This is a genomic window from Fulvimarina manganoxydans (assembly GCF_900176465.1).
Classification (GTDB): domain Bacteria; phylum Pseudomonadota; class Alphaproteobacteria; order Rhizobiales; family Rhizobiaceae; genus Fulvimarina; species Fulvimarina manganoxydans.
In genome coordinates this window covers 57,328-113,541 of record NZ_FWXR01000013.1, presented here as the reverse complement: position 1 = coordinate 113,541, position 56,214 = coordinate 57,328, and the positions used below count along the sequence as shown (strand labels likewise).

Below are 56,214 nucleotides of genomic sequence, written 5' to 3'. Positions count from 1 at the left end.
ATCGAGCACACGCGGACCCACGCGATCGTCGGCACGAGCTTCGCGCTGTTCCTGTCGGCCCTTGCCGGCATGACGGACGCGATCGGCTTCATGACCGCCGGCGACTTCATCTCCTTCATGAGCGGCAATACGACCCGGCTGGCGATCGCGGCCGGCGAGGGCCGGAGCGATGCGGCGATCCGCCTTGCGGCGATTCTGGTCCTCTTCGTCGCAGGCAATTCGATCGGGGTGATCACCGTCCGCTTTTCGAAAGACAGGGTCTGGCCCCTGCTCTTTCTCGTCTGCGCCTTTCTCTTTATCAGCGGTGCCGCGATCGGGGCCGACAGTGTCAGTATCGTCACTCTGATTCCGACGATCCTCGCCATGGGTGCCCTCAATGCCGCGCTGGAAACCGTCGCGGGTTATCCGGTCAGCCTCACTTACGTCACCGGCGCCTTATCGCGCTTCGGCAAAGGCCTTGGCCGCTTGATGACAGGAGAGCGAAAATTCGGCTTTCTGTACCAGTTGGCGCCGTGGATCGGCATGCTGGTGGGAGCGATCATTGGTACGTTGGTCCAGCTTGCGATCGGGCCGGCCTCCCTTTACGTGGCAGCGCTCCTCGCTCTTGCGCTCGCCCTCTTCGCGCTCGCCATTCCCCATCATTGGCAGACGGCTTTTCTCGGCCGGGACAGGTGAAGGGATGGAGAGTCGCGGATGTGAAAGAGGCTCGGAGCCAACCCACCGCATCGCCGCGAAGACCGAAGGATAGTCGATCACGAATCAGATTCAGCGTAAGAATCCGCGGACGAATACATTCTTTGTCATCGAGACGTCATCCGTTCGTCATAAATGGATGACTTTCTAAGTCATTATTACATAGAATTTCCTGAAAAAAGACTTGCGGTTCACCCATTCTCAACGATCCGCCGATAGAGTTCGACGCATACGAATTCCAAGGACCGGTTTCGTTCATGACCCGTTTCGATGGCCAGGCACCCCTGCGCGGCAGTCACCTCGGCATTCTCCTGCCGACGCTCTGCATCGCCGTGGCCTGCGCCGGAGCGGGAATTGCGACCTTTCACACCGAGCGGACCGCCAGCACATTCCTCATTCTGACCTCGCTGGCATGCGGTCTCCTCGCCTATGCTCAAGGCGCGCTTAGCCGCAAGCTCGGCGCCGACATCGCGAAATGGGCGGCCGAAGCCCGGCTCCAGTCCATGGCCTTCCGCTTCGACAATGTCTCAGGCGGGCTGACCCGCACGGCCTTCATCGACGATTGCGATACGCAGCTCCTTGCGGATCGCGGGCCCGGGGCCTTTCTGCTTCTGATGGATCTCGACCATCTCAAGCGGATCAACGACGCCCATGGCCACGGGAAAGGCGATTTCGCTCTGCGCCATTTCTCGAGCATCGCAAGAGCCCAATCGCCCGGGAGCCTGTTCGGGCGACTGGGCGGCGACGAATTTGCCATGCTGGTCATTCCTCAGAGCCCGGTCGATCCAGTCGAGTTCGCCAATCGTCTCTTGCGCAGCCTCGGCAAGACAGTCTGGCACGACCAGCAGCCGATGAATCTGTCGGCCTCGATCGGGATCGCGCTCGTTCAGGAGGGCTGCGCCAGTTTCGACGCGCTCACCCATCGGGCCGATCTCGCACTCTATGAGGCCAAGCGGAACGGGCGGGCCCAGGCGACGCTCTTCGTTCAAGACATGATGCGGGACCATCGATATGCCCGCGCGATCGAGCGGGAGCTGCGCGCGGCGGTCCTCCTTAATGAGCTCAGCCTTTCCTATCAGCCCTTCTTTCACGGCGACGGACAGCTATGCGGCTATCAAGCCGAGGCGCGCTGGGAGCACCCTTTGCGTGGCACCATCGCGCCCGACGAGTTCATTCCCATCGCCGAGCGCACCGTCCTCATCGACCTTCTCGGCGAATGGGTGATCCGTCATGCCTGCCGGCAGATGGCCTCGATGGCGGGGACGCTTCTTGCAATCGACGTCTCGGCGAGCCAGCTGAAGCGCGACACGCTGGTGGTGACCGTGCGGGAGGCGATCAAGGAAACCGGCATCTCGCCGAAGCGGCTTGTCCTGCAGTTCACCGAGGGGGGCGATCTCTCCGCGAGGAGCGATCTTCATCGCCGGGTCGAGGTCTTGCGAGAGATGGGAGTGCGGGTCGCGCTTGGCAATTTCGCCGGAAAGCACACCGGCCTTGCCAATCTGCGCTCTTGCCCGGTCGACGCGATCAAGATTGATCACTCCCTCGTGGCGCGCCTGGGCCAGGACCCGCTTCACAACGTGCTGGTCACGGCACTCATCAATATCGCCCATGCCTGTGGGCTGCCGGTCGCCGTGGGGGGCATCGAGACGCAGGAGCAGTTCCTGCTTGCCAAGGCAGCGGGTGCAGACCTCTTCCAAGGCTTATATCTGGCCGGGGCAGAGACCTTGCAGGCTGAAACGCTGAGCGTCGTGAGAGCCCAACCCGCATCGTTCGCCACCGCGCCTTCGCTGCGCCTTTTGGCCTGATCGTCCGTACAGGAAGGCCGCGTCATCGCTCGTCTCGAAACCGGCGGCAGGCTGACGAATCGTGGCATCATACATCCCGAACGAATGAACTGACCCTTAGGGTCCATTCATTCGTCCGGCGGCCTTACAAAGTTGCGGCGAACACATCTTCCATCGCGACTTGCCCGTCGATCCGTTCGACGAGACGAAGCAGCGTCGAATGGCGAAAGCGCGGATCGCCGGTGACTTCCTCGCCGAGCCAAGCCGGCCGTTCGAACGGCTCGTCCTCGCTTTCGAGTTCGATCTCCGCCCAGACCACATTGGACAGGGTTCCGACGAATTCATCGACTTCCCAGACATGGCCGCAATGGGGAACGAAATGGCGTATCTTCTCGACGATCGCCCCGGAACACAGACCGGCCAGGATTTCATCCGCCTCATCGAGCGGGATCGCATATTCATATTCGACGCGGCGAAAGCCGAGGCGGGGCCCCTTGAGGGCGAGCACGGCCTTGTCGTCCTGGCGGCGAATGCGGACCTTGCCGCGCTCGCCATGGCTCAAGAGACCATCGCGCAAAACGACGCGATGCTGGACCGCATGGCGCCATCCATCGTTGCGGACCAGGAATTTTCGCTCGATCTCGAAGCCCATACGGATGCTCTGTCAACAACTACAAATTCTGCGAAGACCCTCCCTTCAACGTCGAAGACTTGCAGGGAAATGTTCTTGAAGCGAACGGCAATCCACAGGATTGCGATGCTTGGCAATCCTCGTCAATGCCTATCGCCCAACGCTTCCTATACTCGAAAGCGCATCACGCGGTTCCGCCCGTTACCTGTGGCGCTCGTGATCACCATCCTCGCCGAGATCCTCGCTTGAGAGAAACCCGTCTTCCCGGACGCCGCGTGAGGGCGACACGTCGCTCTCCACCGCTTCGTCCGCCTCCCGGCGGGCTTCCTCGACGGCGAGGGCGGCGACCTCCTCGTCGAGCCCCTCTTCCTCGTCCATCTCATATTCATCGCTCTGGGCGGCCGCGCCGATGGCGAGCGCGGCAAGCGCACCCTTCTTGGGCGGCACGACGACGGAGGCCGAGCGAATGCGCAGCTTGGCGATGCGGTTGCGCTCGCGTTTCAGGACCGTGAAGCGCTTCTGGAAGAAGGTGAAGGCCTGACGCTCCTCGGGGATCGTGCCGGTCTCGTGGATGACGAGGCCGGCGATCGTCACAGCCTCCTCGTCCGGCAGATTCCAGTCGAGCGCCCGGTTGAGATCGCGGATCGGCACCTGTCCGTCGACGACCACCGAGCCGTCGGCCTCGGTCTTGACGCCCTCGATCTCCACATCGTGCTCGTCGGCGATATTGCCGACGATCTCCTCCAGAATGTCTTCGAGCGTGATCAGCCCTTCCACCTCGCCATATTCGTCGACGACGATGGCGAAATGGCTCTTACGCCGGAGGAAGGCGTTGAGCTGGTCCTGAAGCGTCGTCGTCTCGGGCACGAACCAGGGCCGTGCGCAGATCTTCATGATGTTGATGCGCGAGGGATCGTTGTCGACCTCGTGAAGGGCGCGCAGGAGATCCTTGGCATGCACCACACCGACGATGTTGTCGTAATGGCTGCGCCAGACCGGCATGCGGGTATAGGGGCTTTCCAGGATCTGCTTGACGATCTCGGCCGGCGGGTCCTCGGCATTGACCTGCCGCATGCCCGTCCGGTGGACCATCACGTCGGACACCTCCAACTCGTGAAGATCGAGGAGACCGCCCAGCCGGTTTCGGTCGGCATTGACGAGCGAGCCCTCCCGGTGAAGCACTTCGACGGCGCCGCGCAACTCCTCATGGGCGGTCAGCAGCGAGGCCGACGAATCGCGTCCGGCGCCGATCAGAGCGAGAAGCTGCCGCACGATCCAGTTGATGATCCGCGTCAGCGGTCCGAGCACGGCGACGACGATGGAAACCGGGCGCGAGACCCTGAGAGCAAAGCCGTCCGGCGAGGCGATCGCGGCCGATTTGGGCAAGACTTCGGCGAAAATGACGACGAGGATCGTCATGCCGATCGTCGCATAGACCACGCCCGCTTCGCCGAAGAGGCCTAGAAAAGCGGTCGTTGCGAGCGAAGAAGCCAGGATGTTGACGAGATTGTTGCCGATGAGAAGAGCGCCGATCAGCCGGTCCTTCTTCTCGATCAGCGTTTGCACGACCGTCGCCCGGCTGTCGCCATTCTTCTCATAGGACAGGAGACGCGCGCGGGAGACCGCCGTCAGCGCCGTCTCCGAGCCCGAAAAGAAGGCCGAGCAACAGATCAGCACGAAAACCACGAAAAGGAGAATCCAGAGCCCCGTGCTCATGCTGCGAGTTCCGTGGACAGGAAGTTGGCGATATGGCCTGCATCGACGTCGCGGGCGATGAAGGCGCGCCCGATCCCCCTCGTCAGGATGAAGGTCAGTTTGCCGCGCGCGACCTTCTTGTCCTGGCTGATCGCCTGCATCAGCGCTTCGACGCTCGGGGCATTGCCGGGAATATCCTGAATTCGCGTCGGCAGGCCGCAGGCCTTCAGATGGGCCTCGACACGCGCAACGTCGCCTTCCGGGCAAAGGCCTTCAGTCGCCGAATAGCGATGGGCGAGCGCCATGCCGATCGCCACGCCCTCGCCATGAACGAGGCGGGCCGTGTCATAGGCGGCGAACTTTTCCAGAGCATGGCCGAAGGTGTGGCCGAGATTGAGAAGCGCGCGCACGCCGCCTTCATGCTCGTCGGCCGCCACGACGGCGGCTTTGGCTTCGCAGGAGAGAGCGATCGCCTCGGTGCGGGCCGTTCCGCCCGCAAAGACCGATTGTCGATTGGCGTCGAGCCATTCGAAGAAATCCGGCCGATCGATGAGGCCGTATTTGACGACCTCCGCATAGCCGGCCGCAAATTCCCGTGGCGAGAGCGTATCGAGCAGCGCCGTATCGGCCAGCACCAAGGCGGGCTGGTGAAAGGCGCCGACGAGATTCTTGCCCTGAGGCGAATTGATGCCGGTCTTGCCACCGACCGAGGAATCCACCTGTGCGAGAAGGCTCGTCGGCATCTGGATGAAGCCCATCCCGCGCCGGGTCACGGCGGCCGCAAAGCCGGCGAGATCGCCGACAACGCCGCCGCCGAGGGCGAGCACGGCGTCGCCGCGTTCCAGACGCGCCTCGATAACGGCTTCGACCACACGGATCAGCCCGTCATAGGACTTCGTGCCCTCGCCCGCCGGCACGATGACGGGCACATGCTCGATGCCAGCGGCCTTGAGCGATAGGGACAGGCGTTCCAGATGAAGACCCGCCACGGTCTCGTCCGAGACGACGGCCAGACGCACGCCCGGCATCCGGGCGGCAATTTCCGCGCCCGCCTCGTCGATCAGCCCTTGATGGATGAGAATGTTATAGGACCGGTCGGCGAGATCGACCCGGACAATGCGGCGCTCCAGGGGCGCTCCGGCCGGCTTTGCGCTCATCTCGTTCATCGCTCGTTCCTTTCGAGAAAGGCTTGCACGGCTTCGGCGACCTCGCTCGCCACCTGTTCGCGCTTGACGTTGCGCGATTCGATTACGATGTCGGCCTGCCCATAGATCGGATATCGCTCCTTGATCAGCCGCCGCATGGTCTCTCGCGGATCGGCGGTCTTGAGAAGCGGCCGGTTGCTCCGGCGCGAGACACGCTCCATCAGCGTGTCGAGATCGGCCTTCAGCCAGACGGTCACGGCCGTGGATTTCAGCCGCTCGCGCGTCTCGCCATTCATATAGGCGCCGCCGCCGGTGCCGACGACCTGGGGCCCTTCGACGGCGAGGCGTTGAACGACCCGCGCCTCCAGCGCCCGAAATTCCGGCTCGCCATAGGCCTCGAACAGCTCCGGGATCGTCATCCGCGAAACCTCTTCGATCTCCACATCCGAATCGCGAAAAGGGAGGCCGAGAAGCGAGGCGAGGCGCCGCCCGACTGTCGTCTTGCCGGCGCCCATCAGCCCAACGAGAGCGATGGTCCGCGATCCCAGCCGCTCGCGCAGCCGCGCGACATCCGCGATCGCCGATGCATCACCGCCCATTCCCAACTCCTCCAGAACGCCCGTCCTCACGCCTATCGCCCCTTCAAAACGGAGGCGCCGAATTCTTCGGCCACGAGGACCACTCCGCAATGCGCGTGCGAAAGAGACAAGTAAGCCAAGGCGGGTATGACCTTCACAGACGCTTTCCCTCTCGGCCAACGCACGCTAAGAGCGTTTCCATCGTGAGGGACACAACAAGACGCAAGGATCGCCGGGCGCCGCGATGCCGACCCTTTTTCGCCTTCTCACGACCCTCGCCGTCATTGCGGGGATCATCTACGGCATCATGGCCGCGCTCGTCTACTTCGTCGAGCCGAACCGCCAGGAGCTGACGATCGACGTCGAGCTGCCACCCTTGAAGGTGGTGCCGGCTCCGCCTGAGATGCCACCAGCGGCCGACCCACCGGCAAGCGAGGCCGCACCAGAGGGAGCGACCAGCCAATGAGCATCTCGGTTCGCGACCAGGCGGCAGTGGAAGCCTTTCTGGAAATGATGGCGGTCGAGCGGGGTGCCGCCACAAACACGATCGAGGCTTATCGACGTGATCTCGACGGCGCGGCCGAATTCCTCGCCGGCCAGGGCGGGCTCTTCAACGCCACGAGCGAGACGATCCGCGCCTTTCTCTCCGATCTCGCGAAGCAGGGCTTTTCCGAATCGACCCGCTCGCGAAAACTGTCGGCGCTGCGCCAGCTCTTCCGTTTTCTCTATGCGGAAGGCCAACGCGCCGACGATCCGACCGGCCCGGTGGAGGGCGCGCGCAAGCGCCGGCCCTTGCCCAAGGTGATGAGCGAGGCGGAGGTCGACCGGCTTCTCGATCTCGCCGAACAGGAAGCGGCCGACCCGGCTCTCGCCCCGCCCGCGCGGGTTCGCGCCGTCCGGCTGCGGGTTCTGGTCGAGCTTCTCTATGCGACGGGCCTTCGCGTCTCCGAGCTCGTATCCCTGCCCAAAAGCCTCCTGACCTCGCGCTCGCGGGTGATCCCGGTGGTTGGCAAGGGCAACAAAGAGCGGATGGTGCCGATCGGCGATGCGGCCCGCGCCGCCCTCGACGCCTATGGCGCGGCGCTTGCCGCGGCCAAGGTGTCGATGGAAGGGCCATGGCTCTTTCCAGCCGATTCGGAGAGCGGCCATCTCAGCCGTCAGCTTTTCGGGCGAGAACTCAAAGCACTGGCGGCACGGGCTTCGATCACGCCGGCCAAGATCTCGCCCCACGTGCTGCGCCATGCCTTTGCAAGCCACCTTCTTCAGCATGGAGCCGACCTTCGGGCTGTGCAGGAGCTGCTCGGCCATGCCGACATTTCCACCACGCAGATCTATACCCATGTGCTGGAAGAACGGCTCCATAAGCTGGTGAGCGAGCATCATCCCCTTTCGAGGGTGGGCCGGGACTGATAACAGAAGCCGCGTCGCAGCTTGAAATTGAGCCCTTTCCGCCTCACCTCCCCGCCGAGGAAAGCGGCGAAGGCCTGGATTGCGGCGTTGAACGGCGCATGATCTTTCGCCGAACGGATGAACCATCAAGGCGGCGCAAGCCGGACGGGAATGCACAACTATCTGGATTTCGAAAAACCGGTCGCCGATCTGGAAGGCCAGATCCTCGAGCTGAAGAAGATCGAGGGGGAAGACGACGCGGTCGACGTCCATGAGGAGATCGCCCGGCTGGAGACGCGCTCGCAGGATGCGCTCGCCGCGCTCTATCAAAAGCTGTCCCCGTGGCAAAAGACACAGGTCGCCCGCCACCCCGACCGGCCCCATTGCTCAGACTACGTGAAGCGGCTGATCACCGATTTCGTGCCGCTCGCCGGTGATCGCTATTACGCCGAGGACTATGCGATCATCGCCGGTTTCGGGCGCTTCGACGGCGAGCCGGTCGCGGTGATCGGCCAGGAAAAGGGCAACGACACCCAGACCCGGCTGAAGCACAATTTCGGCATGGCCCGCCCGGAAGGCTACCGCAAGGCCGTGCGCATCATGGAGATGGCCGAGCGATTCGACATCCCCGTGCTGACCCTCGTCGACACGGCCGGCGCCTATCCCGGCATCGGCGCCGAGGAGCGCGGCCAGGCCGAGGCAATCGCCCGGTCGATCGAGACCTGCCTCGGTCTGACGGTGCCCCTCGTCTCGTTGGTCATCGGCGAAGGCGGCTCGGGCGGCGCCATCGCGATCGCCACCGCCAACCGGGTCTTCATGCTGGAACATGCCATCTATTCGGTGATCTCGCCGGAGGCCGGCGCCTCGATTCTCTGGCGCGATGCGACGCGCGCCCGCGACGTTGCCCAGGCGATGAAGATCACGGCCCAGGATCTGAAGGAATTCGGCATCATCGACGCCATCGTGGAGGAGCCGATCGGCGGCGCCCATCGCGACCCGGAAACGACGATCGATCGCGCGGCGGAGCATATTCGCCGGGGCCTATCGGAGCTGCTCGCCCTCGACGGGCAGGCACGCAAGCGCGAGCGCCGCGAGAAGTTCCTGGCGATTGGCCGCAATCTTTGATGACGGCCTGTGGCGGGCCGGACACGCCCGCCATCTTTCGTGACTCTGGGAAAGCTGCCAAAATTCGGCCGCTGTCTTTCTATTTTGTAATGGGGCGACAGACTGGCAGCGTTTTGGTTTCGAAACGATCGTCTGCGCTCGCGGCGCATATGTTAAGAATTCGTGAAGTCTTGACGGAATCTTAACATTTGGCCGCCACGATGAGGGGACATGCGTCCCGGCGGTGCTTGCTGCCAGCGGACGCGAAGCCGAAGCCTGCGCGAGAGATTGAATCACGCGGCGCGGCGAGATGGCTGGACGGGGACCCGCAGGGGAAGGCGGGGCCACGTTCCAACTGATGGGGACGTTTGGGGATGTCACTGCGCCGATTCATGACGGCCGTCGCGCTGGCTGCCAGCCTGTTCGGAATTTCCGGCTGCAAATATGACGATCTCATTCCGGCCGAGGCACCGCTGCCGACCGCTCTGGTCCGCGCGATCCAGGCCAAAGGGATGGGCGTCAATTCGCCGATCCTCGTCCGCCTCTTCAAGGAAGAGTCCGATCTGGAGATCTGGAAACAGACGACCGACGGCACCTACGCCCTTTTGAAGACCTACGAGATCTGCGCCTGGTCGGGCAATCTTGGACCCAAGAAGAAGGAGGGCGACCGCCAGGCGCCCGAAGGCTTCTATACGGTGACGCCGACCCAGCTGAACCCAAATTCCAACTATCACCTCGCCATCAATATGGGCTATCCGAACCTGTTCGACCGCGCCAATGGGCGCACGGGCAGCCATCTAATGATCCATGGCTCCTGCAATTCGTCCGGCTGCTACGCCATGGATGATGAGCAGGTTCAGGAAATCTATTCCCTCGCCCGCCATTCCTTCGAAGGCGGTCAGCGCGAATTCCAGATCCAGGCCTATCCCTACCGGATGACGCCCGAGAACATGGCGCGGCATCGCAATTCCGAACATTTTGCCTTCTGGCAGAATCTGAAGCAGGGCTACGACCATTTCGAGGTCACCAAGCGTCCGCCCAATGTGGGCGTCTGCGACCGCCGCTATGTCTTCGATCAGAGCGCCGAGACCGTGTCGCAGTTGAGCGCCACCGGCCCCTGCCCGGACTTCTCGCTGCCGGTGGAAGTGGCGGCTAAGAACGCTCGCGACGCCCAGGAGGTCGAGCGTCTCGTCTCGACCATGGAAGAGAGCGAGTTCGCCACCTATTCGACCTTCTCCTACCGCACCGGCCAGCGCATCTCGGCCGACGCCTATGCGGCCGAGCAGCATCGCCGCCCGGGCTATGATCGCCAGGGCAACCGCGTCGGCGGCGGTGGCGGCTCGATCTTTTCGAGCTTCCTGAAGTAATGATCAGCGGTCTCCGGCTTCAACCGGCGGCCGGTGGTATCATCTAGGATCGGATCCAGGGTGCCGGGCGGCCCGGAAGACCGCATCCATATTTATGTCGAGGGCCTGCGCAACGATTTCCGCCAAACGGACATGCGACGGCATCGCTTCGTCGAGACGGTTGGCCACGAGCTTACCGCGCTGCAAAGCCAGCAACATCCGAGGCTCCAAGCCGCTATTGTCGAACAGGAGACTGTTGTCCGCCAGCCGCAGGGCATGCGGAAGGCGGACAAACGCCGTCTTGTAGCGACGTCGGATCACCTCTGCGGGAATGTCGTGTCCACCACGGGACACCCGCTCCGCCACACGAAGAATGTTGAGCTCTGGACTGTCGAGCGCGACGTAGACGAGCGCCACCTCGTATCCCAGGTCATGGCACCTTTCCATCACAGAGAGGGATTGCCGACTGCTGAGCGTCGTCTCGTAGACAAAACTGCGTCGATCGTTGAGGAGCTCGTCGATCATCTTGAGCACCAAGCGCCCTGCCGCGATCGACACGGACTCGGGATTGGTCGGGTCGATGCGCCGAGCGACGAGGTCCGCATTCACGAACTCGCCGTCGAGAGACAACAGAGGATAGATCGTCGATTTGCCCGAGCCATTAGGGCCGGCAATGATTGTGCAAAAAGCGGTACCGCGAGATGTCTCAGCCACGCCGTGCCAGGGCAGCGGCAATGCACTTCTCTTCCTCCGCCTCGCCGATCAAGACGCGGTTTCCGTCCGGCATCTCCTTCACGATTCCCTCTCCCAGCGAAGGATCGCGGTAGTAAGCCGGAACCCCGGCCTCGCGCGCCCGCTCGAGCGCGATGGCCCCGGCTTGCCGAACGCGGTCTTCGTTCTCGCGCCACTTATCGAGAAGCATCATGTTTTGAAACCCGTCTTGCGCCTCCCCAACATACGCGATGCCATCGTCGTTTGCTATAAGGACATAGGCACGGACCGGCGCCCGCCTAGACCCTGACCGCCCGCTCGGCATAGCTCGGGGCGCCGAAGACGCGGCGATAGCGCTCGACTTCGTCCGCCTCGCCCGTCGCCTTGGCCGCATTGTCCGAGAGCTTGACGGCCGGACGCCCATCGGCGTTCGCCACCTTGCAGACCAGCGAAATCGGATCGAGGCCAGGGATCGGCTCCGGGGCGACACCTCGGAAGTCGTTGGTGAGATTGGTGCCCCAGCCGAAGCTCATGCGCACCCGTCCTTCGAAGTGGCGATAGGCCTCCTCGATCGTGTCCGAATCGAGCCCGTCCGAGAAGACCAGCAGTTTCTCCTTCGGATCGATGCCCATCCGCTCCCACCAGGCAATGATCTCCTCACCGCCTTCGATGGGGGGCGCCGAGTCGGGCCGAAAGCCGGTCCAGTCGGCGATCCAGCGCGGCGCCGATTTCAGGAAGCTCGTCGTTCCGAAGGTGTCGGGCAGGACGACGAGAAGATTTCCGCCATAATAGCGCTGCCACTCTTCGAGAACGGCATAGGGCGAAGCCTTCAGCGCCTCGTCCCCTTCTGCCAAAGCGGCAAGCACCATGGGCAGCTCATGGGCGTTCGTTCCGATCGCTTCGAGATCGGCTTCCATGGCCAGAAGCACATTGGATGTGCCGATGAAGCGATCACCGAGCCCCTCCTTCAAGGCTTCCACGCACCAGCGCTGCCAGAGGAAGGAGTGGCGCCGGCGCGTGCCGAAATCGGAGATTCTTAAGTTCGGCAGCTTCTGGAGCTGCTCGACCTTCTCCCACATCTTGGCCTTGGCGCGGGCATAGATCACATCGAGCTCGAATCGCTTGGCATGGCGAAGCGCGGCGCGCGAGCGCAGCTCGTTGACGATGGCAAGGGCCGGTATCTCCCACATCATGGTGTGGGTCCAAGGGCCGGAAAAGGTCAGCTCGAATTGCCCATCCACTACGTCGAGCCGATATTCGGGTAGGCGGAAATCCTCGAACCAGTCGAGAAATTCCGGCAGAAAAATCTGCTTCGTCCCGTAAAAGCTGTTGCCGGCGAGCCAGATCATCTCGCGCTTGGTGAGGCGCAAGGAGCGGGCATAATCGAGCTGGGCGCGCAGTTCAGCCTCGTCGATGACCTCGGCCAAGCGAACCGATGTCGTGCGGTTGATCAGCTTGAAGGTGACTTGCGTCTCGGGATGCAGCCCGCGCACCATCTGCAGCATCAGAAGTTTGTAGAAGTCGGTGTCGAGCAGGCTGCGCACGATCGGGTCGAGCTTGAAGGTGTGGTTCCACACCCGAGTGGCGATATCCGTCGCGACCATCATGCCGTCTCACTCCCCCGCTTGCGGCCGTTCGATCGCCAGCCGCCGGGCCTCCAACGGCCCACCGACCGCCTACACGATGCGCTTCTTCGCGAAAACACTTGGCCACGACGAAATCTTGAGGAACAGACTCAAATCAACCGACCCCAAAGCTGCGAATTAGGAAGACGAGCGTCGTCACCATCGCCGCAACGAGGCCCCAGGCGATGACGACGCGATTGGCGTGGCCAGAGGGATCGGCGCGATCAAGGGCGAAGGCGACCAACGGCGCGCTCATCACAAGCGCCGGATGCAGCCAGTAGGTTTCGACGGCGGTCGCGCCCGAGGCGAGGATGAGCACAAGGCCGATCGACAAGACAAGCAGCATCGTGCGCAGAATCAAACGGATACCCGTCGACGTCCTGAACGCCGCGAAGGCGACGGACACACCGCCCCGGCCTTCGAGATATAGAAGCCCCAGAAGCGCGACGAGCATGAGCGGAGCCACATAGGCAGCGATCGCAAGCATGTAATTGCCGAGGCCCAAAGCGGCGGTCCACAAGGGCTCGCCCTCGACGAAAGCGAATTTCTTGGCGCTGTCATCGAGCGTCTGGAGCCGATCGAGGAGCCATGAGACCGGCGCCGCGAGGATCAGAACCGCCATCGCCATGAAGGCGACAGGGCCGAAGCGCGGCATCATCCGGCGCGCATCGCTGAGCGAGGCAAAGGCGACGAAGGCGCAGCCGATGAGAAGCGCCGTGTTGTATTTCGACAGGAGGGCGAAGGCGGCGACAACGCCAAGACCGGCCCAGAGAGAAAGGCGCCTCGTCCGCGTCGCGCAGACCAGGAGGGCGACGAAGAGCACAGAAAAGAAAAGCGCCGACAAGGAGTGGCTGAAGGTGCGTTGGGCCTCCCAGCCGATCTGCGGCAGGAGAAAGGCCCCGAACAGGCCGGCGCCGAGCGCATCGCCCTTCAAGCCGAGGGCCCAGCAGAGGCCGGCCAGGGCGACGAAGAAGGCCGAGACGACGAACCAGCGGGCGGCGAGCACCGCCGTCAGCCCCTCGCCAAACAGGCTTTGCAAGCTCATGACGATCCAGGTGTGAACCGGCGGCTGAACCCCGCTATAGCCGAGAGCCCAACCGGTCGCCTGGCTCAGCTGCTCGGCATCATCCGCAGACGGGGGGCGGCCGTCGAGAAGGATCAGCCCGAAATTGACGGCCAGAATGGCCAGAATGGCCAGAAGCGGCGCCGGGACGCCTGCAAGCTGCGCGGCGGAAAAGCGCCGGACCGGCCTGTCGACCGCGTGGGTAAACGCCGTCAGGCGAGACGACAAGGTCGAGGGCGCGGAACGCGCCTGCCGTGTTTCGATCGAGGTCATGATTCCCGCTGTCTCATCGGCCGATCCGATTGGATCGCACGAAGCCTACGGCCTTTCGGGTGATACCGAAGATGTTCGAAAAGCCGGCTGCCGTCCATTCATTCGACGATCTCGCGATCAGACGTGCCGTTACGGGCATCGTGCCCAGATTGCGAGAGATCGATGACTACGAGCTTGTCTGCGATTTGCCGCCGACGCTCTCATCCTCGTCCATCGGATATTTCAATCGGCCATGCAAGACGCGTTCGACATCCACATTTTAGGCGTCCGGGAGGCTGTAGACGATTCGATAAGGCGTCCTTGGAACCGTCAATTCGCGCGTTCCGGAGATTACCCTCGCGGCCGAGAAGCGGGAAAGCTCCAATTGATCGAAAGCTGCGAAAATTGCCGTAAGCAGTCGTCGATAGCCTTGCGGGCTTTCGAATTGAAGATAATCGCGCAAAGCACGCAAATCAGCTTGTGCGTCGTCGGAAAGCCTAGAGTGAGACGCCAAAAAGTTGATCGACTTTTTGGATCACGGCTTACGACAAACAAGAGCTTAGAGTGAATATGCGACCCAACTTGGTCGCGTTTCACTCTAAGATGCATCGAGCTTGAATATGCGGCGAACATGATCGAGCGGCGTATAACCCATGTCCCCTCGCGCTTTTTTCGCAAGGGTCTCGGCAATCTGCTCGTTCATCCAAGCCCGATGCTCAGATGCTATCTCATCGTCCCTGATGGGCTCAGCAAAACCGTCTATGCTCTTGATTTTGAGATCGGCCATAGACCTAGCATGCCACATTTCACAGGATCGACAAGTCTCACCTCGCCTCAGCGCGTCGGCACCGGTTCCTCCCCGCGATAGTCGTAGAAGCCCCGGCCGGCCTTACGGCCGAGCCAACCGGCTTCGACATATTTCACCAAGAGCGGGCAAGGCCGATATTTGGAATCGGCAAGCCCGTCATGGAGCACCTGCATGATCGACAGACAGGTGTCGAGGCCGATGAAATCGGCCAGCTGCAACGGGCCCATCGGATGATTGGCCCCGAGCTTCATGGCCGTGTCGATCGATTGGACCGAGCCGACACCCTCATAGAGCGTGTAGATCGCCTCGTTGATCATCGGCAGAAGAATGCGATTGACGATGAAGGCAGGGAAATCCTCCGAGACCGTCACCGTCTTGTCGAGAGCGGCCACGAATGTTCGGGCCGCCTCGAAGGTTTCCTCTTCCGTCGCGATGCCGCGCACCAGTTCCACGAGCTTCATGACCGGAACCGGATTCATGAAATGGATGCCCATGAACCGTTCGGGCCGGTCGGAGGCCGAAGCGAGCCGAGTGATGGAGATGGAGGAGGTATTCGAGGCCAGGATCGCATGGGGCGCCAAATGCGGGCAGACATCCCGGAAGATCTTGCGCTTGATCGTCTCCTCCTCCGTCGCCGCCTCGATGACGAGGTCGAGATCCTTCAGCGTCGACAAATCGGTGGAGGTTTCGAGCCGCGACAGGGCCGCGTCCCGATCGGCTTCGCTGATTTTCTCCGAGGATAGCTGGCGCGCGAGCCCCTTCTCGACCCGAGCAACGCCCTTTTGGGTGCGGTCCTCGCTCACATCGTAGAGCCGCGCCGTCATGCCGGCGAGCGTCACCACATGGGCGATCCCCGAGCCCATTTGCCCCGATCCGATGATCCCGACCGACTTGATTTCCATCTCTCCCCCCTTTTTGCCTCACTCGCCGGACACGGCCGGTCTCGAGCCGTCTTCGTTGCCGCAAGTTGTTGCGATGCAACATATGGCGCTTGAGCCGCATTTGCAAAGCTGCGCGGCTCTTGACTCGCCATGCGCCTCGGGGATCGCTCCCTAGGCACCCCGTTCTGTCACAACGGGGCTCTGCCGATCGATTTAGAGCTTTTCGGTCAGTTCCGGCACCAGCGTGAAGATATCACCGACGAGGCCGTAATCGGCGACCTGGAAGATCGGGGCTTCCTCATCCTTGTTGATGGCGACGATCACCTTGGAATCCTTCATGCCGGCCAGATGCTGGATCGCGCCAGAAATGCCGCAAGCGATGTAGAGCTCCGGGGCGACGATCTTGCCGGTCTGGCCTACCTGCCAGTCATTGGGCGCATAGCCGGCATCGACGGCGGCGCGGCTCGCGCCGATCGCGGCGTTCAGCTTTTCGGCGAGCGGAACGATGACCTCCTTGAACTTCTCGTCCGAGCCGAGAGCGCGCCCGCCTGAGACGACGATCTTGGCGCTCGACAGGTCCGGACGCTCGGATTTGGCCAGCTCTTCGGAAACGAAGCTGGAGACGCCTGGATCGCCAGCCGTGGCCGATACGGCCTCGATCGCAGCCGAGCCGCCCTCGCCGGCGGCATCGAAGCCTGAGGTGCGGATCGTCAGCACCTTCTTGGCGTCGGTCGATCGAACGGTCTGAACCGCATTGCCGGCATAGATCGGGCGCTTGAAGGTATCAGGCGCTTCGACCGCCATGACCTCCGAGACCTGCATGACATCGAGCAGCGCTGCGACGCGCGGCATGACGTTCTTGCCTGTCGTGGTGGCGGGCGCGACGAAGGCGTCATAGGCCTCGGCGAGCGCGACGATGAGCGCAGCCGTCGGCTCGGCCAGGCGATGAGCGAGATGGCCGCCTTCAGCGGTCAGCACCTTCGCAGCGCCGTCGAGCTTGGACGCGGCCTCAGCCACGGCCGAGACAGTCTCGCCGACGACGAGCACATGCACCTCGGCCCCGAGCGCCTTGGCGGCGGTCAAGGCCTTGGCGGTCTCGCCGGACAGGGTGGCATTGTCGTGTTCTGCCAGAAGAAGCGTCGTCATATTCGTCTTTCCTCTCTCGTCCCCTCGCGCCCTTAAAGAACGCCGGCTTCGGTCTTCAGCTTCTCGATGAGTTCGTCGACCGAGGCGACCTTGACGCCCGCGACGCGTCCGGCCGGCTCTTCGGTCTTCAACACTTCGAGGCGCTTGGCCGTATCGACACCCAACTCCTCGGGCGTCTTCTCGGCGACCGGCTTCTTCTTGGCCTTCATGATGTTGGGCAGCGAAGCATAGCGCGGCTCGTTGAGACGCAGATCGGTCGTCACCACGGCCGGCAGATTGAGCTCCACCGTCTGCAGGCCGCCATCGACCTCGCGCGTTACGGACACCTTGCCCTCGCTCGGCGCAATCTTATAGGCGAAGGTGCCCTGGCCCCAGCCGGTCAGCGCCGCCAGCATCTGGCCGGTCTGATTGGAATCGTCGTCGATCGCCTGCTTGCCGAGAATGACGAGGTCCGGCTTTTCCTCTTCCGCAATGCTCTTCAGCATCTTGGCGATGGCGAGCGGCTCCGGCGCGTCCTCGGTCTTGATCAGGATGCCGCGATCGGCGCCCATGGCCAGCGCGGTGCGGATCGTATCCAGCGACTGAGCCGGGCCGATCGAGACGGCGACGACTTCCGTCGCCGTACCGGCTTCCTTCAGGCGAACCGCCTCTTCGACCGCGATCTCGTCGAACGGGTTCATGCTCATCTTCACATTGGCGAGTTCGACACCGCTCTGATCGGGCTTCACCCGGATCTTGACGTTGTAGTCGACCACCCGCTTGACGGCGACGAGGATCTTCATTCGGTTCGCTCCCTTTCGGATCCGATGACGCGACGCAAGGACTTGAGACCGCCGGACCGGCTTTGCCCCGTCGAGATCGAGGCTGACGGCGTGCGGCACCAAGGCAAACTGCGCGGCGACGGATTCAATCCATCCTCTAGGTGGCCGGCGCGCTACGGTCCTGCCACCTACGTTTCGGCTTGTCTGGCCTTCCGAACGCTGAAATTCAAGTCTTTGACGTCTGCGTAAATCGACTTGCGCGAAAGCCCATTCCAGCTTTCAGGCCGATCTTGGAACGCGAGACGAAAAAGCTCGCGCTCGACGACCCGTCTCAACGGCTCTTGCCGGGCACCCACAGAACATCGGCACGCCCGTCCTCATTGGCGATCCGGGCGGCGACGAAGAGGAGGTCCGACAGGCGATTGACATAGCGCATCGCGGTCTCGGCCACCGGCTCCACCTTGGCAAGCGCCACCATCAGCCGCTCGGCGCGTCGGGCGACGGTTCGCGCGAGATGAAGATGGGCGGCGAGCGGCGAGCCGGCCGGAAGGACGAAACTTTTCAAAGGCTCGAGCCGCTCGTTGAAGGCGTCGATCTCGGCCTCCATCCGCTCGACCTGCGAGGCAACGACCTTCAAGGGTTCGAAGCCGAGCGGCTCGCCGGTCTCGGGCGTGGCGAGTTCGGCTCCGAGATCGAAGAGCTCGTTCTGGATACGGGCGAGGGTTTCGTCCATCTCGCCTTCGGCATGCAGCCGCGCAAGGCCGAGAACAGCATTCAGCTCATCCACGGTGCCATAGGTCTCGACCCTCAGATCGGCCTTGGAACGACGCTCGCCATTGCCGAGCCCCGTCTCGCCCATGTCGCCGGTGCGCGTATAGATCTTGTTCAGCCGTACCATCTTGTCCCTGTCCCCTCGTCACAGCCTGTTTCGAGTTTGCCGGTCATCTAGCGTGCGAGCATGAGGACGGCGACCAGAATGACGACCGCAATCGCCTGGAACAGGATGCGCATCCGCATCAGCTTCTGAGAGGTGTTTCCAGGTCCGCCACGCATCAGATTCAGAAGGCCGAGGCAGAGGACGAGGGCCGTCGCAGCCATGGCGATGACGGCAAGGATTGTCAGGAAACCGGACATGGCGGCCTTTCACGGGTGATTGAGATTCCGGACGCGGCTCGCTCCTCGATCTAGCGTCAGCGCGCCAAGGTCAACGCGTGCGATGTCGCAGGCCTCACCCTTGCCCGCTGCGCGCCATGGGCGGCGCCGGCACTTGGGCGAGCGGCTCCACCTCGATCCGCTCGAAGCGCCAGCGGAAGAGCGCATAGGCCAGAAGCGCCAGCGCGCAGAGAAGCGGAATGACGATCGCGGTGGCAAGGACCGGCTCGCCGATCGCCGCGCAAAGGGCCGAGCCGGCAAAGCCCGCCCCCATCTGAAGAAAGCCGAGCATGGCTGCGGCCGCCCCTGCCACATCCTTGAAAGGCGCCATGGCCGATGTGGTCATGGCCGGCATGATGAAGGCGATGCCGAAGGCATAGATGCCGACCGGCCCCATGATCGACAGATAGGAAAGCGGAAGGGTTGCGGCGGAGAGGATGAGGAGGCCGCTGGCAATGGCGATGAAGACGAGGCCCGGCAAGACCAGTCGATAGGCGCTGATTCCCCGACCCATCAGGAACCGCACCGACAGCGAGCCGAAAAAGAACAGCCCGGTCTGGCCGAGCATGCCAATGCCGAACTCGGTCGGGGTGAGCCCCGCCCGGTTGATGAGAACGAAGGGCAGAACGGTGGACAGCGTATAAAGCGCGCCGACCGAGCCGCCCATGGTGAGACTTGCGGTAACGAAATGACCATCCGACAGAAGCCGTCGATAGGACGCGGCGAAGAGGCGAGGCTTCAAACGCGCCTTGTCCGGGACAATCGTCTCGCGCATGGCGAGAAGGCTCACGGCGATGACGGCAATCCCGAACAACGCCATCAATGCGAATGGGCCGCGCCAGCCGGCGACCTCCAACGACAGGCCGCCGATCGTCGGCGAAACGGCTGGGCCGGCCGCCAGAATGATGCCGATGGCGTTCATGATGCGCGAGGAGGTCTCGCCCTCGAACTGGTCGCGCACGATCGCGCGCGCCACCGCGATGCCCACCGAGGCGCCGACACCCTGCACCAACCGGGCGAGAAGCAGCATGTCGATACTGGGCGCCAACACGGCGATCAATGAGCCGCCGAGATAGGTCGCCATGAAGATGAGGGTTGTGATCCGGCGTCCGAGCGCGTCCGATAGAGGGCCGCAGACCAGTTGAGTGACGGCGAAACCGGCGAAATAGGCGGTGAGCGTCAATTTCACCAGCGATTCGGTGACGCCGAAGACATCGACCAGGACCGGCATGGCAGGCGTATAGAGCGCCAGCGAGATCGGCCCGATCGCAACGAGAAGGCCGCCGATCAGGCTCGTGCGCCGCTCGGACATGACGGGCGTCGGATTGGGTTTCACGGGATGTCCGGTACCGGAAAGGCGGCGCTTGCAAGAGCAAGTCCGCAGTGAATGGCTGTGGGTCTGACGGCTTACATTAGAGCGCCGGGCGAAAAAGGGGATGCCGGTTTATCGGCAACCCGGCGCGTTATCAAAGATTGAGAGAGCGCAGCGATCGGCATCGCAATGGAGTTACCGCCTGGCGTCGGGCCTCGTGTCGTACCAAAACCCGAAAACGCCTCTCGCAACCCACAACGCCTCGATGCGTCACGACGTGGGTGCGCCATCAGAGCCTGACCAAGCTGACAACGAAGCGATAATACCCTTCGAAAAACTTCGGGCGCCGACCCGAGCGAACCATTGAAGGTCCGCCGGATGACGCCCGGCAATCGATCCGTCCGGATCGAGGGCATTCTTGAAACCCGCGAGGAAGCAAGCCAAACGGCGCGCCACCGACGAGACCAGCCGATCAGCGGCCGCGACGGCGCTTGTGACCGAGACCCATCTGCTTGGCGAGGCGCGAACGCGCCGCGGCATAGTTCGGGGCGACCATCGGATAGTCGGCCGGCAGATCCCACTTCTCCCGATACTCTTCCGGGGTCAGATTGTAATGGGTCATCAGATGCCGCTTCAGCGACTTGAACTTCTTACCGTCTTCGAGACAGATGATGTAGTCGTCGGTGACCGACTTCTTCACCGGCACGGCCGGCTTGGGCTTCTCGGCCTGGGGCTGCTGCGCAGGCGCGCTGGTGCGGCCAAGAGCGCTGTAGACATCGGAGATGAGCGCCGGCAGTTCGGCCACGGGAAGCGAGTTGTTGCTGACATAAGCTGCAACCACCTCAGCGGTCAGCTCCATCAGCATTTCATTGTTGTCGATCGATTCGATCTGGTCCATTTCGGCATCCTTCGGGAATGAATGCAAACCAAGCCGCGCACATCTGAAATGCCGCTATGGCGACATATTCCCACTTGTTGGCCTGCATAGAGATATGTAACCGCTTCGCTGCGGTATTTCATGCCAACTGGTATTATTCTTCCAATACTTGATGTCAACCCCGCGTTTGATAGCGGTTCAAGTTTTAGGGGGAAAGGCTCGAATTCTTCGTTTGAACCGAGGCGTCACGGCCAAGTGGCGAGGAAAACGCTACCATGCTGGGATGGGACTGAAACCTCAGTCACACTATCTCGTGACCATTCGACAGCATCATCACCTACAAGAACTATCTTTAAAATGAGCGGAAACGGCGGCTCTGCCGGACCAAACCTTTGTTCACGCTCGTTTGTTGAGACCTCCGGGCAAATCGCACCGCCGGTTTCCTTTCGAGAAGGAGGCATGAGGAGACGATAGGCTCATGCCGAGTTGTGCCTTGCTGCTCTTCAGCTTCGATCGGTCTATCGCCAGGCTGCCCGGCACGACCGGTAGGGTTACGGCAAACCGAGAAGCGCAACGATTTGCGGCTGGGAAGGGCCAGCGAAAGCCGGCGAACACAGCTGCGTGAAAGACGAAATAAAGCGTGTTGGAACGGGAAGCGAGGTCAGTCTGTTTCAGCGCCATGAGAGGCGGCCAGCCATCCCGGCGAGCCGACAGCGGACGGATCGCTCAATCGTCGGCGAGATCGCCTTCTCGGCCCGCCGGACCCCGCCCCCTCGCGCCTCGCCCCGTTTCGGGACAGGCATATCTGTAGCGATTGGAGAGTTCCATGCGTCGTACACTTGCCGTCACCACGCTTCTCGCAGGCGCCCTCAGCCTTGGCGCCATTTCGCCGTCCCAGGCCGAATTGCGTGTCGGTACGCTCGGCTGCCACGGCGAAGGCTCGACCGGTTTCATCATCGGCTCGAGCGAAAACCTTGTCTGCGAATTCACGCCCGCCAGTGGCCAGACGGGCGAGGTCTATGCCGCCACCCTCGATACGTTCGGCCTCGATGTGGGCGTGACCGGCCGCACCGTGATGACTTGGGCCGTGGTCATGGCTGATGGCGATTCCTATCAGCCGAACGGTCTGTCCGGCACTTATGTCGGCGCAACAGCCGATGCCTCCGCCATTGTCGGCGGCGGCGCCAATCTCCTCGTCGGCGGCTCGAACGACAGCTACACGCTGCAGCCGCTCAGCGTCACGGCGCAGGAGGGTATCAACGCGGCGATCGGCGTCAGCAAGCTGACCCTGCAGCCCGCCGTCCCGGTCCCGGCGCAGCAGGCGCCCGTCGCCGTGCCGGCAACGCCGGTGACGCCGGACGGCACCGTCGTGCGCCCCGACTGAGCGACGCCCAGCTGGCGCCTATGCGTCCACGAAATCGGGACAGGTGAAATCCGGCCCGGTATCGCGCCGACACTCAGACGGGTTTCGCTTCACGTCAAAAGACAGCCCGCCGGAGGAGTTCTCCGGCGGGCTCTGTCTCTGGCTCTCTGAGCAACCGATAGCGATCAGGAATTTTCCAGTGCCTTGACGATATCCTCGACCATCTTCTTGGCATCGGCAAAGAGCATCATCGTGTTGTCCTTGTAGAACAAGGTGTTGTCGATGCCGGCATAGCCGGACCCGAGCGAGCGCTTGATGAAGAGACAGGTCTGGGCCTGGTCCACATTCAGGATGGGCATGCCATAGATGGGCGATGACTTGTCGTCCCGCGCCGCCGGATTGGTCACGTCATTGGCGCCGATGACGAAAGCGACGTCGGTCTGGGCGAATTCGGAGTTGATATCCTCCAATTCGAAGACGTCGTCATAAGGCACATTCGCCTCGGCCAGGAGCACATTCATATGGCCCGGCATACGGCCTGCCACCGGATGGATAGCGTATTTCACCTCGACGCCTTCTTCTTTCAGCGTGTCGGCCATCTCGCGCAGGGCGTGCTGGGCCTGGGCGACGGCCATGCCGTAGCCCGGCACGATGATGACGCGCGAGGCGTTCTTCATCAGATAGGCCGCGTCGTCCGCCGAACCCTGCTTGACGGTCCGATCGCCGAGATCCTCAGATCCCGCCGGTCCGCTCTCGCCGCCGAAGCCACCGAGAATGACCGAGACGAAGGAACGGTTCATGCCCTTGCACATGATGTAGGACAGGATCGCGCCCGAGGAGCCCACCAGAGCGCCGGTGATGATCAGTGCCAGATTCTGCAGGGTGAAGCCGATACCGGCGGCTGCCCAGCCGGAATAGGAATTCAGCATCGACACGACGACTGGCATGTCGGCGCCGCCGATCGGTACGATCAGGAGAACACCGAGGGCGAGCGAGGCGAGAACGATCAGCCAGAAGGCGAGATGGCTCTCGGTCGTGGCGAAGACGATCACCAGAACGACGACGAGAATGCCGAGCGCAATGTTGATCAGATGCCGGGCCGGCAGGATGATCGGCTTGCCACTCATGCGCCCGTCGAGTTTGGCGAAGGCGATGACCGATCCGGTGAAGGTGATCGCGCCGATCGCGACGCCGATCGACATTTCGACAAGGGCCTGGGCGTGGATCGCCCCAACCGTGCCGATGCCGATCGCTTCGGGCGCATAGAGCGCGGCAGCGGCCACCATGACGGCAGCAAGACCGACGAGTGAGTGAAACGCGGCGACGAGCTGAGGCATCGCCGTCATCGGGATGCGCTTGGCGATCACCGCGCCAGCGCCGCCGCCAATCGCAAGGCCGAGGACGATCAGGACCAGCCCGCCGAAGGAGACCCCCGCATAGAACAGAGTGGTCAGGATGGCGATGCCCATGCCGACCATGCCGAAGAGATTGCCCTGGCGGCTGGTGGTTGGATGGGACAGACCCCGAAGCGCCAGGATGAACAGAACGCCGGAGATCAAATAAAGAAGGGTTGCAAAACTTTCGGACATCATCACGGCTCCCGGCTCACTTCTGCTTCTTCTTGTACATGCCGAGCATGCGCTGCGTGACGAGGAAGCCGCCAAAGATGTTGACGCTGGCCAGCACCAAAGCGACGAATCCGAAGAAGGTGGCGATCCCAGAAGCCGAGAGGGCGACGGAGAGAAGCGCGCCGACGACGATGACGGAGGAGATGGCGTTGGTGACGCTCATCAAAGGCGTATGAAGCGCGGGCGTCACCGACCAGACAACGTAATAGCCGACGAAGATGGCGAGGACGAAGATCGCCAGATGGAAGACGAAGGGATCGCCGGAGGCGGCCGCCGCATGGGCGGCGTCCGCGACGCCCCCCTGCCCCATCATCTGCTCGACGCCCTGGCGCGCGTCGCGGATCGCCGCACCCGCCTCGTTAAGCTTCTGGAGCGTGGTCTCAATGGTTTCGTTCGCCATCAGGCATCCTCCCCGGACGGTGCGTCTTTGGGCGCGAAATTCGGATGGACGACCTTACCGTCCCGCGTCAGAAGCGTCGCCTTCACCAACTCGTCGTCGAAATCGATCTTCAGCCCCTTCGATTCCTTGTCGATCATCGTTTCGAGGAAGGTCGAGAGGTTCTTGGAATAGAGCAGCGAGGCGCTCGCCGCGATGCGGCCGGGCACATTGCGATGGCCGATGACGCGCACCGGGCCGACCTCGGCGATCTCGCCGGCGACCGCGCCCTCCACATTGCCGCCGCGTTCGACGGCAAGATCCACAATGACCGAACCCGGCTTCATGGATTCGATCATCGCCTTGGAGACGAGCTTGGGCGCCGGACGGCCAGGAATGAGGGCCGTGGTGATGACGATATCCTGCTTGGCGATATGCGAGGCGACGAGCTCGGCCTGTTTGGCCTGATACGCCTTCGACATCTCCTTGGCGTAACCACCGGAGGTTTCGGCCGCCTTGAACTCCTCGTCCTCGACCGCGACGAATTTGCCGCCGAGGGATTCGACCTGCTCCTTGGAGGCGGGGCGCACGTCGGTGGCCGTCACGATGGCGCCAAGGCGTTTGGCGGTCGCGATCGCCTGGAGGCCCGCAACGCCCGCCCCCATGACGAAGACGCGGGCGGCCGGCACGGTCCCGGCGGCGGTCATCATCATCGGAAAGGCGCGATCGAAGGTGTGGGAGGCGTCGATGACGGCCTGATAGCCGGCGAGATTGGCCTGGGAGGACAGGACGTCCATCGACTGGGCGCGGGTGATGCGGGGCATCAGCTCCATGGCAAAGGCGAGAATGCCAGCCTCGGCCAGCGTCTTCAAAGCCTCGTCATTGCCGTATGGGTCCATGGTCGCGATGACGACGGCGCCCTTCTTATAGGTAGCGACGTCGTCCGCGCTCGGGCGGCGAACCTTCAGAACCACATCGGCATCGGAGGCGTCCGACGCCGAGCCGATCGTCGCGCCGGCCGCCTCATAGGCCTCGTCGGTGATTCGAGAGAGGGCACCCGCCCCGCTTTCGATCACGATCGTGGCCCCGAGGCCCGCGAGCTTCTTGACCGTGTCGGGTGAAGCCGCGACACGCGGCTCGCCCTCGGCTTCCCGAGGAATGAAAATCTTCATGCGCCCGATGCCCCTCCCAGCGCTTCATTGGTGTCAGAGCCATGCGCTCTTGGCGCAGGGCTCGCTCTTTGCGAGCCCGCCCCCGATTATTCCCGCGGATGGCATTTCAGAGCGCCCGGCGATCAATCAGGATCGCCAAGCGCTCTCCAAGTCTTTGTCAACGCGCCGGTTCATCGAAACACCGGCATCCACCTTTCGACCGGCGCTTTAGCGCGCCGCGAAATAGCCGATGACGAGGGCGAGGATGAAGGTCCCAATCCCGCCCAGGAAACCGCCGCCGCCGAGCAGACCGACCATCATGCCGAGCAGCAAGGCGATGACACCGATCGTGCCCCATTTGAACATCGACAGAAACAGGTTGTAGGTCCGCTCGTGTTCCGGATAGTCCATATCCGCCGGGGCCTGCGTGTCGTAATTCGGGTTGCCCGCCATCTTAATCCATCTCCCGCCTGAAGGTCTCCTCGGCACATACACGAAGACTTTTATGGCTGGCAACGGTCCTCGACCAGTTCCGCTGGTCCTAGAGACGAAGCAAAAAGGCCGGCGCATCAACGCCGGCCTTAGAAATTGTCTGATTTGTCCTCAAGCCGCACAGATCATGCTTACGGCCTTTGGATCGTCGCGTTCAGGCCTCAAGCGGCCTTGCGATCGGCGTGAGGGCCTTCCTCGACCTCTTCGACGATCTTGGCGATGAAGGCCGAAAGGTCGTTCGGATTGCGTGACGTGATCAAACCCTCATGCACCACGACTTCCTTGTCGTGCCAGTTGCCACCGGCGTTGGCGACGTCGGTCTTGATCGACTTGTAGCTCGTCACGTCACGGCCGCGCACGACATCCGCTTCGATCAGCAGCCAGGGCGCGTGACAGATCGCGGCGAGCGGCTTCTTGGAATTGAAGAATTCGCGCACGAAGCTGACCACCTTTGGATCGGCCCGCAGAACGTCCGGGTTGATCTGGCCGCCCGGCAAGACGAGCGCGTCGTAATCGGCGACGCGAACCTCGGACAGGGTCTTGTCAACCGGGATTTCCTTGTCCCAATGGTCCTGATCCCAGCCCCGGATCGAGCCTTCCTTGGTCGAAATCACGTGTACGGTCGCGCCCGATTCCTTGAGCTTTTCCAGGGGCTCCGTGAGCTCCACCTGCTCGAAGCCGTCGGTGGCGAGAATGGCGATCTTGGCTTCGGTAATCTTCGGCATGATATGCCTCCTGTCGTCTATTCGCCGGGCGGGCAGTTGATCTCTCGACGCCTTGAGGGGCGAGGGAGCGCGAAGCTTGAAATGGCCGTCGATGCCGTTTCGGCTCCCTCGAAGATGGGTGTCCTCAACGGTGCGGCGCATGTCAGCTTTGCCCGTCGGACATTTGGGCTGCCCATTCGGCAACCAGCATGTCGCTATCAGGCGCCTGACCCCGGCATGATGTTGATGTCGTTCGCTTTTCAAACGGGCGAATGCGGATGGGGTTCCGCGTCGTTTCAGATGCGACCTTTTGGTTTCCAGAACGCCGCGCCTTGTGTCGATGTCGTGCGAGATTCGATGATCGCTTTGGCATGCGACGGGTGCCGAGCAGACCCTCATTTGCGCCGACTGGTCACCTTGCTGACGAAATGCCATGGTGCCGCCGCTGACCGGCCTTCGAACCGGCGCCAATGATTCGCGTCCTAAGGACGCATGAAAGGCCGACGCGATCGACCTTTCGACCAAGGGGAGGAGGAGCAAGGCGCGATGTCTTCGCCTTTGCTGTGTGCAAATTGCCGGGTCGAGCTTTTATTCGTTCGGCTCGATTGTTCTGAAACGACGATTTCGGTTCGTGGAGCCCGCCAATGTCGATAGACACGGGCGAAGCAACAGCCATGTCGAAGCCCTCTCGGCGTGACCGCCCCCTGCGCATCGCCCTCAACGGCTTCGGCAGGATCGGCCGCAGCATCCTGCGCATCCTTGCCACCAAACGGACCGAAGAGCCGGTCGAGATCGTCCTCGTCAACGACGTCGCCGCCTTCGATCTTCTGGCCTATCTCTTCGAATATGACAGCGTTTTCGGCCCCTTCCCCGGCAAGGTGGAGATTGGCGAGAGCCGCCTGACGGTGGGCGAACGCGTCATTCCCTTTCACCGCACGCCGGATATCTCCCGCATCGATCTGACCGGGGTCGACGTGCTCTTGGAATGCACGGGTCTTGCAAAGACCCGCGAATTCGCCGAGCGCGGCCTTCGGGCCGGCGCGAAAGCAGTGCTGATCTCAGGCCCCTCACCCGCCGGCCCGACCATCGTCATGGGTGCGAACGAGGCCCGGCTCGATGGCCCGCTCGAGACGCCGATCGTATCCAACGGCTCCTGCACCACCCATGCGATCGCACCTTTCTTAAAAGCGCTTCACGAGCGGTTCGGCATCCGATCGGCCCATGCGACCACGATTCATTGCTACACAGGCAGCCAGCCGACGGTGGATTTGCCGCGCGAAAGCGCCGCGCGAAGCCGAGCCGCCGCCCTTTCTATGGTGCCGACCTCGACCAGCGCCTCCAAGACGCTCGGCGAGGTCATTCCCTCTCTCGATGGGAAGCTGACGATCAGCGCGGTCCGTGTCCCCGTCGCCAGCGTCTCGGCGGTGGATTTCGTCCTGAAGCTCGACAGCAGGCCGAGCGACTTCGTCGATGTCTTACGCAATATGGTCGGCGCCTCACCGGTTCTCGGCTGGACCGATCGGCCTCTGGTCTCCTCGGACCTTCGCGCCCGACCCGAATCCTTGATCCTCGCCGGGCCGGAAACCCTTCTCGGACCTGATATGACGCGCCTCCTCGGCTGGTACGACAATGAGTGGGGCTTTTCCAACCGCATGATCGACATGGCCTTCGCCCTGTCGGACAGAGCCAATCGAACCGCCAAGTAGAAAGGCAGGGAGCAGACGATGTCGCAGGACGAATACAGGGCCTCACTCGACTATCACGAGCTGCCGAAGCCCGGTAAGCTCGAAATCCGGGCGACCAAGCCGATGGCGACGGCTCGCGACCTGTCCCGTGCCTATTCGCCCGGCGTCGCCAATGCCTGTCTCGAAATCGAGAAGAACCCGGCCGATGCCCGCCGCTATACGTCCAAGGGCAATCTCGTCGCCGTCGTCTCCAACGGCACGGCCGTTCTCGGCCTCGGCAATATCGGCGCCCAGGCCTCCAAGCCGGTGATGGAGGGCAAGGCGGTCCTCTTTAAGAAATTCGCCGGCATCGATTGTTTCGACATCGAGGTGGACGAGTCGGACCCGGAAAAGCTCGCCGATCTTGTCTGCAAGCTCGAGCCGACCTTTGGCGCGGTCAATCTGGAAGACATCAAGGCGCCGGACTGCTTCCTGGTCGAACGCATCTGCCGTGAGCGGATGAACATCCCGGTCTTCCATGACGATCAGCACGGCACGGCGATCGTCGCGGCCGCCGCAGCGACCAATGCGCTGCGCGTCGCCGGGAAAAGCTTCGAAGACATCAAGATCGTCGCGCTGGGCGCCGGCGCTGCGGGCATCGCCTGCCTGAAGATGCTCATCAAGATGGGCGCGAAGCGCGAAAACATCACGATGCTCGATTCCAAGGGCGTCGTTCATACGCTTCGCAACGATCTCTCGGCGGAAAAGGCAGAATTCGCACGCGAGACCGAAATGCGCACCACCATGGATGCCATGGAGGGGGCCGACCTCTTTCTCGGCGTTTCGGGCCCCGGCCTCCTCACCGCCGAGATGGTGAAGAAGATGGCCGACAGCCCGATCATCTTCGCGCTCGCCAATCCGACGCCGGAAATCATGCCGGAAGAGGCGCGGGAGGCTTCGCCCAACGCGCTCATCGCGACGGGCCGCTCGGACTATCCGAACCAGGTCAACAACGTCCTGTGTTTTCCCTTCATCTTTCGAGGCGCGCTGGATGTGGGCGCGCGGGAAATCAATGACGAGATGAAGATCGCCTGCGTCGAGGCGATCGCCAAGCTCGCCCGCGTCACCGCTTCGGCTGAGCTCGGCACCGCCTATCAGGGCGAGAAGCTGAGCTTCGGCCCGGACTATCTGATCCCTAAGCCCTTCGATCCCCGGCTTCTGCCGACCGTGGCGGTCGCCGTCGCTAAGGCCGCCATGGAAAGCGGCGTCGCCACCCGTGAGATCGATCTCGACACCTATGCCCGCTCGCTGCAGAGCCATGTCTATCGCTCGGCGCTGGTCATGCGCCCGGTTTTCGAGGCCGCGCGCACCGTGTCGCGCCGCATCGTGTTTGCCGAGGGGGAAGAGCCGCGCATTTTGCGCACCGCGCAGGCCATGATGGACGAGACAATGGAGATGCCGATCCTGATCGGCCGGCCCCATGTCATCGACCAGCGCATCGAGCGCGAGGGCCTGTCCATCGTCGCGGGACGCGACTTCGAGGTCGTCAATCCCGAAAGCGATGCGCGCTATCGCGAATATTGGACGACCTATTATGAGATCATGAAGCGACGCGGCGTCTCGCCCGACGTGGCGCGCGCCACGATCCGCACCAATACGACGGCGATCGCCGCCACCATGGTGCGGCGCGGCGAGGCCGACAGCGTGATCTGCGGCACGGTCGGCCAATATCTCTGGCATCTCGACACGGTTAGCCAGATCCTGTCGACCGACGAGCTGCATCCGGTCGGCGCCCTCTCCCTTCTCCTTCTCGACAAGGGCCCGCTCTTCATCGCCGACACCCATGTGAATGCCGAGCCTTCCGGCGAACAGGTGGCCGAAACACTGATCGCGGCCGCTCGCCATGTGCGTCGCTTCGGCATCACGCCGCGCATCGCGCTTTGTTCGGGATCGCAATTCGGCAATCTCGACAGTCTTTCGGGCCGGATCGCCCGTGAGGCATTGGCAATCCTCGATGAGCGCTCGCTCGACTTCGAATATGAAGGCGAGATGCAGAGCGATGCCGCGCTCAATCCCGAACTGCGTGAGCGGCTTTTCCCTGGCGGACGACTCAATGGAAAGGCCAATGTCCTGATCTTCACCAATTCCGATGCGGCGGGCGCGGCGCGTAACCTTCTGAAGACGGTGGCGGAAGGCCTGGAGGTCGGCCCGATCCTGATGGGCATGGGCAACCGCGCCCATATCGTGACGCCCGGCGTCACCGTGCGCGGCCTTCTCAACATCACGGCGCTCGCCTCGACACCGGTGTCGAGCTACGGCTGACCCCGGCGGCTCACTCAATAGGAGGGTCGTCGCGCAGGCGGCCCTTCTTGGCAAGTTGTTGGGCCGAGGCGGCGCCGAGACGGCTGATACAAGCGGCCCGAGATGCGAACGCATCGGGCCGTTGCGGCCTTCGGGCGCCACGCGAGCTGATAGCCACGTCCACCGGTCGAAAGCGGAGACCATGGGCACGACCAAATTCCGTGGACGGCCATCAGCCGATTGATTCCACCTGAGAGAGAGGCAGATAGTCGCAAGTCTCGCCGTCAACAGGGGATCACAGACGCCATGAACTCCCAGCTTGCCGACAAGCAGGGCGATCGCCCCTTTCTCCCGGTCGGTATCGCCGTTCTGACCGTATCCGACACGCGAAGCCTCGCCGACGATCGCTCCGGGGACGTCCTGAAGGAACGTATCGAAGAGGCCGGTCACAAGCTTGTCGATCGCGCCATCGCAAAGGACGAAACCAAAGCGATCCAAAGCGCCGTCAAGGCATGGGTCGCACGCGACGACATCGACGTGGTGATCACCACCGGCGGCACCGGCTTCACCGGCCGGGACATCACGCCGGAAGCCTTGGAGCCGCTCTTTACCAAGCGCATGGACGGCTTTTCAGCCGTCTTTCACCGTATTTCCTATGACAAGATCGGCGTCTCGACGATCCAGTCGCGCGCCACCGCCGGCCTGATCGACACCACCTTCGTCTTCGCTCTGCCGGGCTCGCCCGGCGCATGCCGCGACGGCTGGGACCACATTCTGCGCGACCAGCTCGACTATCGCCACCACCCCTGCAATTTCGTCGAGATCATGCCACGGCTCGACGAGCATCTACGTCGCGGCGGACGCTCGGTCTGATCGCGAGAGCGGACGATCGCCTGTTGGCTAGGACGTTGCCTCTCGGCTAGAGCATGATGCCGAAAAGTTGCATGACCTTTCGGATCACATCTTGCGGCAAAACAAAGGCTTAGAGCGAAATTACGATTCCGATTTATCGCATTTCGCTCTAGGGTCCTGGGGCGAACTTCGCACGCATTTCCGCCTGGAGACGACGGGTGGCAAGCCCTTTGGCGAGATCGGCAAGCGGCTGCGCGCCGCGCTGTTTCGCCAGCCCGACGGCTTGCGGCTTTTTCAGAAGAAGCCCTTGGGCGATAGGGCTGGGGCGATCGCGAAAGCGGCGCAGAAATCCCGGTCGATCGGCGGGGGCCGGCTTCAGTCGGGCCGCTTCAGGCGAAGCACGCCCCTGGCGAACGGCTTCGATATGATCGGCCACCGTCCTCGTCCAACCGATCTCCGGCCGACTGCCTGGCTCCATGAAAAAGAGCCAGTCGGAGCGCGCCGTCTTGAAGGCATGCTCCAGATCACCCGGCGTCACGATCGCGCATCCGCAATAGTCAGCGACCTCGCGCACCGCCGCCCCCACTCCGCGATCGACAAGCACGACCTCGCGCACGACCCCCTCGACGGCGGCCGAGACCAGCGGGGAGAGACTCACCGCCAATTGCCGATCGTCTCGATCACTGTCCATGAACACACTGAGCATGGACCTTCGATAGCCTGTTTCGGGCGCGCGACCAAATCGCCCAAATGTTCTTGTCTTGTTCCCTCTTTAGGTTTAGAACATGTAGTGAACAATTGCTTTCGGATATCGAGGAGTTCGCTCCATGCTGGATATCGCACGGGCCGATAGCGCCGCCTTCGCGTCGCCGGACGGCGTCGACATCGCCAATCATCTGATCGACGAATCGGGCCTCAGGGTGGGTTTTGCCCGCCGCCGGGGGCGCGGCGCGGGGATCAATCCGTCGGGGCGATACGAGCCTTTTGCCCGATCAACCTTCGACGATGGCTGGAACAGCCTGGAAGATCTGCCGGCCTTCAAGACCGAAGTTCAGGTCGAAAAGCCGAAGACGATCATCACGCGCAACGCCTCGCCCGACATTTCCTTCGATCGGTCCATCAACCCCTATCGGGGCTGTGAACATGGCTGCGTCTATTGTTTCGCGCGGCCGAGCCACGCCTATATGGGGCTCTCACCGGGGCTCGACTTCGAGGCAAAGCTCTTTGCCAAGCCCAATGCCGCCAAGCTTCTGGAACAGGAGCTCGCCAAACCCGGCTATCAGGTCCGCTCGATCGCCATCGGCACGAACACCGATCCCTATCAGCCGATCGAGAAGCGCTACGGCTTGATGCGCGAAATCCTGGAAGTGCTCGAGGCGGCGAACCATCCGGTCGGCATCGTGACGAAGTCGGCGCTGGTCACCCGCGATATCGACATCCTGTCGCGCATGGCGAAGAAGGGACTGGCGCGCGTCGCGCTCTCCGTCACCACCATGGACAGGCGTCTCGCCCGCGCCATGGAGCCACGCGCGGCGACACCGGAAAAGCGTCTCGATGCGATCCGAGCGCTGAGCGATGCCGGCATCCCCACTATGGTGATGACCGCGCCGATCATACCCGGCCTGACGGATTCGGAAATCGAGCGCCTTTTGGAGGCGGCCGCGACAGCGGGTGCGAGGGAGGCAGGCTATGTTCTTCTGCGCCTGCCGCTCGAGGTCTCGCCGCTCTTCAAGGATTGGCTCCTCCGCCATTACCCGGACCGCTATCGTCACGTCCTCTCGCTTCTACGCTCAATGCGCGATGGCAAGGACTACGACGCCGAGTGGGGCAAGCGGATGCGCGGAACGGGTCCCTACGCCCATCAGATCAAGCGGCGCTTCGATCTGGCAACCAAGCGGCTCGGCCTCAATCTCGATCGCCAACCGTTGCGGACCGACCTGTTCACGCCGCCGCTCGGATCGGGCGTTCAGCTCTCCCTGCTCTGAGCAAGGCATCGGGTCCCGCCAAGCAAGGCAAGGCACGCGCCGGTTCCACCCCGCCGGGCAGCCAAGCCTTGTGGAGAATCGGAGAATGCGCGAGTCTTGCCGCACAATGACCCGCCATTCCTCCGATTCTCCTCTTCCAACACCCCATTCCGAGATCGCGGAGAAGGCACCGAGCTTTTCCAAGCCCAAGCGCGCAAGAGCCCCTCGGCCCCTCCCCGACTTTTCGCGCGAACGCGCGCTGCTTGATGGCTGTGCCCGACATGTCGTGGGGCTCGACGAAGTCGGCCGAGGTCCGCTCGCCGGCCCGGTCGTTGCCGCAGCCGTCATATTGGACCCAAATGCCATTCCAGATGGCCTCGATGATTCCAAGCGGATCAAAGCGCACGAACGCGAGCGCCTCTGCAACGCGCTCTTCCAGACCGCCATCGTCGCCGTTGCCGCTGTCTCGGCAGACGAGATCGACCGGCTGGACATCCGCCAGGCAAGCCTCCTTGCCATGCGCCGCGCGTTTCATAGCCTGTCGATCATCCCGACGGTCGCGCTCGTCGACGGCCGCGATATACCGGATGGATTGAATTGCGAGGCGCGTGCCATCATTGGCGGCGACGGCCTCAGCGTCTCGATCGCGGCGGCCTCCATCGTCGCGAAGGTCACGCGCGACCGAATGATGCTTCGCGCCGACCAGCTTCATCCTGGCTACGGTTTCACGTCCCATATGGGCTACGGCACCAAGACCCATCTTGAAGCCATTCGGCGCCTCGGTCCAAGTCCCCTCCACCGGATGAGTTTCGCGCCGCTGAAAAGCATGACCGCGAGATAGAAGACCCTGAGGACGGACTAATCGACGAACCAACGCAAAAAAGGCCGCACCGGGCGGCCTTTGATAAGTCCAATTCGGAAGGATCGAAGCGTCAGTTCAGGCGGCTGCGAACCGCATCGATCGAGGCGGACATCGGCTGAGGATTGCCGTTCTGATTGCGCTCGGCAATGATCTTCGTCGCGGCCGCGATGGCGACATCGACGGCAGTCGAGCGGACCTCGGCGATCGCGTCCGTCTCGGCCTGGGCGATCTTCTGCTCGGCCATGGCCGTGCGCCGCTGAACGAATTCTTCGTTCTTGCGCTTGGCATCGGCCAGGATCGCCTGGGATTCGCGCTTGGCGCCCTCGACGATTTCCTTGGCTTCCTGCTCGGCCTCGCGGCGGCGGCGCTGATATTCGGCAAGCTGCTGCTTGGCCTCTTCCTTCAGCTCGCGCGCCTCTTCGAGCTCGGTCTGGATGCGCTTCGCGCGATCATCCAGCGAGGCGTTGATGCGGCGAAAGCCTTTCAGATAGACGATCAGAGCAAAGAAAAGGACGAGGGCGACTGTTGCCCAAAACGTATTGTCCATAGGGCCCTCCTCAGCCTCGGCTTGCCGAAACCGCCGCGGCGGCCTCGTCGCGCGACACCTCGATGCCGATCGCATCCTTCAGGATCGCTTCGGTCACCTCGGTCGCAATTCCATCGACCTCGCGCATGGCATTGGCCTTGGTCTCGGCAATGCGGGCCTGCGCCTCTTCGAGCCGCCTGTCGAGATCGGCGTCGAGCTTCTTGCGCTCGGCTTCCGCCTCGGTGCGAGCCGAATCGCGCGCGTCCTGGCCGATCTTGTGGGCTCGCTCGCGCGCTTCGGCGAGTTCCTGTTCATAGGCGGCCTGGGCTTCGTCGGCATCCGACTTGGCGCGCTCGGCCGCTTCGAGATCGAGCGCGATCCGATCGCGGCGATTCTCGAGAATCCCGCCGATACGCGGCACGATCGTGTTCTTCAGCAACCAGTAAAAGATGCCGAAGGTGATCGCCAGCCACAGGATCTGCGACGGGAAGAATTCGGGATTCATCGGCGGGAAGCCGGCTTCATGCCCCTCGCTGCCGTGGGCCACCTCGCCTTGGAGGACAGCGTCCTCGCCGGCTCCAATGGGCGCATGATTGGCATCCGCGCCGTGGTCCTGCGCATTTGCGGCGGTTACGAAAAGCAAGGGTCTAGCCTCCTCGTCATCAGGTCGGCCGGCCGGATGAACCGGCCGGCCGACAAACGATCCATTCGAGCTGCTATTCGATCAAACGAAGAGAAGCAGCAGCGCGATGAGCAGCGAGAAGATGCCCAAGGCTTCCGTCACGGCGAAGCCGAAGATCAGGCGGCCGAACTGGCCGTCGGCAGCGGACGGATTGCGCAGGGCGCCGGCGAGATAGTTGGCAAACATGTTGCCCAGTCCGAGGGCGGTCATGCCCATACCGAAGCAGGCGAGACCGGCTCCGACGTAGCGTGCAGCTTCAGCTTCCATGGGAAAACTCCTTCTTATGGATCGTAGGATAAGTGCCGCGTCTCGTTTCGAGATCGTTTGCGGACAAGGGGATCAATGATGCGGATGCACCGCGTCGTTGAGATACATGCAGGTCAGCACCGCGAAGACATAGGCCTGCAGAAAGGCGACCAGGAATTCCAGCGCCGTGATCGCAACCGTCATGAGAAGCGGCAGGATCGCACCGATGACGCCTACCGCGCCGAGCGATGACAGGGTCACGACGAAACCGGCGAAGACCTTCAGCGTGATGTGGCCAGCAAGCATGTTCGCAAAAAGACGAACGGAGAGCGAAACCGGGCGGGACAGGAACGAGATCACCTCGATCAGCACCACGAAAGGCAAGATCGCACCGGGCACGCCCGACGGAATAAAGACCTTGAACCAGGACAGGCCATGCTTGGCGATACCGTAGCCGACGACGACCGAGATCACCGTCATGGCAAGCGCGAATGTGACGATGATATGGCTTGTCACGGTAAAGAAGAACGGGATCATGCCCAGAAGGTTCGCCACCAGCACGAAGGTGAAGATGGAGAACACGAAGGGAAAGAATTTCATGCCCGCCGTGCCGGCCGAATCCCGCAACATATTGGCGGTAAATTCATAGGTCAGCTCGGTGATCGACTGCAGCTTCGACGGCACGAGCCCACGGCCCCGCGTCGAATAATACAGGAAGGCGGCGGCGACACCCACCGTCAACACCATGAACAGTGTTGAGTTGGTGAAGGAGAAATCCAAGCCGCCGATCTCGATCGGTACAAGGCGAGAGATCGCAAACTGGTGAATGGGATCGGTCGGATTGGTTGCCAAACTTGAAGGTCCTTTGACGAGTCATTCCGCTCTTTTTCGGGCCGACCTGCCAATAGCCTCTCGTTTTCCGCTTCGCAACACCTCCTGGTGCCTTTCTCCATGCGACTTTGCGGTCAAGTGGGTCACGATCGGGCCATTCGGGCTCATTTGGGCCGTCAGGAAGGGCGGCGCGGCTCCTCTGCGCCGGCGCTCTCGCTCGGGGTCTTGGGCGTTGTCGATGGGCCAACGGTGCGCAGGACATTGCGGATGCCGGCGGCAAATCCTAGCATCAGAAAGACGATGAGGCCGAAAGGCGCCGACCCCGCAAGGCGGTCGATCCCGAAGCCGATGCCGCCGCCGACGATGATGCCGGCGGCAAATTCGCTTGCCAGCTTCAGACCTTCGGCCATGCCCTGCATACCGCCGCGCCCGCGTGGGGCCCCTTCGGCAAGTTTGGCCCGTTCGGCCGAGTGCTCGGCGAGCTTGGTCGAGAGGGCCGCACGCCGTGCCGCCCATTCGTCCTCGCTCTGCGACGAATCGCTCCGATCCTCTCGGTGCTCGGCCATGACTGCTCGTTCTCCCACGGGTTGGCGTTCGGCCATTCGTCCAGAGGGGCCGCAATCCTATGCGCGTCCATCGGCCGCCGCCGGCCGATGGACTGGTGAAGCCACGCTCGTTGCGACGTCAATGACGCGGCGTGGCCTCGTTCTCCTCGGCGGCCCGACCGCTCGTCGTCATACGGCTGCGGATCAAGCTGGCGATTGTCGTGATCACCAGGATACCGATGATCACGCCAAGAGACAGGGGCGTCGTGATATGCGGCAGGCCCTCGATCGGTTGCCCGTCGTTCAGGAAGGGCAGGGTGTTCTTCTCCATCGCGTGGATGATCAGTTTCACGCCGATGAAGCCGAGGATCAGCGACAGGCCGAAGCCGAGATAGACTAGCCGGTCGAGCAGCCCGCCCAGAAGGAAGTAGAGCTGCAAAAGGCCGAGCAGCGCGAAGGCGTTGGCCGTGAAGACGATATAGGGCGCGTCGGTCAGGCCGTAGATCGCCGGGATCGAATCAAGCGCGAAGAGAAGGTCGGTCATGCCCAGTGCGACGATGACGACGGCCATCGGCGTGAAAAGCCTCCGCCCATTCTCCACCACCATGATCGCATTGCCGCGATAGTCAGGCGTCGTCGGAAAGGTCCGCTCGAACCATTTTACCACAGCATTCGGCTCATACTCTTCATCGGTCTTCTTGCCGTGACTGAAGCTCTCGACCGCGAGTTTCCAGGCCGTCCAAAGAAGGAAGAGGCCGAAGAGGTAGAAGACCCAGGCGAATCGCTCGATCGCCGCCGCGCCGACCGCGATGAAGATGCCGCGCATGATGAGCGCCAGCACGATGCCGATGAGGAGAGCCTTCTGCTGATCCTCGCGCGGCACGCGGAAGCTCGACATGATGATGACGAAGACGAAGAGATTGTCGACCGAAAGGCTCTTCTCGGTGATGAAACCGGCGAAGAACTCGATACCGTGCGTGTGGTCCCAGACGAGCCAAAGCGCGCCACCGAAGATGCAAGCGAGCACGATATAGAAGACCGACCAGATGGCGGCTTCCTTGAAACTCGGCTCATGGGCCTTTCGCACATGGGCAAAGAAGTCGAAGATAAAGAGCGCGGCGAATCCGCCGATCGTCGCGAGCCAGATCCAAAGCGGCACCGGATCGCTGGCGACACCGCCCATCGCTGTGGCTTCCAATCGAATTTCTCCATAGCCGGGCAGGTGTTGCGCAAGGTCCGAGGGGTCCGGCACCGGCTGCCGGATATAGGCCCCTTTCGAGGATGGACCGCTCGAAGTTTGCGGTACTTATGTGCTCTGCACGGCTCCGCAAAGGCGCGGAAGCACGGCACCGGCGTTATTTTTCGTTCGAGAACCAATTTCAAGGCCGCCCTGTCGCCGGTTCCGGGCATCCGGAACGCCCCATCCGCTATCGTGACGCCCAAGGACTTGACCTTCCAGCAGCTGGAAGGCCCATCTCCACATCGAGCTTATGGATATGCGCACCCGCCTTGAGTCTCAGACAGGGCGGTGCGGACCCGACGATGCCGAGGAGATAACCCGATGCCCGATCGTGGAGACCATGCCAATCACACCGATCATGGGCATGGCCACGACGCGAGCGGCGGATGCTGCTCCGGCGCTGATCGGCCTCAGAAGACGCACCCCTTTCATCGTGATCCGGTCTGCGGGATGACGGTCGACCCGGCCAAGGGCAAGCCGACGCGCCAATTCGAGGGCCGGACGGTGCATTTTTGTTCGGAGAGCTGCGCGACCAAGTTCACGAAGGAACCCGAGCGCTTTCTGACGACCAAGGACCCGGTCTGCGGCATGAGCGTCGAGCGGATCGATGCGAAACATATGTCGAAACATGAAGGTGAGCGCTTCTTCTTCTGCTCGGCGCGGTGCCAGGAGCGCTTCGAGGCGGAGCCGAATACCTTCCTGGGCGATCGCCCTGCGCCCGAACCCGCGTCGGCGGGCACGCAATATACCTGCCCCATGCATCCCGAGATCGTCCAGGATCATCCCGGCGACTGTCCCAAATGCGGCATGGCGCTCGAGCCGATGGGCGTTCCGACCGGTGCGGAAGGCCCCAATCCCGAGCTCGTCGACTTCACCCATCGGCTTTGGGTGTCGGTCGCCTGCGCCGTGCCGCTGCTCATCCTCACCATGGGGCCGATGGTCGGGCTGCCGATTCGCCAATGGATCGGCGAGCGCGCGGCGATCTGGACCGAATTCGTCCTCGCGACGCCGGTCGTCCTCTGGGCCGCCCTGCCCTTCTTCAAGCGCGGCTGGGCCTCGATCGTCAATCGCTCGCCCAATATGTGGACGCTGATCGCCATCGGCGTCGGCGCAGCCTATGGGACCAGCGTCGTCGCGACGCTCTTTCCCGGCATCTTCCCCGCTTCCTTCCGCGAAAACGGCACGGTGCCTGTCTATTTCGAGGCGTCGGTCGTCATCGTCGCGCTGATCTTCGTCGGCCAGGTGCTCGAATTGAAGGCGCGAGAGCGCACGGGTTCCGCAATCCGCGCCTTGATGGATCTCGCCCCCAAGACCGCGCGCCGCCTCAGGCCCGACGGAGAGGAAGAGGATGTGGAACTCGTCAGCCTGAAGACCGGCGATCGCCTGCGCGTGCGCCCCGGCGAAAGCGTGCCGGTCGATGGCACCCTCGTCGAGGGGCGCTCATCCATCGACGAATCGATGATCACCGGCGAGCCGGTGCCCGTCGAAAAGACCAAAGGCGAGACGGTGACCGGCGGCACTTTGAACAAGTCCGGCTCCTTCGTCATGGAAGCCGGAGCGGTCGGTGAGGACACCACGCTCTCGCGCATCGTCGACATGGTCGCGAAAGCCCAGCGGTCGCGCGCGCCGATCCAGGGGCTGGCCGACCGGGTCGCCGGCACCTTCGTCCCCGTGGTCGTCGGCGTCGCGATCCTCGCCTTCCTCGTCTGGGCCTTTGCCGGCCCCGCGCCGGCGCTCGCCCATGCCTTGATCGCGGCCGTCTCGGTGCTGATCATCGCCTGCCCCTGCGCGCTCGGTCTCGCAACACCCATGTCGATCATGACCGCGACCGGACGCGGCGCCTCGGCTGGTGTCCTCATCAAGGAGGCCGAAGCCTTGGAGCGGTTTTCCAAGATCGACACGCTGATCGTCGACAAGACCGGCACGCTGACCGAGGGTCGGCCGAAGCTCACCGACGTTCTTGCCCATGGAGACGTCGAAGAGGGCTCGATCCTTCGCGCGGCCGCAACGCTCGAAAAAGGCTCCGAACATCCTTTGGCCGAAGCGATCGTCAACGGCGCCCGCGAGCGCGGCCATGAACTCGGCGAGGCGAGCGATTTCGATTCGCTCACCGGAAAGGGCGTTACGGGCACCGTTGACGGGCAAAGAGTGGCGCTCGGCAATCGCGCGATGATGGAGGCCGAAGGCATCGATGCCGCAGCGCTCGACGATACGGCGGCCGAATATCAGGCGGCGGGCAAGACGGCGATGTATGTCTCCCTGGAGGGCCGGCTCGCCGGGCTCGTGGCGGTCGCCGATCCGGTCAAGGGAACGGCGCGAGACGCGATCCGCACGCTCCATGACAGCGGCATCCGCATCGTCATGGCGACCGGCGACAATGAGCGCACGGCGAGGGCCGTCGCCAAGACGCTGGGGATCGACGAGGTGCGCGCCGGCCTGTCGCCGGAAGACAAGCAGGCCCTTGTCGAGGCGTTGAGGCGCGGCGGCGCAAGTGTGGCCGTGGCCGGAGACGGCATCAATGACGCGCCGGCGCTCGCGGCCGCCGATGTGGGGATCGCCATGGGCACCGGCGCCGATGTCGCGGTCGAAAGCGCCGGCATGACCCTGGTGAAAGGCGATCTGCACGGCATTGTCCGGGCCCGCAAGCTCGCAGAGGCAACGATCCGCAACATCAAGCAGAATCTCTTCTTCGCCTTCGCCTACAACACGGTGGGCGTGCCGATCGCGGCCGGCATCCTCTATCCGGTCTTCGGCCTCCTCCTCTCGCCAATGATCGCGGCAGCCGCGATGAGCCTCTCCTCGGTCTCGGTGATCGGCAACGCCCTGCGCCTGAGGGCGGTGAAGCTCTCATAGAGGCTTCGCCGTTCTTCTGCGTCACGCGTTGAAGCTTTGCCCGGCTGTGGGCGCGCCTTTTAGCGCCGCCGGCCGGGCAAGGCTCGTTTCCTCTTCCGTGACGGCCTGACAATCGCTAAAGAGCGGCTTATGGCACCCCCTCCGCTTCTCCGTCTCGACGGCGTGCGCCTGACCTTCGGCGGCACGCCCCTTCTCACCGATTGCGAGCTGAACGTCCTGCCGGGCGATCGCGTCGCGCTGGTCGGGCGCAACGGCTCCGGCAAGTCGACGCTTTTGAAGATCGCCGCCGGTCAGATCGAACCGGATGGCGGCGAGGTTTTCCTCAAGCCCGGCACGACCCTGCGCTATCTGCCCCAGGAGCCCGATTTCGGGGATTTTCGCACCGTCGGCGATTATGTGCGCTCGGGCCTCGGCCCGGCGGACGATCCCTATCGCGTCGATCTGTGCCTTGCAGCCCTTGGCCTTTCGGAAGCGGCGGAGCCGGCCAATCTGTCGGGCGGCGAGGCGCGGCGCGCGGCGCTTGCCCGCACCCTCGCGCCAGAGCCGGACATCATCCTTCTCGACGAGCCGACCAACCATCTCGATCTTCCGACGATCGAATGGCTGGAGGGTGAACTGGCTTCCATGAAGAGCGCGATCGTGACGATCAGCCACGATCGCCGCTTTCTGGAAACCGTCAGCCGCGCCACCGTCTGGCTCGATCGCGGCGCGGTCAAGCGCATCGACGAAGGCTTTGGAAGCTTCGAGGCCTGGCGCGACAAGCTTCTGGAAGAGGAAGAGCGCGACCTTCAGAAGCTCGACCGCAAGATCGTGCGCGAGGAGCATTGGCTGCGCTATGGCGTGACCGCCCGGCGCACCCGCAATCAGCGGCGTCTCGCCGGCCTTCACGATCTTCGCCAGCAGCGCCGCGACGCGCGCCGGGCCACCGGCCAGGTGGTCATGGCCGCCGGCGAGACGCGCGAGAGCGGCAAGCTCGTCATCGAAGCCGAAAACGTCGTCAAGGCCTATGGCGAGCGGATTCTCGTCCAGGACTTCTCCGCCCGGATCGGTCGCGGCGACCGCATCGGCCTCGTCGGGCCGAACGGGGCGGGCAAGACGACGCTTCTGAAAATCCTGATCGGCGAGACGAAGCCCGATTCCGGGCGCGTGCGCCTCGGCACCAATCTCGATCTTGCCTTTCTCGACCAGAAGCGCGCTGCGCTGAAGGACACCGACACGGTGACTGAGGCCCTGACCGACGGGCGGGGCGATCAGGTGATCGTCAATGGCGAGATGCGCCATGTGGCGGGCTATCTGAAGGACTTTCTCTTCTCCCCGGAACAGATCCGCACCCCCGTCGGCGATCTCTCCGGCGGCGAGCGTGCGCGCCTTCTTCTCGCCAAGACGCTGGCGACGCCCGCCAATCTCCTGGTTCTCGACGAGCCGACCAACGATCTCGACATGGAGACGCTGGATCTCCTGGAAGAGCTCGTCGCAAATTACCCCGGCACGGTGATCCTCGTCAGCCATGATCGCGACTTTCTCGACCGCACGGTGACGAGCATCTTCAACCCGGTCGGCGACGGGAAATGGCTCGAATATGCCGGCGGCTATTCCGACATGGTTGCCCAGAAGCGCGATGCCCAGAAGGCGGCGAAACCCGCCTCGGCAAAGCCGAAAGAGGCGGCGAAATCCGCCGATGGCGACGGCGCGAGGCGCTCGGCTCCCTCCGCCAAACTCTCCTTCAAACAGAAATTCGCGCTCGAAAACCTGCCCAAGGAGATCGCCCGCCTGGAAGCGTCGATCGCAAAGGCCGAAGCCGAAATGGCCGACCCGGCCCTCTTTGCCAAAAACCCCGACCGCTTCAACGCCCTCGCCAAAGCCATCGACCAGGACCGCTCGGCCCTCGCCAAGGCTGAGGACGAATGGCTGGAGCTCGAAATGCTGAAGGCGGAGATGGAGGCGTAGGCGCGTTTGCCGCGTCCACGCTCCGCCACCTCTTCTATTTCGCCGCCATCTCCGCTCCCGTCCTGCGCGAGGCCGCCCTGGCCCTGGCGCCGGAGATGAAGAAGGCGGTGACGAAACAGGCGCTCATGAGAAGGACGATGGTGGGGGCCGGGGCGCTGTCGATGAAGAAGCTCGCATAGACGCCGAGGAGCGAACAACCGAGCGAGATCGCGACGGCGGTCAGAAGCATGGTGGAAAAGCGCTTCGTGAGGAGGAAGGCGATCGCGCCGGGGGCGATCAGAAGGGCGATGGTGAGGATGATGCCGGTCGCTTTCAGGGCCGCAACGATGGTGAGCGACAGCACCGCCAGCAAGCCATAATGCATCAGCCGAACCGGCAGGCCGATCGCCCGCGCCTGCGCCGGATCGAAGGCGTGCAGCAGAAGATCGCGCCATTTGGCAGCGATGAGACCCGTCGTGACACACCCGATGACGGCGGCCTGGATGAGATCGAAAGGCAGGATGCCGAGCATGTCTCCGAAGAGGATATGGTCGAGATGCACCTCGGACGAAATCTTCGTGTAGAGAACGAGGCCGAAGCCGAACATGCCGGAAAAGACGATGCCCATCACTGTGTCTTCCTTCACCCGGCTATTGGCCGAGAGATAGCCGACGGCGGTGGCGCAGGTCATGCCGGCGGCAAAGGCGCCGAGCGCCAGTGGCAGGCCGAGAATATAGGCGATGACGATGCCGGGCAGGACGGCATGGGAGATCGCATCGCCCATCAGCGACCAGCCCTTCAGCACCAGAAAACAGGACAAGAGCGCGGTCGGCACGGCGACGAGCCCGGCGATCAGGAACGCGTCGCGCATGAAGGGAAAGGCGAAGGGGAGAAGGAGATCGTCGTGGCTCATGCCCCCGTCTCCGAAACCGGATGACCGAGGCTGGATGCCTCGGCGAGCGCCTGCCGCGCCCGCCGTTTGCCGGCCAGAATGCCGTGCTTGGGCGCAAAGACGAAGGCTGCGAGGAAGATCAGCGTCTGCAGGCAGATGATGACGCCGCCCGTCGCCCCGTCGAGGAAATAGCTGGCATAGGCGCCGGCAAAACTCGTTCCCGCTCCGATCGCGACCGAGAGCGCGATGAGCCTCGGAAAGCGATCGGTGAGGAGATAGGCCGTCGCGCCGGGCGTCACCACCATGGCGATGACGAGAAAGGCACCGACCGTCTGAAGCGCCGCGACCGTCGAGGCGGCGAGAAGGGTGAAGAAGACGAGCTTCATCAAGCGCGGATCGATGCCGATCGTGCGGGCATGGTTCTCGTCGAAGAAGGTCACCATCAGGTCCTTCCATTTCGCTCCGAGGATGGTGAGCGAGACGGCGGCGATGAGGACGAGTTGCAGCGTGTCGGCGGGCGTCACGGCAAGGATATTGCCGAGAATGATCGTCTGCACGTTCACCGAGGTCGGCGACAGGGAGATCATGAAGAGGCCGAGGCCGAAGAAGGAGGTGAAGATCAGCCCGATGATCGCGTCTTCGCGCAGCTTCGTGCGGCCATTGAGGAAGAGCATGGCGCCGGCCGCCAAGCCGCCGGAGAGAAAGGCGCCGAAGGCAAAGGGCAGACCTAGCATATAGGCGCCGGCGACCCCCGGCACGATCGAATGGGACAGCGCGTCGCCGATCAGCGACCAGCCTTTCAGCATCAGATAGGCCGAGAGGAAGGCGCAGGTCGCGCCGACCAGCGCCGAGACGCCCATGGCGTTGAGCATATATTGATAGGCGAAGGGTTCGAGGAGTGCCGTCATCGACGTGCTTCCGTCAGCGGTTCTGCCCGCTCCTCGTCGCCCTTACCCTCGCCATAGATCACGAAAGGCCGTTCGTCGTCGGTCAGGACACAGGTTGGTCGACCACTCTCCCCCTGCCCGCTGGCGAAATCGAAATGGCGCAAGACGCCGCCGAAGGTGCGTTCCAGATTGGCGCGGGTGAAGACCGTATCGGTCGGGCCGGCGGCCAGGACCGTGCGATTGAGAAGGACGGCGCGGTCGCAGAATTCGGGGACCGAGCCGAGATTATGGGTGGAGACCAGCATCACCCGGCCTTCGTCCCGAAGCGCCTTCAAAAGGTCGATGATCGCCGCTTCCGTCTTCACGTCGACCCCGGTAAAGGGCTCGTCGAGCAGAATGACCTGCCCTTCCTGGGCGAGCGCACGCGCCAGAAAGACCCGCTTCTTCTGGCCGCCGGAGAGTTCGCCGATCTGCCTTTTGGCGAAGGGCGTCATCGCCACCCGTTCGAGCGCCTCCGCCACAGCCTGTCGATCGCTGGGTGAGGGCCGGCGGAAGACGCCCATCCGGCCATAACGCCCCATCATCACGACATCCTCGACGAGAACCGGGAAGTTCCAGTCGACATCCTCGCTCTGAGGGACATAGGCGACGGCATTGGCCTTCAGCGCCGCCGAAACGCTGCCGTCAAGAATGCTGATCTCGCCTTTGGCGAGGCCGACAAAGCCCATAATGGCCTTGAAAAGGGTCGACTTGCCGCTGCCATTGACGCCGACCAGCGCGGTGATGCTGCCGCGCGGAATATCGAAACTCGCCGACTCCAGCGCCGTATGGCCGTTGCGATAGGTGACAGTCGCATCGCGAACGGAGAGCCCGGAGACCTGTGCCGGCGGCTCGCGAACGGGCCGGCGCGCGCGATGTTTGGCGTCGGTCGAGCCCATCATCATGGTCATGGGACAAGGCACTCCGCAATTGTATTCGCCGTCACTTTCAGAAGATCGATATAGGTCGGGACCGCCCCGCCTTCATCGCTCAAAGAGTCCACGTAAAGGACGCCGCCATAGGTCGCGCCCGTCTCGCGGGCGACCTGCTCGGCCGGCTTGGAGGACACCGTGCTTTCGGAGAAGATGCACGGAATATCGCTCGCGGCCATTTCGTCGATCACCGCGCGCACCTGCTGGGGCGTTCCCTGCGCATCGGCATTGATCGGCCAGAGATAGAGCTCCTTCAGGCCGAAATCTCTCGCCAGATAGGAGAACGCCCCTTCGCTCGTCACCAGCCAGCGACGCTCCTCCGGTATCGCGGCGAGTTCCGCACGGATCGGCTCGATCGCCGCTGCGATCTCGCCCTTATAAGCCTCGGCATTGGACCGATACGTCTCCTCGTTCTGAGGATCGGCCTTGATGAAGGCATCGCGAATGTTGTCGACATAGATCATCGCATTGTCGGGCGACATCCAGGCATGGGGGTTGGGTTTACCGTCGTAAGGTCCTTGGGTGATCGAGATCGGCTCCACCCCGTCGGAGACGACGACGCTTTGCGCCCCGCCCAGATTCTGCAGGAAGCGCTCGAACCAGAGTTCGAGATTGAGCCCGTTATGGAAAACGAGATCGGCCCCTTGTGCTCCGACGAGATCGCGCGGCGTCGGCTGGTAATTGTGGATCTCGGCGCCGGGCTTGGTGATGGAGATGACATCGGCCGCCTCGCCCGCCACGTTGCGCGCCATGTCGGCGATGACGGTGAAGCTCGTCACGGCTTTTATGGGTTCGTCCTGCGCCTTTGCCCCGGCGCTTGCACCAAAAGCAAAGGCGAACACAGCGGTGAGACCAACGAGCGAACGGGAAACCCACTGGCGGAGGCGCGCGCGAGGAATCGAGCCTGGCAAAGCTTGCCGCTTCCGCCCTTTACCATCCGCCGACCACAGCATTCCAACACCGCCTTTCCGCAAATGAGAATGATTTGCAATAAGCTGGCGCAATTCCCCGCCGAGCGCAAGCCGGTTGGCGTGATCACATCCGCGTTCACATGGGGCGCGACGGTGCCGAAAGGATCGAGAGGCAACCACCGCTCGACGTGACCTTGCGTCGGCCGACCCGGCAGCGAGTGATCGATAGCCTCGCGTAAGTGTCCAATCACGCCGCGCGCGAAGGCCCGACGCTTCTGCCCGTATCGAACACCGTCACCGGGTCGAAATTCGCCAGCGCTTCTGGTTCGGCGGGCTTGGCGAAGAGATAGCCCTGGACCTCGTCGCACCGCAGTCGTTGCAAAATGTCGAGTTGGGCGGCGGTCTCGACACCTTCGGCGACCACCCGGAGACGCATGGCGCGACCGAGGCGCAGGACCGCTTCGAGAATCGCCAGCGACCCATCGCCGCTCTCGATGTCGCGGACGAAGGACCGGTCAATCTTCAAAGCGTCGAAGGGGAAGACGCGCAGATAGCTGAGCGAGGAATAGCCGGTGCCGAAATCGTCGAGCGAGACACGCACGCCGAGTTTCTTCAGATGGCGCAGAATGCCGAGGGCCTGGTCCCTGTCGTCGACGAGCGCGCTTTCGGTCAGTTCGATCTCCAGGCGCTCCGGGCGAAGGCCGGTCTCGTCGAGAATGCGCATTACGGTCTCGACGAAGCCCTTGGCCCGGAACTGCAACGCACTGACATTGACGCTGACGCTCGCCTCGCCAAAGCTTGCGACCGCTTGGCGGCAAGCTTGGCGCATCACCCATTCGCCGATCTCCGCGATCCGGCCCGATTGCTCGGCGATCGGAATGAAGGTTGCAGGGCTGATCAGCCCCCGGCTCGGATGGCGCCAGCGGATGAGCGCTTCATAGGACACGACGCTGCGCTGGAAGAGATCGATCCGCGGCTGATAGAGAACGAGGAGTTCGTCGCGGGCGATCGCATGCGCCAATCCCTCTTCCAATTCGAGCCGGGTCTGCTCTTCGGCATCCATGCCCGGCGCGAAGACCTTATAGGTGTTCCGGCCTTGGCGCTTTGCATAATAGAGCGCGGTATCGGCCCGTGAGGTGACGATACTGGATTCGCGACCGTCCCTCGGCAGAATGGCCACACCGATGCTGGCGCCCGGATTGATGCGCACGCCATTGCCGAGATCGACCGGCTCGCGCAGCGACTGAAGAAGGCGCATGGCGAAATCCGTGGCCTGGTTCGCGAAGCTGATATCCCGCAGGATGATCGCGAATTCGTCACCGCCACAGCGGGCCGCCAGACCCTTGCTGCCGACAGCCTGTTTCAGGCGCGCGGACACGGCCGCAAGAAGCGCGTCTCCGGCGGGATGGCCGTAAAGATCGTTGATCGCTTTGAAACGATCGAGATCGATGAGCAAAAGAGCGCTCAACGGGCCGTCGTCCCTCAGTCCCGCCAGCGTCTCGTCGAGGGTCTGGCCGAACAACATGCGGTTTGGCAGTCCCGTCAGCCCGTCATGGAGCGCGATGAAGCGGATGCGCTCCTCGGCAGCCAGACGCGCGCTGAGATCGGTCAATGCGACGATCATCATCTGCATGCCGCGGAACATGATGGATTTCAGCTTCACTTCGACCGGGAACGCTGCGCCCTCGCATTGCATCTCGACCTGGAAAGGCTCGTCGGCGATCGTCTGCAAAGCGTCGGCGAAACGCGAGCGATCGGCCGACGCGACGAATTCCATGATATGGGGGTGAAATTCGGGCGACGCATCGATCCGCAGGAGACGCTGGGCTGCCGGATTGGCATCGCGGATCCGGCCCTCTGCCAGAAGCAGGATGCCTTCCGAGGCCGCATCGGCCAGCGTGGCCAGCCGCTCGGCCTCCTGGGAGGCGCGGCGCGCTTCTTCGAGCGAGCGATGCTGAAGCTCGTTGGTTTCCAGATTGTCGAGAAAGCTGTTGAAGAGGCGGGTGAGCCGCTCGGTTTCCTCGCCGACCAGGACCGGTAGCCGCGCCCCGAGATCGGCCGTGCCATGCACGATGCGCTCGAGCGTCTGCTCCATGCCGCCGAGCCCGATGGCCGAGGCATGCTCGGTCTGATTGAGCCCGCGCTCTTCGTCCGCCGCGCTCACGCGGATCGGCCGAATGGCGTCGAGCACCCGGAAGAGGATATAAGAGGCGCAGAAGACCCAGATGAAATTGACCAGCGAGCCGATGGCCTGAATGTCGAACTGGTCCAGGCGGCTACCTGCCGGAAGTCTCTCCAAGGGAGCAACGAAGGCAAGGCCGATCGTCCCGACGACGCCCGCCACACCGTGAATACCGATAACGCCGAGAGCATCATCGATCCGAAAGCGCCTTTCGATGAACGCATTGGTCCCAATCGCGGCGCCGCCGCCGAGCGCGCCGATCAGGATCGCGCCTCCCGGCGTCAGGAGATGGCAGCCGGCGGTAATCGCCACGAGACCACCTAAAAGCCCATACATGGTGAATTCGGGATAGGTGACACCGTCGCCTCTGAGGCACAGAAGATAGCCCACCGCCCCGCCGGCCGCGCCAGCAAGGACCGTGTTCGCCACGATGCCGCCGACCGCGGCATTGGCCTCGAAGGTCGAGCCGCCATTGAAGCCGAGCCAGCCAAAGAAGATGAGCAGGGTCCCCGCCGTCGCGATGACCGTGGAATGGCCGGCGATACGGTTCGGCCGCCCGTCGGCGCCGAAACGGCCGATCCGGGGCCCGAGGACCAGACAGCCGGCCAGCGAGACCCAGGCGCCCGTCGCATGAACGACGGTCGAGCCGGCGAAGTCGACGAAATGGCGATTGGCGAGAAAGGCAGAAGCGCTGGGATCCAGAACATTTCCCCAGGCCCAATGGGCGAAGACCGGATAGATCAGCGCGCCGACGACCACCGAGGCGATCACATAGACAGACAAGCGCAGCCGCTCGGCCGTCGCCCCCGACAGGATGGTCGCCGCCGTTCCGCAGAACATCACCTGAAAGGCGAAGAAGGCGATGCCGGACGGATCGAGATTGGATAAGAGGAAGCTGTCGGCATCGAGACCGAACCCGTAGCCGCCATCGCGGCCGAAGGCGATCATGAAGCCCACAATGGCGAAGGCGAGGGCCGCGAACACGAAGTCGAGAAGGTTCTTCTGCGCGACATTGATCGAATTCTTCGAGCGCACGAGACCGGCTTCGAGCATCATGAAACCGGCTTGCATCATCAAGACCAGTGCGGCCGCGGTGATAACCCAGGCGATGGAAGCGGGCTCGGACAAGGTCTCCCGCACCGATCCGGCCCACGCCGGTTCGGCGAGAAGAAGCGCCCCTGATCCTATGATGAGCCTCTTCAAGATCTGCTCCGTCTTTAAACTCTGTGGGAAACTTGAGCAGAAGACACTTAAAAAGGAGAAAACGGCAACACGGCTTATAATTGATGGTTGTCGGCTGGCGCCGCGGCCTTTGAAAGGTCCCTATCGCTTTCGCCTTTGCATCGCCTCTTTATCCTCGTTAGAAGCGCGGCCAGATTGGTTAATCCTTCCCTTCGAACACACGACGCTCGGATCCTTCATGCGCCCATCCAAACGCCCTGCCGACGCCATGCGCGAGGTCTCGCTCACGACCGGCGTCAATCGCCATGCCGAGGGGTCCTGCCTCGTCAAATTCGGCGAGACGCAGGTTATGTGCCTCGCAAGCCTTGAAGAGCGCGTCCCGCCTTTCCTGAAAAATTCCGGCAAGGGCTGGGTGACGGCCGAATACGGCATGCTGCCGCGCGCAACGGGCGACCGCATGCGCCGTGAGGCGTCTGCCGGCAAGCAGTCGGGTCGCACCCTCGAAATCCAGCGCCTGATCGGGCGTTCCTTGCGCGCCGTCGTCGACCTGACCGCCCTTGGCGAGCGACAGATCACGGTGGATTGCGACGTCATCCAGGCCGATGGCGGCACGCGCACGGCGGCGATCACCGGCGGTTATGTGGCGCTCGCCCAGTGCCTCAAATGGATGGAGGCCCGAGGCATGGTCTCCACCAAGAACGTCCTGAAGGGTCATGTGGCAGCCGTCTCCTGCGGCATCTATAAGAACGAGCCGGTGCTCGATCTCGACTATGCCGAGGATTCGACCGCCGAGACCGACGCCAATTTCGTCATGACCGGCGCCGGCGGCATCATCGAGATTCAGGGCACGGCCGAAGGCGCCCCCTTCTCCGAAGAAGAGTTCCTGACCCTTCTGAAGCTCGCCCGCAAAGGCGTCGGCGAATTGGTCGAGGCTCAGCAGCGCGTGCTCGGAGAGGGCTGAGCCATGGCGCTCCTGAAACCGGAAGACGGCCCCCTTCTCGTCGCGAGCCACAATCGCGGCAAGATCTGGGAAATCCGCGAGCTCTTCGAACCCTTCGGCTTCGAGGTGACCTCGGCCAAGGATAAAGGGCTCGACGATCCGGAAGAGACTGGCGACACCTTCGAGGCCAATGCCGAGATCAAGGCGCGAGCCGCCCAGGAGGCGACGGGTCTTGCCGCGCTCTCGGACGATTCCGGCATCTGCGTCGAGGCGCTGGGCGGCGATCCGGGCATCTATTCGGCGCGCTGGGGCGGGCCGGAGCGCGATTTCGCCATGGCCATGCGCAATATCGAGGAAAAGCTCCAGGCGGCTGGCGCAACGACGCCGGAGAGACGCCGCGCGACCTTCGTCGCGGTCCTCTGCCTCGCCTTGCCCTCCGGCGAGGTTCATTTCTACCGGGGCGAGGTCGACGGCACGCTCGTCTGGCCGCCGCGCGGCGAACTCGGCTTCGGCTATGATCCGATGTTTCTGCCCGATGGGCTCGAAAAGACCTTCGGCGAGATGATGAGCGCGGAAAAGCACGCCTGGAAGCCGGGCCAGCCGGATGCTCTCTCCCACCGGGCGCGGGCGTTCCAGAAATTCTCTGCCGAGGCGCTCGGGGTCTCGTGAGCGAGGTGATGGAGCGGGCGGCCGACCTCCTGCGGTTTCCGGGCCCGATCGGGGGGTCGCAGGCGCGCGAGCCGGGTTTCGGGGTCTATGTCCATTGGCCGTTCTGCGCGGCCAAATGCCCTTATTGCGACTTCAACAGCCATGTGCGGCACAAGCCGATCGATCAAGCGCGCTATGCGGCCGCTTTCGAGCGGGAGATCGCCGAGATGGGCCGGCGCTCGAAGGGCGAGCGGGTCACCTCGATCTTTCTCGGCGGAGGCACGCCATCCTTGATGGAGCCGGCGACGGTCGGGCGCATTCTGGACGCGATCGCGAACACCTGGGACATCGCGCCAGGGGCCGAGATCACCATCGAGGCGAACCCCTCCAGCGTCGAGGCGACCCGCTTTTGCGGCTATCGGGCGGCCGGGGTCAACCGCGTCTCGCTCGGCGTCCAGGCGCTGAACGACCGCGATCTGAAGCTGCTCGGCCGGCTCCACGACACGAAGGAAGCGCTGCGGGCGATCGCTCTGGCGCGCGACATCTTCCCGCGCCTCTCCTTCGATCTCATCTATGCGCGGCCTGACCAGAGCGTCGCCGCATGGGAGGCCGAACTCGGCCAGGCGATCGATCTCGCCGCTGATCACCTGTCGCTCTACCAGCTGACCATCGAGGAAGGCACGCCCTTCTACGCCCTCCATAGAGCCGGCAAGCTGAAGGTGCCGGACGGTGACCTCTCGGCCGATCTCTACGAGGCGACCCAGAAGCTGACGGCCCAGCGCGGCCTGCCGGCCTACGAGATTTCAAACCATGCGGTGCCGGGCGCCGAGTCCCGGCACAATCTCACCTATTGGCGTTACGGCCTTTATGCCGGCGTCGGACCCGGCGCCCATGGCCGCCTGAGGGACAAGGGCCAGCGCGTCGCGACCTCCAACGAGCGCCTGCCCGAGACCTGGCTGCAGATGGTCGAGGACTGGGATCACGGCATGGTCGAGGAAGAGCCCTTGAGCCCCGCCGAACAGGCGGACGAGCTTCTCCTCATGGGTCTGCGCCTGTCCGAAGGCGTCGATCTGAAGCGATGGCAGGCCTTATCCGGCCGCTCGATCGACCGAGCGGTCGAACGCGACCTTACCGACAACGGCATGATCGAACGCCTCGGCCCGGACCGCATCCGCTGCACGCCGGCCGGCATGCTCGTCCTCGACGCCGTGGTCGCAGATCTCGCCTGAGGGGGAAGCCCTCCCCAAAAGGCTAGGCGGCGCCAGCGCTTTGTAGAAGGTGGACGGAACGAGGGGGTGCCGAGAGCACAAGATCCAATTGGGCGGGTCCGCTCTTGGAGCGACCCGCTCCAATCCGATCGATGATCGCGATCGAACGCAGCGCAACGTCCAGCGGAGAGACGCGCACCATCCCGAAATCGGCAAAACCGATCGCGGGGATGCGCGCATCCGAAATCGTCGCGACACCGCAATGACGCGGATCGGCCAAAATCACCGGAACAAGGACCTCCAGGTTTTTGGCTGGCCCCTCGAGAATCTGGCAAATCACGCCGTTCCGAAAGCTGACGATCCCGCCAATGGCCAAAGCGCGGTTGCGCTGATGGGCGCGGGCGATGATCGCCTCGAATTCCGCATCGCCGAGATCCGGCGCAAGGCTGGTGTAGCAATAGTGCCGCATCGCGCCCCCCCGAAAAGTCCTGCAAGTTGATTAAAGCATAGCTTTGATTTCAAACAACAATAACTTTCGTTAGCTCGGAGCCAGGCCGCCAGCTGAGTATCGCTCGGGAAACCTGATCCTCGATGCCCTGGTTGCCGTCGCGTCTCTCAAAAGGACGAGGCTTTCATTCTCTCGTCATCAGACCTCATGCGTTTTCCGCGATGACCGAGAGAAAGGCCGGGCCGTAGCGTTCGAGCTTGGCTTCGCCGACGCCCGGCACTTCCGCCATGGCCTTGCGCGAGGTCGGGCGGGCGGCGGCGAGTTCGACCAGGGTCTTGTCGTGGAAGATCACGTAAGGCGGCACGTTCTGCGCCCGGGCGATCTCCATGCGCTTCTGGCGCAGAAGCTCGAAGAGCGCCTGATCGGCTTGCGGCACCACGGATGCCGCCTGTCCCTTGCGCTCCACCTTGCCGCGCCGCGCCCGCGGTTCTGGCGGCACGCGCAGCATCAAGGGCGCCTTCTCGCGTAAGAATTCGCGGCCGGCCGGTGCGATCGACAGCCCGCCATGGCCGGCCAGATCGACCGCGACGAAGCGCAGCGCGATCAGCTGGCGCAGGATCGCCCGCCACATGCGGGCGTCATGCTCCGTTCCGATGCCGAAGGTCGAGACCTGATCATGGCCGAAGCGCGTGATGCGCTCGTTCGTGGCGCCGAGAAGGACGTCGACGATATAGGCCTGCCCGAACCGCTCGCCGGTGCGATAGATGCAGGAGAGCGCCTTCTGCGCGGCGACTGTGCCGTCGAAGAGCTTGGGCGGTTCGAGGCAGGTGTCGCAATTGCCGCAGGGCCCGCAAGCGTCGCCGAAATAGGACAGAAGAACCTGCCGGCGGCAGCTCGCCGTCTCGGCAAGGCCTAAAAGCGCGTCGAGCTTGCCGCGCTCGGTGCGCTTGCGCTGGTCCGGCGCGTCGGACTCGTCGATGAAACGGCTGCGCAGCGCGATGTCTTCCGGCCCGTAGAGCATCAGCGTTTCGGCATTCAGCCCGTCGCGTCCCGCCCGGCCCGTCTCCTGATAATAAGCCTCGATGCTGGAGGGCAGATCGAGATGGGCGACGAAGCGCACATCGGGCTTGTCGATGCCCATGCCGAAGGCGATCGTCGCGACCATCACCACCGCCTCGCCGTGCTGAAAGCGCAGCTGGTTCGCTTCCCGCTCCGCCTTGTCGAGCCCGGCATGATAGGCGAGCGCGTCGTAGCCTTCGGTGCGCAGCCAGGCGGCGGTCTCCTCGGTCTTGCGCTTGGACAGGCAGTAGACAATGCCGCTCTCGCCCGGATGGCGCTTCAAAAAGGCCTTCAGCTGGGCGCGCGGATTGTCCTTCTCTGCAATCGCGTAATGGATATTGGGCCGGTCGAAACCGGCGATGAAGGCATCGGTCTCGTCGATCGTCAGATGGGCGAGGATCTCGGCGCGCGTCGGCTCGTCGGCTGTCGCCGTCAATGCCATGCGCGGCGTTTCGGGAAAGGCCTCCACCAGGCAATCGAGCTGGCGATAGGAGGGGCGAAAGTCGTGGCCCCATTGGGAGAGACAATGGGCCTCGTCGATCGCGATCAGGGAGAGCGGCTGCCTCTGGAGCCGTGAGAGCGTGTCGCCGCGCAGAAGCGTTTCGGGCGCCACGTAAAGAAGATCAAGGTCGCCCGTCTCGATCGCCCGCCAAAGATCGCGCCGCTCCTCGCCCGGCAGATCGGAATTGAGGGCTGCGGCCCTCACCCCCGCCTGGGCGAGCGCGGCAACCTGATCGGCCATCAGGGCGATGAGCGGCGAGACGATCAGGCCCATGCCGGGACGGGCGAGCGCCGGGATCTGATAGCAAAGGGATTTGCCGCCACCGGTCGGCATCACGACAAAGGCGTTGCGGCCCGCCATGACATGGCCGACGACCTCGCCCTGGGCACCACGAAAGGCCTCATAGCCATAGACGGTCTTGAGGATTTGGAGGGGATCGGCAGGCATGGACATCTATATCATCAGCGAATGTCGGGGCGCTCCCCATATCAGCTTCAGGCGTCCGTCGATCAATGCCCGATATTCGGGTTACGGGAAGGATTGCCCTCGCTTCGCACAGAGCCGATAAAGCGCCTCATGAGCGTTCCTTCCCCCGAGCCCCGCTTCACCCTTTTCGGCGAAAGCCGGTCGGCGTCCCGACCGGAACCCGGCCTTTACGTCGTGGCAACACCCATCGGCAATCTCGCCGACATTACGCTGCGGGCGCTTCAGATCATCGCGGGCGCCGACCGGCTCGCCTGCGAGGATACGCGCGTGACGGGCAAGCTTCTGTCCCGCTTCGGCATCGAGCGGCGGATGAGCGCCTATCACGAACACTCGTCCAGTGAAGATGGCGAGAGGCTGATCGCTGAGGTCCAAGCCGGCGGCTCGCTGGCTCTCGTCTCGGATGCCGGTACGCCGCTCGTCTCCGATCCCGGTTATAAGCTGGTGCGCCAGGCGATCGAGGCGGATGTGCCGATCTATGCCATTCCGGGTCCCTCCGCCCTCATCGCCGCGCTCGCCATTTCCGGCCTTCCCTCCGACGCCTTCTTCTTCGCCGGCTTCCTGCCGAATAAGGAGAAAGCCCGCGCCGAGCGGTTGCAAACGCTTCAGCGCATTCCCGGAACGCTTCTCTTCTATGAAGCGCCCCACCGGATCTCCGAGAGCCTTGCCGCCATGGCCGAGGCCTTGGGCGAGCGGCAAGCGGCCGTCTGCCGGGAACTCACGAAACTCCACGAAACGGTCT

General features: G+C 63.3%; 54 protein-coding genes (2 of these 54 cut by a window edge). 18 read left to right on the top strand and 36 right to left on the bottom strand.

Translation table 11 applies throughout. The features are described from left to right. Together B9A15_RS14495 and B9A15_RS14490 are read left to right on the top strand one after the other, a co-directional pair. Positions 1–675 carry the 3' portion of a YoaK family protein gene (locus B9A15_RS14495; RefSeq protein WP_084411039.1) on the top strand. 12 nt of this gene lie to the left of the window's left edge, so the window shows 675 of its 687 coding nt (coding positions 13–687); its start codon lies off the left edge, out of view; the stop codon is at positions 673–675. Positions 676–950: 275 nt separating this feature from the next. Then, positions 951–2,498 (top strand): putative bifunctional diguanylate cyclase/phosphodiesterase, encoded by a 1,548-nt coding sequence (locus B9A15_RS14490; RefSeq protein WP_084410986.1) that lies wholly within the window; start codon positions 951–953, stop codon positions 2,496–2,498. 124 nt (positions 2,499–2,622) lie between these two features. Here B9A15_RS14490 and B9A15_RS14485 read toward each other — a convergent pair whose 3' ends face one another. From B9A15_RS14485 to B9A15_RS14470, 4 genes are all read right to left on the bottom strand, one after another. Next, entirely contained in the window at positions 2,623–3,129 is a 507-nt protein-coding gene (locus B9A15_RS14485; protein ID WP_084410984.1) for a CYTH domain-containing protein, read from the bottom strand. A 180-nt stretch (positions 3,130–3,309) separates the two neighbouring features. Next, positions 3,310–4,824, bottom strand: a complete 1,515-nt coding sequence (locus B9A15_RS14480) for an HlyC/CorC family transporter (RefSeq protein ID WP_084410982.1) — start codon at positions 4,822–4,824, stop codon at positions 3,310–3,312. Further along, on the bottom strand, positions 4,821–5,969 hold the full coding sequence (gene aroB, locus B9A15_RS14475; protein ID WP_084410980.1) for a 3-dehydroquinate synthase: 1,149 nt from the start codon (positions 5,967–5,969) through the stop codon (positions 4,821–4,823). The genes B9A15_RS14480 and aroB overlap by 4 nt, the downstream gene beginning before the upstream one ends. Then, on the bottom strand, positions 5,966–6,547 hold the full coding sequence (locus tag B9A15_RS14470) for a shikimate kinase (RefSeq protein ID WP_084410978.1): 582 nt from the start codon (positions 6,545–6,547) through the stop codon (positions 5,966–5,968). The genes aroB and B9A15_RS14470 overlap by 4 nt, the downstream gene beginning before the upstream one ends. 223 nt (positions 6,548–6,770) lie before the next feature. Between B9A15_RS14470 and B9A15_RS14465 the strand changes: the two genes are divergently transcribed. From B9A15_RS14465 to B9A15_RS14450, 4 genes are all read left to right on the top strand, one after another. Further along, a complete protein-coding gene (locus B9A15_RS14465; protein ID WP_084410976.1) occupies positions 6,771–6,992 on the top strand; it encodes a hypothetical protein in 222 nt (73 codons plus the stop codon). Next, the gene (locus B9A15_RS14460) at positions 6,989–7,936 is read left to right on the top strand and encodes a site-specific tyrosine recombinase XerD (RefSeq protein WP_084410974.1); all 948 of its coding nucleotides are present in this window, start codon (positions 6,989–6,991) and stop codon (positions 7,934–7,936) included. The genes B9A15_RS14465 and B9A15_RS14460 overlap by 4 nt, the downstream gene beginning before the upstream one ends. A 150-nt stretch (positions 7,937–8,086) precedes the next feature. Beyond that, positions 8,087–9,040: an acetyl-CoA carboxylase carboxyltransferase subunit alpha gene (locus tag B9A15_RS14455; protein ID WP_084410972.1), complete on the top strand. Its 954-nt coding sequence runs from the start codon at positions 8,087–8,089 to the stop codon at positions 9,038–9,040. A gap of 353 nt (positions 9,041–9,393) precedes the next feature. Further along, positions 9,394–10,386 carry a L,D-transpeptidase family protein gene (locus B9A15_RS14450; RefSeq protein ID WP_084410970.1) on the top strand — a complete coding sequence of 331 codons (993 nt, stop codon included), beginning with the start codon at positions 9,394–9,396 and terminating at the stop codon, positions 10,384–10,386. A gap of 39 nt (positions 10,387–10,425) precedes the next feature. Here B9A15_RS14450 and B9A15_RS14445 read toward each other — a convergent pair whose 3' ends face one another. From B9A15_RS14445 to B9A15_RS14380, 13 genes are all read right to left on the bottom strand, one after another. Further along, on the bottom strand, positions 10,426–11,100 hold the full coding sequence (locus tag B9A15_RS14445) for an ATPase (protein ID WP_084410969.1): 675 nt from the start codon (positions 11,098–11,100) through the stop codon (positions 10,426–10,428). Continuing rightward, positions 11,072–11,290 (bottom strand): hypothetical protein, encoded by a 219-nt coding sequence (locus B9A15_RS14440; RefSeq protein WP_084410967.1) that lies wholly within the window; start codon positions 11,288–11,290, stop codon positions 11,072–11,074. Before B9A15_RS14440 ends, B9A15_RS14445 begins: the two co-directional genes overlap by 29 nt. An 85-nt stretch (positions 11,291–11,375) precedes the next feature. Next, positions 11,376–12,680: a nicotinate phosphoribosyltransferase gene (gene pncB, locus B9A15_RS14435; RefSeq protein WP_084411037.1), complete on the bottom strand. Its 1,305-nt coding sequence runs from the start codon at positions 12,678–12,680 to the stop codon at positions 11,376–11,378. A 136-nt stretch (positions 12,681–12,816) separates the two neighbouring features. After that, the gene (locus B9A15_RS14430) at positions 12,817–14,037 is read right to left on the bottom strand and encodes a glycosyltransferase family 39 protein (RefSeq protein ID WP_084410966.1); all 1,221 of its coding nucleotides are present in this window, start codon (positions 14,035–14,037) and stop codon (positions 12,817–12,819) included. Positions 14,038–14,296: 259 nt separating this feature from the next. Then, positions 14,297–14,530, bottom strand: coding sequence for a type II toxin-antitoxin system RelE/ParE family toxin (locus tag B9A15_RS23875; protein WP_425292963.1), 234 nt, complete (start codon positions 14,528–14,530; stop codon positions 14,297–14,299). 84 nt (positions 14,531–14,614) lie between these two features. Then, complete coding sequence (locus tag B9A15_RS14415) at positions 14,615–14,803, bottom strand: hypothetical protein (protein ID WP_139798402.1); 189 nt, start codon at positions 14,801–14,803, stop codon at positions 14,615–14,617. A gap of 47 nt (positions 14,804–14,850) precedes the next feature. Next, a complete protein-coding gene (locus tag B9A15_RS14410) occupies positions 14,851–15,726 on the bottom strand; it encodes a 3-hydroxybutyryl-CoA dehydrogenase (protein ID WP_084410960.1) in 876 nt (291 codons plus the stop codon). A gap of 192 nt (positions 15,727–15,918) precedes the next feature. Continuing rightward, a complete protein-coding gene (locus B9A15_RS14405) occupies positions 15,919–16,851 on the bottom strand; it encodes an electron transfer flavoprotein subunit alpha/FixB family protein (protein WP_084410958.1) in 933 nt (310 codons plus the stop codon). A gap of 32 nt (positions 16,852–16,883) precedes the next feature. After that, positions 16,884–17,633, bottom strand: a complete 750-nt coding sequence (locus B9A15_RS14400) for an electron transfer flavoprotein subunit beta/FixA family protein (protein ID WP_084410956.1) — start codon at positions 17,631–17,633, stop codon at positions 16,884–16,886. A 310-nt stretch (positions 17,634–17,943) separates the two neighbouring features. Beyond that, positions 17,944–18,510: a cob(I)yrinic acid a,c-diamide adenosyltransferase gene (locus tag B9A15_RS14395; RefSeq protein WP_084410954.1), complete on the bottom strand. Its 567-nt coding sequence runs from the start codon at positions 18,508–18,510 to the stop codon at positions 17,944–17,946. Between the two features lie 47 nt (positions 18,511–18,557). Then, entirely contained in the window at positions 18,558–18,746 is a 189-nt protein-coding gene (locus tag B9A15_RS14390) for a twin transmembrane helix small protein (RefSeq protein ID WP_084410952.1), read from the bottom strand. A gap of 94 nt (positions 18,747–18,840) precedes the next feature. After that, positions 18,841–20,076, bottom strand: a complete 1,236-nt coding sequence (locus B9A15_RS14385; RefSeq protein ID WP_084410950.1) for a multidrug effflux MFS transporter — start codon at positions 20,074–20,076, stop codon at positions 18,841–18,843. 472 nt (positions 20,077–20,548) lie between these two features. Continuing rightward, a complete protein-coding gene (locus tag B9A15_RS14380; RefSeq protein WP_084410948.1) occupies positions 20,549–20,974 on the bottom strand; it encodes a Ros/MucR family transcriptional regulator in 426 nt (141 codons plus the stop codon). A gap of 805 nt (positions 20,975–21,779) precedes the next feature. Between B9A15_RS14380 and B9A15_RS14375 the strand changes: the two genes are divergently transcribed. Further along, positions 21,780–22,337: a DUF992 domain-containing protein gene (locus B9A15_RS14375; RefSeq protein WP_084410946.1), complete on the top strand. Its 558-nt coding sequence runs from the start codon at positions 21,780–21,782 to the stop codon at positions 22,335–22,337. A 164-nt stretch (positions 22,338–22,501) separates the two neighbouring features. Here B9A15_RS14375 and B9A15_RS14370 read toward each other — a convergent pair whose 3' ends face one another. From B9A15_RS14370 to B9A15_RS14345, 5 genes are all read right to left on the bottom strand, one after another. Then, positions 22,502–23,905: an NAD(P)(+) transhydrogenase (Re/Si-specific) subunit beta gene (locus B9A15_RS14370; protein WP_084411035.1), complete on the bottom strand. Its 1,404-nt coding sequence runs from the start codon at positions 23,903–23,905 to the stop codon at positions 22,502–22,504. Between the two features lie 16 nt (positions 23,906–23,921). Continuing rightward, complete coding sequence (locus B9A15_RS14365; protein ID WP_084410944.1) at positions 23,922–24,344, bottom strand: proton-translocating transhydrogenase family protein; 423 nt, start codon at positions 24,342–24,344, stop codon at positions 23,922–23,924. After that, positions 24,344–25,492: a Re/Si-specific NAD(P)(+) transhydrogenase subunit alpha gene (locus B9A15_RS14360; protein ID WP_084410942.1), complete on the bottom strand. Its 1,149-nt coding sequence runs from the start codon at positions 25,490–25,492 to the stop codon at positions 24,344–24,346. The genes B9A15_RS14365 and B9A15_RS14360 overlap by 1 nt, the downstream gene beginning before the upstream one ends. Before the next feature lie 207 nt (positions 25,493–25,699). Next, positions 25,700–25,924 (bottom strand): aa3-type cytochrome c oxidase subunit IV, encoded by a 225-nt coding sequence (locus B9A15_RS14350; RefSeq protein ID WP_084410938.1) that lies wholly within the window; start codon positions 25,922–25,924, stop codon positions 25,700–25,702. A 200-nt stretch (positions 25,925–26,124) separates the two neighbouring features. Continuing rightward, positions 26,125–26,688, bottom strand: coding sequence for a type 1 glutamine amidotransferase domain-containing protein (locus B9A15_RS14345; protein ID WP_084411033.1), 564 nt, complete (start codon positions 26,686–26,688; stop codon positions 26,125–26,127). Between the two features lie 653 nt (positions 26,689–27,341). Between B9A15_RS14345 and B9A15_RS14340 the strand changes: the two genes are divergently transcribed. The 3 genes from B9A15_RS14340 (at position 27,342) to moaB (ending at position 31,505) form a co-directional block, all read left to right on the top strand. Continuing rightward, the gene (locus B9A15_RS14340) at positions 27,342–28,373 is read left to right on the top strand and encodes a type I glyceraldehyde-3-phosphate dehydrogenase (RefSeq protein WP_170923309.1); all 1,032 of its coding nucleotides are present in this window, start codon (positions 27,342–27,344) and stop codon (positions 28,371–28,373) included. An 18-nt stretch (positions 28,374–28,391) separates the two neighbouring features. Continuing rightward, positions 28,392–30,653: an NADP-dependent malic enzyme gene (locus B9A15_RS14335; RefSeq protein ID WP_084410934.1), complete on the top strand. Its 2,262-nt coding sequence runs from the start codon at positions 28,392–28,394 to the stop codon at positions 30,651–30,653. 285 nt (positions 30,654–30,938) lie between these two features. Next, complete coding sequence (gene moaB, locus B9A15_RS14330; protein ID WP_084410932.1) at positions 30,939–31,505, top strand: molybdenum cofactor biosynthesis protein B; 567 nt, start codon at positions 30,939–30,941, stop codon at positions 31,503–31,505. Positions 31,506–31,653: 148 nt separating this feature from the next. On the opposite strand, the gene B9A15_RS14325 is transcribed toward moaB, so the two are convergent. Then, on the bottom strand, positions 31,654–32,190 hold the full coding sequence (locus B9A15_RS14325) for a glycosyl transferase family 2 (RefSeq protein ID WP_139798401.1): 537 nt from the start codon (positions 32,188–32,190) through the stop codon (positions 31,654–31,656). 121 nt (positions 32,191–32,311) lie between these two features. On the opposite strand from B9A15_RS14325, the gene B9A15_RS14320 reads away from it, so the two are divergent. Together B9A15_RS14320 and B9A15_RS14315 are read left to right on the top strand one after the other, a co-directional pair. Further along, on the top strand, positions 32,312–33,469 hold the full coding sequence (locus B9A15_RS14320; protein WP_084410928.1) for a PA0069 family radical SAM protein: 1,158 nt from the start codon (positions 32,312–32,314) through the stop codon (positions 33,467–33,469). 85 nt (positions 33,470–33,554) lie between these two features. Beyond that, positions 33,555–34,289 carry a ribonuclease HII gene (locus tag B9A15_RS14315; protein WP_084410926.1) on the top strand — a complete coding sequence of 245 codons (735 nt, stop codon included), beginning with the start codon at positions 33,555–33,557 and terminating at the stop codon, positions 34,287–34,289. A 91-nt stretch (positions 34,290–34,380) separates the two neighbouring features. Here the strand turns inward: B9A15_RS14315 and B9A15_RS14310 are convergent, their stop codons facing one another. From B9A15_RS14310 to B9A15_RS14285, 6 genes are all read right to left on the bottom strand, one after another. Beyond that, positions 34,381–34,857 carry a F0F1 ATP synthase subunit B gene (locus B9A15_RS14310; RefSeq protein WP_084410924.1) on the bottom strand — a complete coding sequence of 159 codons (477 nt, stop codon included), beginning with the start codon at positions 34,855–34,857 and terminating at the stop codon, positions 34,381–34,383. A gap of 10 nt (positions 34,858–34,867) precedes the next feature. Next, positions 34,868–35,479: a F0F1 ATP synthase subunit B gene (locus tag B9A15_RS14305; protein ID WP_084410922.1), complete on the bottom strand. Its 612-nt coding sequence runs from the start codon at positions 35,477–35,479 to the stop codon at positions 34,868–34,870. Between the two features lie 81 nt (positions 35,480–35,560). Then, positions 35,561–35,785: a F0F1 ATP synthase subunit C gene (locus tag B9A15_RS14300; protein ID WP_084410920.1), complete on the bottom strand. Its 225-nt coding sequence runs from the start codon at positions 35,783–35,785 to the stop codon at positions 35,561–35,563. Positions 35,786–35,857: 72 nt separating this feature from the next. Continuing rightward, positions 35,858–36,616, bottom strand: a complete 759-nt coding sequence (locus tag B9A15_RS14295) for a F0F1 ATP synthase subunit A (RefSeq protein WP_084410918.1) — start codon at positions 36,614–36,616, stop codon at positions 35,858–35,860. 155 nt (positions 36,617–36,771) lie between these two features. Then, complete coding sequence (locus B9A15_RS14290; RefSeq protein ID WP_084410916.1) at positions 36,772–37,161, bottom strand: AtpZ/AtpI family protein; 390 nt, start codon at positions 37,159–37,161, stop codon at positions 36,772–36,774. 118 nt (positions 37,162–37,279) lie between these two features. Further along, positions 37,280–38,338, bottom strand: coding sequence for a TerC family protein (locus tag B9A15_RS14285; protein ID WP_244556964.1), 1,059 nt, complete (start codon positions 38,336–38,338; stop codon positions 37,280–37,282). Positions 38,339–38,701: 363 nt separating this feature from the next. Between B9A15_RS14285 and B9A15_RS14280 the strand changes: the two genes are divergently transcribed. Together B9A15_RS14280 and B9A15_RS14275 are read left to right on the top strand one after the other, a co-directional pair. After that, complete coding sequence (locus tag B9A15_RS14280) at positions 38,702–41,233, top strand: heavy metal translocating P-type ATPase (RefSeq protein ID WP_084410913.1); 2,532 nt, start codon at positions 38,702–38,704, stop codon at positions 41,231–41,233. Positions 41,234–41,362: 129 nt separating this feature from the next. Beyond that, entirely contained in the window at positions 41,363–43,180 is a 1,818-nt protein-coding gene (locus B9A15_RS14275; RefSeq protein ID WP_084410911.1) for an ABC-F family ATP-binding cassette domain-containing protein, read from the top strand. Between the two features lie 34 nt (positions 43,181–43,214). Here B9A15_RS14275 and B9A15_RS14270 read toward each other — a convergent pair whose 3' ends face one another. The 5 genes from B9A15_RS14270 to B9A15_RS14250 all read right to left on the bottom strand — a co-directional run bounded on the left by B9A15_RS14270 (position 43,215) and on the right by B9A15_RS14250 (position 50,205). Further along, positions 43,215–44,072: a metal ABC transporter permease gene (locus tag B9A15_RS14270; protein WP_084410909.1), complete on the bottom strand. Its 858-nt coding sequence runs from the start codon at positions 44,070–44,072 to the stop codon at positions 43,215–43,217. After that, positions 44,069–44,959 (bottom strand): metal ABC transporter permease, encoded by an 891-nt coding sequence (locus B9A15_RS14265; RefSeq protein ID WP_084410907.1) that lies wholly within the window; start codon positions 44,957–44,959, stop codon positions 44,069–44,071. The genes B9A15_RS14270 and B9A15_RS14265 overlap by 4 nt, the downstream gene beginning before the upstream one ends. Then, positions 44,956–45,882 carry a manganese/iron ABC transporter ATP-binding protein gene (locus B9A15_RS14260; protein WP_425292964.1) on the bottom strand — a complete coding sequence of 309 codons (927 nt, stop codon included), beginning with the start codon at positions 45,880–45,882 and terminating at the stop codon, positions 44,956–44,958. The genes B9A15_RS14265 and B9A15_RS14260 overlap by 4 nt, the downstream gene beginning before the upstream one ends. A 2-nt stretch (positions 45,883–45,884) precedes the next feature. Continuing rightward, positions 45,885–46,862, bottom strand: a complete 978-nt coding sequence (locus B9A15_RS14255; protein ID WP_084410905.1) for a metal ABC transporter substrate-binding protein — start codon at positions 46,860–46,862, stop codon at positions 45,885–45,887. 205 nt (positions 46,863–47,067) lie between these two features. Further along, complete coding sequence (locus B9A15_RS14250) at positions 47,068–50,205, bottom strand: EAL domain-containing protein (RefSeq protein WP_084410904.1); 3,138 nt, start codon at positions 50,203–50,205, stop codon at positions 47,068–47,070. 217 nt (positions 50,206–50,422) lie between these two features. Here B9A15_RS14250 and rph point away from each other — a divergent pair, with 217 nt between their 5' ends. From rph to hemW, 3 genes are read left to right on the top strand one after another with little or no spacing between them, the layout of a single operon-like run. Continuing rightward, complete coding sequence (gene rph, locus B9A15_RS14245; protein WP_084410902.1) at positions 50,423–51,145, top strand: ribonuclease PH; 723 nt, start codon at positions 50,423–50,425, stop codon at positions 51,143–51,145. A gap of 3 nt (positions 51,146–51,148) precedes the next feature. Further along, positions 51,149–51,793 carry an RdgB/HAM1 family non-canonical purine NTP pyrophosphatase gene (gene rdgB, locus B9A15_RS14240; RefSeq protein ID WP_084410900.1) on the top strand — a complete coding sequence of 215 codons (645 nt, stop codon included), beginning with the start codon at positions 51,149–51,151 and terminating at the stop codon, positions 51,791–51,793. 8 nt (positions 51,794–51,801) lie between these two features. Then, a complete protein-coding gene (hemW, locus tag B9A15_RS14235) occupies positions 51,802–53,001 on the top strand; it encodes a radical SAM family heme chaperone HemW (RefSeq protein ID WP_084410899.1) in 1,200 nt (399 codons plus the stop codon). A gap of 22 nt (positions 53,002–53,023) precedes the next feature. Here the strand turns inward: hemW and B9A15_RS14230 are convergent, their stop codons facing one another. Then, positions 53,024–53,449: a BLUF domain-containing protein gene (locus B9A15_RS14230; protein WP_084410897.1), complete on the bottom strand. Its 426-nt coding sequence runs from the start codon at positions 53,447–53,449 to the stop codon at positions 53,024–53,026. 184 nt (positions 53,450–53,633) lie between these two features. Further along, entirely contained in the window at positions 53,634–55,436 is a 1,803-nt protein-coding gene (gene recQ / locus B9A15_RS14225; protein ID WP_084411029.1) for a DNA helicase RecQ, read from the bottom strand. A 129-nt stretch (positions 55,437–55,565) separates the two neighbouring features. Between recQ and rsmI the strand changes: the two genes are divergently transcribed. Next, a protein-coding gene (gene rsmI, locus B9A15_RS14220; RefSeq protein ID WP_084410895.1) for a 16S rRNA (cytidine(1402)-2'-O)-methyltransferase crosses the window boundary here: on the top strand, positions 55,566–56,214 show its 5' portion. It continues 248 nt past the right edge of the window; 649 of the gene's 897 nt are visible here — the first part of the coding sequence; it begins with the start codon at positions 55,566–55,568; its stop codon lies off the right edge, out of view.

Bases quoted from the DNA above. Each gene is read 5' to 3' on its own strand.
- moaB (WP_084410932.1), top strand. From the start codon at position 30,939: ATGAACTCCCAGCTTGCCGACAAGCAGGGCGATCGCCCCTTTCTCCCG.
- B9A15_RS14230 (WP_084410897.1), bottom strand. From the start codon at position 53,449: ATGCGGCACTATTGCTACACCAGCCTTGCGCCGGATCTCGGCGATGCG.
- rdgB (WP_084410900.1), top strand. From the start codon at position 51,149: ATGGCGCTCCTGAAACCGGAAGACGGCCCCCTTCTCGTCGCGAGCCAC.
- B9A15_RS14485 (WP_084410984.1), bottom strand. From the start codon at position 3,129: ATGGGCTTCGAGATCGAGCGAAAATTCCTGGTCCGCAACGATGGATGG.
- B9A15_RS14460 (WP_084410974.1), top strand. From the start codon at position 6,989: ATGAGCATCTCGGTTCGCGACCAGGCGGCAGTGGAAGCCTTTCTGGAA.
- B9A15_RS14275 (WP_084410911.1), top strand. From the start codon at position 41,363: ATGGCACCCCCTCCGCTTCTCCGTCTCGACGGCGTGCGCCTGACCTTC.
- B9A15_RS14450 (WP_084410970.1), top strand. From the start codon at position 9,394: ATGTCACTGCGCCGATTCATGACGGCCGTCGCGCTGGCTGCCAGCCTG.
- B9A15_RS14280 (WP_084410913.1), top strand. From the start codon at position 38,702: ATGCCCGATCGTGGAGACCATGCCAATCACACCGATCATGGGCATGGC.
- B9A15_RS14410 (WP_084410960.1), bottom strand. From the start codon at position 15,726: ATGGAAATCAAGTCGGTCGGGATCATCGGATCGGGGCAAATGGGCTCG.
- B9A15_RS14465 (WP_084410976.1), top strand. From the start codon at position 6,771: ATGCCGACCCTTTTTCGCCTTCTCACGACCCTCGCCGTCATTGCGGGG.
- pncB (WP_084411037.1), bottom strand. From the start codon at position 12,680: ATGGTCGCGACGGATATCGCCACTCGGGTGTGGAACCACACCTTCAAG.
- B9A15_RS14320 (WP_084410928.1), top strand. From the start codon at position 32,312: ATGCTGGATATCGCACGGGCCGATAGCGCCGCCTTCGCGTCGCCGGAC.
- B9A15_RS14255 (WP_084410905.1), bottom strand. From the start codon at position 46,862: ATGCTGTGGTCGGCGGATGGTAAAGGGCGGAAGCGGCAAGCTTTGCCA.
- B9A15_RS14270 (WP_084410909.1), bottom strand. From the start codon at position 44,072: ATGAGCCACGACGATCTCCTTCTCCCCTTCGCCTTTCCCTTCATGCGC.
- rph (WP_084410902.1), top strand. From the start codon at position 50,423: ATGCGCCCATCCAAACGCCCTGCCGACGCCATGCGCGAGGTCTCGCTC.
- B9A15_RS14400 (WP_084410956.1), bottom strand. From the start codon at position 17,633: ATGAAGATCCTCGTCGCCGTCAAGCGGGTGGTCGACTACAACGTCAAG.
- B9A15_RS14415 (WP_139798402.1), bottom strand. From the start codon at position 14,803: ATGGCCGATCTCAAAATCAAGAGCATAGACGGTTTTGCTGAGCCCATC.
- B9A15_RS14405 (WP_084410958.1), bottom strand. From the start codon at position 16,851: ATGACGACGCTTCTTCTGGCAGAACACGACAATGCCACCCTGTCCGGC.
- B9A15_RS14440 (WP_084410967.1), bottom strand. From the start codon at position 11,290: ATGATGCTTCTCGATAAGTGGCGCGAGAACGAAGACCGCGTTCGGCAA.
- B9A15_RS14395 (WP_084410954.1), bottom strand. From the start codon at position 18,510: ATGGTACGGCTGAACAAGATCTATACGCGCACCGGCGACATGGGCGAG.
- B9A15_RS14380 (WP_084410948.1), bottom strand. From the start codon at position 20,974: ATGGACCAGATCGAATCGATCGACAACAATGAAATGCTGATGGAGCTG.
- recQ (WP_084411029.1), bottom strand. From the start codon at position 55,436: ATGCCTGCCGATCCCCTCCAAATCCTCAAGACCGTCTATGGCTATGAG.
- B9A15_RS14430 (WP_084410966.1), bottom strand. From the start codon at position 14,037: ATGACCTCGATCGAAACACGGCAGGCGCGTTCCGCGCCCTCGACCTTG.
- B9A15_RS14260 (WP_425292964.1), bottom strand. From the start codon at position 45,882: ATGATGATGGGCTCGACCGACGCCAAACATCGCGCGCGCCGGCCCGTT.
- B9A15_RS14315 (WP_084410926.1), top strand. From the start codon at position 33,555: ATGCGCGAGTCTTGCCGCACAATGACCCGCCATTCCTCCGATTCTCCT.
- B9A15_RS14490 (WP_084410986.1), top strand. From the start codon at position 951: ATGACCCGTTTCGATGGCCAGGCACCCCTGCGCGGCAGTCACCTCGGC.
- B9A15_RS14375 (WP_084410946.1), top strand. From the start codon at position 21,780: ATGCGTCGTACACTTGCCGTCACCACGCTTCTCGCAGGCGCCCTCAGC.
- B9A15_RS14300 (WP_084410920.1), bottom strand. From the start codon at position 35,785: ATGGAAGCTGAAGCTGCACGCTACGTCGGAGCCGGTCTCGCCTGCTTC.
- B9A15_RS14345 (WP_084411033.1), bottom strand. From the start codon at position 26,688: ATGCCGAAGATTACCGAAGCCAAGATCGCCATTCTCGCCACCGACGGC.
- B9A15_RS14265 (WP_084410907.1), bottom strand. From the start codon at position 44,959: ATGACGGCACTCCTCGAACCCTTCGCCTATCAATATATGCTCAACGCC.
- B9A15_RS14290 (WP_084410916.1), bottom strand. From the start codon at position 37,161: ATGGCCGAGCACCGAGAGGATCGGAGCGATTCGTCGCAGAGCGAGGAC.
- B9A15_RS14390 (WP_084410952.1), bottom strand. From the start codon at position 18,746: ATGTCCGGTTTCCTGACAATCCTTGCCGTCATCGCCATGGCTGCGACG.
- B9A15_RS14360 (WP_084410942.1), bottom strand. From the start codon at position 25,492: ATGAAGATTTTCATTCCTCGGGAAGCCGAGGGCGAGCCGCGTGTCGCG.
- hemW (WP_084410899.1), top strand. From the start codon at position 51,802: ATGGAGCGGGCGGCCGACCTCCTGCGGTTTCCGGGCCCGATCGGGGGG.
- B9A15_RS14480 (WP_084410982.1), bottom strand. From the start codon at position 4,824: ATGAGCACGGGGCTCTGGATTCTCCTTTTCGTGGTTTTCGTGCTGATC.
- B9A15_RS14350 (WP_084410938.1), bottom strand. From the start codon at position 25,924: ATGGCGGGCAACCCGAATTACGACACGCAGGCCCCGGCGGATATGGAC.
- B9A15_RS14325 (WP_139798401.1), bottom strand. From the start codon at position 32,190: ATGCTCAGTGTGTTCATGGACAGTGATCGAGACGATCGGCAATTGGCG.
- B9A15_RS14385 (WP_084410950.1), bottom strand. From the start codon at position 20,076: ATGTCCGAGCGGCGCACGAGCCTGATCGGCGGCCTTCTCGTTGCGATC.
- B9A15_RS14335 (WP_084410934.1), top strand. From the start codon at position 28,392: ATGTCGCAGGACGAATACAGGGCCTCACTCGACTATCACGAGCTGCCG.
- B9A15_RS14455 (WP_084410972.1), top strand. From the start codon at position 8,087: ATGCACAACTATCTGGATTTCGAAAAACCGGTCGCCGATCTGGAAGGC.
- B9A15_RS14470 (WP_084410978.1), bottom strand. From the start codon at position 6,547: ATGGGCGGTGATGCATCGGCGATCGCGGATGTCGCGCGGCTGCGCGAG.
- B9A15_RS14370 (WP_084411035.1), bottom strand. From the start codon at position 23,905: ATGTCCGAAAGTTTTGCAACCCTTCTTTATTTGATCTCCGGCGTTCTG.
- B9A15_RS14340 (WP_170923309.1), top strand. From the start codon at position 27,342: ATGTCGAAGCCCTCTCGGCGTGACCGCCCCCTGCGCATCGCCCTCAAC.
- B9A15_RS14310 (WP_084410924.1), bottom strand. From the start codon at position 34,857: ATGGACAATACGTTTTGGGCAACAGTCGCCCTCGTCCTTTTCTTTGCT.
- B9A15_RS14365 (WP_084410944.1), bottom strand. From the start codon at position 24,344: ATGGCGAACGAAACCATTGAGACCACGCTCCAGAAGCTTAACGAGGCG.
- aroB (WP_084410980.1), bottom strand. From the start codon at position 5,969: ATGAACGAGATGAGCGCAAAGCCGGCCGGAGCGCCCCTGGAGCGCCGC.